Annotated in this window: 49 protein-coding genes and 1 pseudogene (2 of these 50 running past the window's edge); 19 read left to right on the top strand and 31 right to left on the bottom strand. The window is 39.6% G+C overall.

Annotated elements, in window-relative coordinates:
- A protein-coding gene (locus BLU58_RS05785) for a bifunctional metallophosphatase/5'-nucleotidase (RefSeq protein ID WP_093291312.1) crosses the window boundary here: on the top strand, positions 1–1,034 show its 3' portion. The gene continues 535 nt to the left of window position 1, outside the view; 1,034 of the gene's 1,569 nt are visible here — the last part of the coding sequence; its start codon lies off the left edge, out of view; the stop codon is at positions 1,032–1,034.
- 436 nt (positions 1,035–1,470) lie between these two features.
- Here BLU58_RS05785 and BLU58_RS17265 read toward each other — a convergent pair.
- A pseudogene (locus BLU58_RS17265) lies at positions 1,471–1,701 on the bottom strand (GyrI-like domain-containing protein); the annotation flags it as partial.
- 138 nt (positions 1,702–1,839) lie between these two features.
- Between BLU58_RS17265 and BLU58_RS05775 the strand changes: the two are divergent.
- Entirely contained in the window at positions 1,840–3,423 is a 1,584-nt protein-coding gene (locus tag BLU58_RS05775; RefSeq protein ID WP_369813687.1) for a right-handed parallel beta-helix repeat-containing protein, read from the top strand.
- A gap of 52 nt (positions 3,424–3,475) precedes the next feature.
- Here BLU58_RS05775 and BLU58_RS05770 read toward each other — a convergent pair whose 3' ends face one another.
- Positions 3,476–4,720, bottom strand: a complete 1,245-nt coding sequence (locus tag BLU58_RS05770) for an NAD(P)/FAD-dependent oxidoreductase (RefSeq protein ID WP_176786514.1) — start codon at positions 4,718–4,720, stop codon at positions 3,476–3,478.
- 148 nt (positions 4,721–4,868) lie between these two features.
- Here BLU58_RS05770 and BLU58_RS05765 point away from each other — a divergent pair, with 148 nt between their 5' ends.
- The 4 genes from BLU58_RS05765 to BLU58_RS05750 all read left to right on the top strand — a co-directional run bounded on the left by BLU58_RS05765 (position 4,869) and on the right by BLU58_RS05750 (position 11,669).
- Positions 4,869–5,756 carry an oxygen-dependent tRNA uridine(34) hydroxylase TrhO gene (locus BLU58_RS05765; protein ID WP_369813686.1) on the top strand — a complete coding sequence of 296 codons (888 nt, stop codon included), beginning with the start codon at positions 4,869–4,871 and terminating at the stop codon, positions 5,754–5,756.
- A 190-nt stretch (positions 5,757–5,946) separates the two neighbouring features.
- The gene (locus BLU58_RS05760) at positions 5,947–8,223 is read left to right on the top strand and encodes an immune inhibitor A domain-containing protein (RefSeq protein ID WP_093291272.1); all 2,277 of its coding nucleotides are present in this window, start codon (positions 5,947–5,949) and stop codon (positions 8,221–8,223) included.
- 257 nt (positions 8,224–8,480) lie between these two features.
- The gene (locus BLU58_RS05755) at positions 8,481–10,754 is read left to right on the top strand and encodes an immune inhibitor A domain-containing protein (protein WP_176786513.1); all 2,274 of its coding nucleotides are present in this window, start codon (positions 8,481–8,483) and stop codon (positions 10,752–10,754) included.
- 297 nt (positions 10,755–11,051) lie between these two features.
- Complete coding sequence (locus BLU58_RS05750; RefSeq protein ID WP_176786512.1) at positions 11,052–11,669, top strand: hypothetical protein; 618 nt, start codon at positions 11,052–11,054, stop codon at positions 11,667–11,669.
- A 75-nt stretch (positions 11,670–11,744) separates the two neighbouring features.
- Here the strand turns inward: BLU58_RS05750 and wecB are convergent, their stop codons facing one another.
- A complete protein-coding gene (gene wecB / locus BLU58_RS05745; RefSeq protein WP_093291269.1) occupies positions 11,745–12,869 on the bottom strand; it encodes a non-hydrolyzing UDP-N-acetylglucosamine 2-epimerase in 1,125 nt (374 codons plus the stop codon).
- A 106-nt stretch (positions 12,870–12,975) separates the two neighbouring features.
- Here wecB and BLU58_RS05740 point away from each other — a divergent pair, with 106 nt between their 5' ends.
- Positions 12,976–13,257: a hypothetical protein gene (locus BLU58_RS05740; RefSeq protein WP_093291268.1), complete on the top strand. Its 282-nt coding sequence runs from the start codon at positions 12,976–12,978 to the stop codon at positions 13,255–13,257.
- A gap of 11 nt (positions 13,258–13,268) precedes the next feature.
- Positions 13,269–13,469 carry a hypothetical protein gene (locus BLU58_RS05735; RefSeq protein ID WP_093291267.1) on the top strand — a complete coding sequence of 67 codons (201 nt, stop codon included), beginning with the start codon at positions 13,269–13,271 and terminating at the stop codon, positions 13,467–13,469.
- Between the two features lie 23 nt (positions 13,470–13,492).
- Here the strand turns inward: BLU58_RS05735 and BLU58_RS05730 are convergent, their stop codons facing one another.
- Positions 13,493–14,614 (bottom strand): glycosyltransferase family 2 protein, encoded by a 1,122-nt coding sequence (locus BLU58_RS05730; protein ID WP_176786511.1) that lies wholly within the window; start codon positions 14,612–14,614, stop codon positions 13,493–13,495.
- A 174-nt stretch (positions 14,615–14,788) separates the two neighbouring features.
- Between BLU58_RS05730 and BLU58_RS05725 the strand changes: the two genes are divergently transcribed.
- Positions 14,789–15,775, top strand: a complete 987-nt coding sequence (locus tag BLU58_RS05725; protein ID WP_093291265.1) for a glycosyltransferase family protein — start codon at positions 14,789–14,791, stop codon at positions 15,773–15,775.
- On the opposite strand, the gene BLU58_RS05720 is transcribed toward BLU58_RS05725, so the two are convergent.
- Both BLU58_RS05720 and BLU58_RS05715 read right to left on the bottom strand, forming a co-directional pair.
- Complete coding sequence (locus BLU58_RS05720; RefSeq protein WP_093291264.1) at positions 15,767–16,774, bottom strand: polysaccharide pyruvyl transferase family protein; 1,008 nt, start codon at positions 16,772–16,774, stop codon at positions 15,767–15,769. The genes BLU58_RS05725 and BLU58_RS05720 overlap by 9 nt on opposite strands.
- 16 nt (positions 16,775–16,790) lie before the next feature.
- Positions 16,791–18,320 (bottom strand): glycosyltransferase, encoded by a 1,530-nt coding sequence (locus BLU58_RS05715; protein WP_093291263.1) that lies wholly within the window; start codon positions 18,318–18,320, stop codon positions 16,791–16,793.
- 152 nt (positions 18,321–18,472) lie between these two features.
- On the opposite strand from BLU58_RS05715, the gene BLU58_RS05710 reads away from it, so the two are divergent.
- From BLU58_RS05710 to lexA, 5 genes are all read left to right on the top strand, one after another.
- The gene (locus tag BLU58_RS05710) at positions 18,473–19,372 is read left to right on the top strand and encodes an oxygen-dependent tRNA uridine(34) hydroxylase TrhO (protein WP_093291262.1); all 900 of its coding nucleotides are present in this window, start codon (positions 18,473–18,475) and stop codon (positions 19,370–19,372) included.
- Positions 19,373–19,561: 189 nt separating this feature from the next.
- Entirely contained in the window at positions 19,562–20,485 is a 924-nt protein-coding gene (locus BLU58_RS05705; RefSeq protein ID WP_093291261.1) for an ABC transporter ATP-binding protein, read from the top strand.
- The gene (locus BLU58_RS05700) at positions 20,478–21,725 is read left to right on the top strand and encodes an ABC transporter permease subunit (RefSeq protein WP_176786510.1); all 1,248 of its coding nucleotides are present in this window, start codon (positions 20,478–20,480) and stop codon (positions 21,723–21,725) included. Before BLU58_RS05705 ends, BLU58_RS05700 begins: the two co-directional genes overlap by 8 nt.
- A gap of 178 nt (positions 21,726–21,903) precedes the next feature.
- The gene (locus tag BLU58_RS05695) at positions 21,904–23,022 is read left to right on the top strand and encodes a tyrosine-type recombinase/integrase (RefSeq protein WP_093291259.1); all 1,119 of its coding nucleotides are present in this window, start codon (positions 21,904–21,906) and stop codon (positions 23,020–23,022) included.
- A gap of 97 nt (positions 23,023–23,119) precedes the next feature.
- Positions 23,120–23,755: a transcriptional repressor LexA gene (lexA, locus tag BLU58_RS05690; protein ID WP_093291258.1), complete on the top strand. Its 636-nt coding sequence runs from the start codon at positions 23,120–23,122 to the stop codon at positions 23,753–23,755.
- A 41-nt stretch (positions 23,756–23,796) separates the two neighbouring features.
- Here the strand turns inward: lexA and BLU58_RS05685 are convergent, their stop codons facing one another.
- Positions 23,797–26,058 carry a collagenase gene (locus BLU58_RS05685; RefSeq protein ID WP_093291257.1) on the bottom strand — a complete coding sequence of 754 codons (2,262 nt, stop codon included), beginning with the start codon at positions 26,056–26,058 and terminating at the stop codon, positions 23,797–23,799.
- Positions 26,059–26,373: 315 nt separating this feature from the next.
- Between BLU58_RS05685 and BLU58_RS05680 the strand changes: the two genes are divergently transcribed.
- Entirely contained in the window at positions 26,374–27,231 is an 858-nt protein-coding gene (locus tag BLU58_RS05680) for an O-fucosyltransferase family protein (RefSeq protein ID WP_176786509.1), read from the top strand.
- A 96-nt stretch (positions 27,232–27,327) separates the two neighbouring features.
- Here BLU58_RS05680 and BLU58_RS05675 read toward each other — a convergent pair whose 3' ends face one another.
- From BLU58_RS05675 to BLU58_RS05625, 11 genes are all read right to left on the bottom strand, one after another.
- Positions 27,328–28,299, bottom strand: a complete 972-nt coding sequence (locus BLU58_RS05675; RefSeq protein WP_093291255.1) for a sensor histidine kinase — start codon at positions 28,297–28,299, stop codon at positions 27,328–27,330.
- A complete protein-coding gene (locus BLU58_RS05670; RefSeq protein WP_093291311.1) occupies positions 28,296–28,997 on the bottom strand; it encodes a response regulator transcription factor in 702 nt (233 codons plus the stop codon). Before BLU58_RS05670 ends, BLU58_RS05675 begins: the two co-directional genes overlap by 4 nt.
- 64 nt (positions 28,998–29,061) lie before the next feature.
- Entirely contained in the window at positions 29,062–31,041 is a 1,980-nt protein-coding gene (locus tag BLU58_RS05665) for an ABC transporter permease (protein ID WP_093291254.1), read from the bottom strand.
- Positions 31,016–31,789, bottom strand: a complete 774-nt coding sequence (locus BLU58_RS05660; RefSeq protein WP_093291253.1) for an ABC transporter ATP-binding protein — start codon at positions 31,787–31,789, stop codon at positions 31,016–31,018. Before BLU58_RS05660 ends, BLU58_RS05665 begins: the two co-directional genes overlap by 26 nt.
- A gap of 126 nt (positions 31,790–31,915) precedes the next feature.
- Positions 31,916–33,676, bottom strand: a complete 1,761-nt coding sequence (locus BLU58_RS05655) for a YhgE/Pip domain-containing protein (protein ID WP_093291252.1) — start codon at positions 33,674–33,676, stop codon at positions 31,916–31,918.
- Entirely contained in the window at positions 33,673–34,314 is a 642-nt protein-coding gene (locus tag BLU58_RS05650) for an ATP-binding cassette domain-containing protein (protein ID WP_093291251.1), read from the bottom strand. The genes BLU58_RS05655 and BLU58_RS05650 overlap by 4 nt, the downstream gene beginning before the upstream one ends.
- A 118-nt stretch (positions 34,315–34,432) precedes the next feature.
- Positions 34,433–35,620 (bottom strand): pyridoxal phosphate-dependent aminotransferase, encoded by a 1,188-nt coding sequence (locus BLU58_RS05645; protein WP_093291250.1) that lies wholly within the window; start codon positions 35,618–35,620, stop codon positions 34,433–34,435.
- Between the two features lie 46 nt (positions 35,621–35,666).
- A complete protein-coding gene (locus tag BLU58_RS05640) occupies positions 35,667–36,881 on the bottom strand; it encodes an acetate/propionate family kinase (protein WP_093291249.1) in 1,215 nt (404 codons plus the stop codon).
- Positions 36,878–37,774 carry a 3-hydroxyacyl-CoA dehydrogenase family protein gene (locus BLU58_RS05635; protein WP_255404618.1) on the bottom strand — a complete coding sequence of 299 codons (897 nt, stop codon included), beginning with the start codon at positions 37,772–37,774 and terminating at the stop codon, positions 36,878–36,880. The genes BLU58_RS05640 and BLU58_RS05635 overlap by 4 nt, the downstream gene beginning before the upstream one ends.
- A 33-nt stretch (positions 37,775–37,807) precedes the next feature.
- Positions 37,808–39,322, bottom strand: a complete 1,515-nt coding sequence (locus BLU58_RS05630) for an AAA family ATPase (RefSeq protein WP_255404617.1) — start codon at positions 39,320–39,322, stop codon at positions 37,808–37,810.
- Entirely contained in the window at positions 39,315–39,842 is a 528-nt protein-coding gene (locus tag BLU58_RS05625; RefSeq protein ID WP_093291247.1) for a hypothetical protein, read from the bottom strand. Before BLU58_RS05625 ends, BLU58_RS05630 begins: the two co-directional genes overlap by 8 nt.
- A 188-nt stretch (positions 39,843–40,030) precedes the next feature.
- On the opposite strand from BLU58_RS05625, the gene BLU58_RS05620 reads away from it, so the two are divergent.
- Positions 40,031–40,225, top strand: a complete 195-nt coding sequence (locus BLU58_RS05620) for a hypothetical protein (RefSeq protein ID WP_093291246.1) — start codon at positions 40,031–40,033, stop codon at positions 40,223–40,225.
- Positions 40,226–40,305: 80 nt separating this feature from the next.
- On the opposite strand, the gene BLU58_RS05615 is transcribed toward BLU58_RS05620, so the two are convergent.
- From BLU58_RS05615 to BLU58_RS16860, 5 genes are all read right to left on the bottom strand, one after another.
- Positions 40,306–41,610: an amidohydrolase gene (locus BLU58_RS05615; RefSeq protein ID WP_093291245.1), complete on the bottom strand. Its 1,305-nt coding sequence runs from the start codon at positions 41,608–41,610 to the stop codon at positions 40,306–40,308.
- 24 nt (positions 41,611–41,634) lie between these two features.
- Positions 41,635–42,537 carry a non-homologous end-joining DNA ligase gene (gene ligD, locus BLU58_RS05610; RefSeq protein WP_093291244.1) on the bottom strand — a complete coding sequence of 301 codons (903 nt, stop codon included), beginning with the start codon at positions 42,535–42,537 and terminating at the stop codon, positions 41,635–41,637.
- Positions 42,538–42,594: 57 nt separating this feature from the next.
- Complete coding sequence (locus tag BLU58_RS16325) at positions 42,595–42,783, bottom strand: hypothetical protein (RefSeq protein WP_093291243.1); 189 nt, start codon at positions 42,781–42,783, stop codon at positions 42,595–42,597.
- A gap of 112 nt (positions 42,784–42,895) precedes the next feature.
- Positions 42,896–43,792, bottom strand: coding sequence for an ATP-dependent DNA ligase (locus tag BLU58_RS05600; RefSeq protein ID WP_143123714.1), 897 nt, complete (start codon positions 43,790–43,792; stop codon positions 42,896–42,898).
- Between the two features lie 444 nt (positions 43,793–44,236).
- Complete coding sequence (locus tag BLU58_RS16860) at positions 44,237–44,581, bottom strand: recombinase (protein ID WP_255404616.1); 345 nt, start codon at positions 44,579–44,581, stop codon at positions 44,237–44,239.
- 102 nt (positions 44,582–44,683) lie between these two features.
- Here BLU58_RS16860 and BLU58_RS16320 point away from each other — a divergent pair, with 102 nt between their 5' ends.
- Positions 44,684–44,869 (top strand): hypothetical protein, encoded by a 186-nt coding sequence (locus BLU58_RS16320; RefSeq protein WP_176786508.1) that lies wholly within the window; start codon positions 44,684–44,686, stop codon positions 44,867–44,869.
- Positions 44,870–44,891: 22 nt separating this feature from the next.
- On the opposite strand, the gene BLU58_RS05585 is transcribed toward BLU58_RS16320, so the two are convergent.
- Entirely contained in the window at positions 44,892–45,809 is a 918-nt protein-coding gene (locus BLU58_RS05585; protein WP_093291240.1) for a winged helix-turn-helix domain-containing protein, read from the bottom strand.
- Between the two features lie 211 nt (positions 45,810–46,020).
- On the opposite strand from BLU58_RS05585, the gene BLU58_RS05580 reads away from it, so the two are divergent.
- Positions 46,021–47,805, top strand: a complete 1,785-nt coding sequence (locus BLU58_RS05580) for a M3 family metallopeptidase (RefSeq protein WP_093291239.1) — start codon at positions 46,021–46,023, stop codon at positions 47,803–47,805.
- Positions 47,806–48,168: 363 nt separating this feature from the next.
- Here the strand turns inward: BLU58_RS05580 and BLU58_RS05575 are convergent, their stop codons facing one another.
- The 6 genes from BLU58_RS05575 to BLU58_RS05545 all read right to left on the bottom strand — a co-directional run bounded on the left by BLU58_RS05575 (position 48,169) and on the right by BLU58_RS05545 (position 55,907).
- The gene (locus BLU58_RS05575; RefSeq protein WP_093291238.1) at positions 48,169–48,561 is read right to left on the bottom strand and encodes a pyrophosphohydrolase domain-containing protein; all 393 of its coding nucleotides are present in this window, start codon (positions 48,559–48,561) and stop codon (positions 48,169–48,171) included.
- Between the two features lie 368 nt (positions 48,562–48,929).
- On the bottom strand, positions 48,930–49,961 hold the full coding sequence (locus tag BLU58_RS05565) for a ribonucleotide-diphosphate reductase subunit beta (RefSeq protein ID WP_093291236.1): 1,032 nt from the start codon (positions 49,959–49,961) through the stop codon (positions 48,930–48,932).
- A gap of 18 nt (positions 49,962–49,979) precedes the next feature.
- The gene (locus BLU58_RS05560) at positions 49,980–52,193 is read right to left on the bottom strand and encodes a ribonucleoside-diphosphate reductase subunit alpha (protein WP_093291235.1); all 2,214 of its coding nucleotides are present in this window, start codon (positions 52,191–52,193) and stop codon (positions 49,980–49,982) included.
- Between the two features lie 386 nt (positions 52,194–52,579).
- Positions 52,580–53,527: a thioredoxin-disulfide reductase gene (gene trxB, locus BLU58_RS05555; RefSeq protein WP_093291234.1), complete on the bottom strand. Its 948-nt coding sequence runs from the start codon at positions 53,525–53,527 to the stop codon at positions 52,580–52,582.
- A 224-nt stretch (positions 53,528–53,751) separates the two neighbouring features.
- Positions 53,752–54,501 carry a YheC/YheD family protein gene (locus BLU58_RS05550; protein WP_093291233.1) on the bottom strand — a complete coding sequence of 250 codons (750 nt, stop codon included), beginning with the start codon at positions 54,499–54,501 and terminating at the stop codon, positions 53,752–53,754.
- 191 nt (positions 54,502–54,692) lie between these two features.
- A complete protein-coding gene (locus BLU58_RS05545; RefSeq protein WP_093291232.1) occupies positions 54,693–55,907 on the bottom strand; it encodes a phenylacetate--CoA ligase family protein in 1,215 nt (404 codons plus the stop codon).
- A gap of 124 nt (positions 55,908–56,031) precedes the next feature.
- Here BLU58_RS05545 and BLU58_RS05540 point away from each other — a divergent pair, with 124 nt between their 5' ends.
- Positions 56,032–56,793 (top strand): YheC/YheD family protein, encoded by a 762-nt coding sequence (locus BLU58_RS05540; protein WP_093291231.1) that lies wholly within the window; start codon positions 56,032–56,034, stop codon positions 56,791–56,793.
- A gap of 75 nt (positions 56,794–56,868) precedes the next feature.
- On the opposite strand, the gene BLU58_RS05535 is transcribed toward BLU58_RS05540, so the two are convergent.
- Positions 56,869–57,671 carry the end of an OmpL47-type beta-barrel domain-containing protein gene (locus BLU58_RS05535; RefSeq protein WP_176786507.1) on the bottom strand. It continues 1,348 nt past the right edge of the window, so the window shows 803 of its 2,151 coding nt (coding positions 1,349–2,151); its start codon lies beyond the right edge, outside the window — the gene reads right to left on this strand; its stop codon occupies positions 56,869–56,871.

The following is a 57,671-nucleotide window of genomic DNA, read 5'->3' as shown; positions in this document are numbered from 1 at the left end:
CCCAGACCACCCCGAGTGTCGTAACGCCAGAAGGGATAAAAGATGTAATCTTCTCAGATGAAGCGGAAGCAATAAACCAGCAAGTAAAGGAACTAAAGAAACAAGGTGTTAAAGCAATTATGGTTTTAGCACATGAAGGTGGATTGCAGGATTCTACTACGGGTAAGATTACAGGCCCAATCGCAGACATTACCCAAAAGCTCGATCCTGAAGTAGATGTGGTTTTTGCCGGCCATAGTCATACATATCTAAACGGAACAGTGGACGGTAAGATGATTGTACAGGCTGGTAGCTATGGAAATGCTTTTGCTGATGTGGATGTAGTAGTGAATAAGAGAACGAAGGACGTTGTAAAAAAATCTTCTGAGATCGTTTATACATATCATGAAGGCATAACACCTGATTCTCGTACACATGAGATTGTGGAGAAAGCGAAAGCCAAAGTAGCTCCCATCATTAGTAAAGAGGTTGCGAAATCTTCGGGAATCATTACAAGAGCAGAAAATACTTCTGGTGAATCAGCGCTCGGAAACTTTATCGCAGATTCACAGCGCTGGAAAATGTCGACTGACTTTGCGTTTATGAATCCAGGAGGCATTCGTGCAGACATGCCGTCAGGTAAGGTGACGTGGGGGGATCTTTTTACCATCCAGCCCTTTGGTAACGATCTTATATCGATGAAGCTTACAGGGGAACAAATAAGGAAAGTGCTAAATCAACAATTCCAAGATCCAAATCGGGTTCGTATGTTGCAAATTAGTGGTTTGACTTATAAATGGGATAGTACTCGTCCTACTGATAATAGGGTATATAATTTGAAAAAATCAGACGGAACAGAGATTGATCTAGCAAAACATTACACCGTAACAACCAATTATTTCCTCGCAACTGGAGGTGATGATTTTACTGAATTTGTAAATGGAACTCATCGTACTATAGGGCCGACAGATTTAGATGGTCTAGTAGAGTATGTGAAACAATTGCCACAACCTTTTCATGCAAAAATCGAAGGGCGTATTACCAAGGTGAATTGATTGACATGGGTAACTTATCTGGAGGGAGGTGAGTTACCCATGTTTTGTAACGTTATTTTATTTTGTTTCCGGGCAAACGGATCAGGAGGGAGTTATTTAATTCATTCTTCGGAGTGGGCAATCTAATACATGTTCCTAATCTGAGTAACAGTGAGAAATTGTGGTTACAAGCGTTGTATATACATTTCAAGCAGATGGCTATTGATCAATTGAAAATGATATAGCTTTCTGTCTGTATATGAACTAACGTAAGTTGCTATGGTTGGCTTATTTTCATTCCTCAGTTCGCAAAAATCCTTCTGATTTCTCAAAACTATAGTTAACTTTATCTAGTGAGAAGTAAAAGTAATTAGATATCAAATAAAAGGTATTGTTATTAATATAGATTTTTGTCGCCCCACCCTATATAAGGTTACAAAATATTTGTTTTGTAACCTTATATAGGGTGTTTTATTGATATAAAGACATCCACAACTGCTTTCTCGGGATCTTTACTTCTTTCATCATATAATTCAAAATCCCCTGTGAAGGCTCTCTCTATATCATGCTCATGGAACCATTGCCAAATTAACTTCCAGGTTTCTGGTACAATTTGATAAACTGGGCCTAATTTCGAGGTGAAAATCAAATATGTAGACGCAGGAAGTTTAATCGTTATAAAATGATCATCTTCTTGGTTTGTCTTTTCTAATTAATTTTGGTTTCATATCTATTATCTCTCCTTCATTTTCCCTATCGTATACTAATATGCTGAATATATACATATAGTTATTATTGGTATTCTTTGGAGGTGAGCACTTTGCAAGTGTCCCGAATCTCAGTCAGTAAAGTTAATCGAACTTCTTATGAACAAAATGATATCGGTAGGTTCCAACGTGCTATTTCAGCATTGCGAGATGGTGGTGAACTAATTGTCCCTAGCGGAACTTATTACCTTGATTCATTGACCATTGAAAAGTCGATTCACATTCGATGCGCTGGAGTTGTTGAGTTTATCCCCACAGCTCAAAACAAAGATATTTTGATCATCGAGGGAACTCGAAACGATGCCTCCTATCACCTACTCGAACCAGCGAATCGGCGTGACCCCAAAATTACTCTTTCTTCCAATCCAAGTGATATCAAACCGGGGGATATGATTGCCGTAACAGATGATTCTGTACGGTATAAAGATCATCACACAGATTTAAATACAGAAGTGCATGAGGTATTTTTTGTCGAAAATAATACAATATGGCTTCGGGATTATATACGTATACCTAAGTCCCCTGCCCCATCTGGAGTAAATGTATATAAAGTAAATCCGGTAGAAAATGTAAAAATAGATGGCTTTCGGTATCGGATGTTAGAAGGATCAACTTGCGGAAGGGGTATTTATGCTAACTATGTACGTAACCTTCAGATTATGAATATACAAGGTACGAGGGGTGCTGGATCTGGGGTACAGGTGCGAAAAGCGATTCAAACACGTGTAGAGGGTTTTGAATTTACAAATCCGCAAGTAGTTGGTGGTGGTCAAGGTTATGGAGTTCAATTTTTCGGCGGCTGTAATGGTATTACCGTTCGGGATGGATATACATATGGAATGCGCCACTCAGTCGACTTAGAAGGTTCATGCGAAGCATTGATAGATAATGTAGTAGATGTTTGTGCCGCTGGGGCATCTTTTTTACTTAGTCACAATGGTTATAGCTCTGATATTACGATTCAAAATTGCCGAGCTATTCATTCGGCCGGAACAGGAATTGTCGCCGATTCACAGGCAATTAGTTCAGGGAATCCTGATAAGTCCTCTCCCCTTCAACTTACTTTTTACGGATTTCAAATTCGGAACTGTGAAATTATCAATTTCGGTTTTGGTAATGCAGGAATCCATTTCTACTCCCCCTGTAAAGAAGTGTTTATCGAAGGATGTAAGATTCGATATCGCTCAGGAAGCGAAAAGGGATTATCGAAGTTATCAAACGCTGGCATCCGTCTATACCCTGCTCAAACGGATGCTCAAATTAGCAACTGTACAATTGAAGGCTATCGAAGAGGTATTGCTTTTCAATCCCCAGCTGGTAATTATGACAATCGCGATGATTGCCAAATCTATATAAGGAACACATTTATTCGGAACTGTTGTTCAGCTCTCTTCTTTAACTATGGTCGTTTAAAGAGATTTCTAATTTCCCACATTCATTGTGAGGGGATTGAGCAACAGTTTATTGAATTAAATCAGGGAGACTTTTCATTTCTTCAAATAGAAGACGTAACGATTATCCGTTCTCCAAAATTGCGGTTTGCTAATCATAAAATACAGATGACTAACAACAAATCTGCTGGAGCTGTTCGGAATATCTTGATTGATAATAAAGAGTTCTCTCCTCTTCCGCACATCCCATAAAAAACAAACAAACCACCTGCCAATTCATATGTAGCAGGTGGTTATAATCATGTTATCGCTGAAAATCAAATAGATCTAAATCTGGGCTCCTTGTTCCTTGATATAGATCGAGCAACAACTTAGACCCAGTTAAGACAGAGAGAATTCCGTTACTTCCATACCCCAAGTTAAAGTAACAATTTGGATAGTAGTTCACTTGACCAATAAAGGGAAGTCCATCTTTGGTGTTATTAAAAAGTGCATGGTATCGGAATTCAATATCTGAATGCTGTACCTGTAAATGAGGAAAAAGTTCTTGAAGTTTGGTTAGTAGTCGACTATATTGTTGCTCGACTAATGGATCTTCATCGTCTAGATTCGATATTTTACTACTCGCACCACCCGCATTTACATCTTCTCCGCCGATGATAATTCGTTGATCTTTTGTACCTCTAACATATGTATAAGGTTCATCTGTATCACGTATGATGCACCGATCATACCATCCAGGAACCTCTGAATAAGGCTTAGTGACAATGTTAAAAGTACGCGCCAATGATCCCAATCGTTGTCCACGAATCAAGTTCTTAGCCTCGTATCCTGTACAGATGACAATTTTCTTTGCTGTTATATGGAAGCCGTGCTGAGTAGTTACTTTCGTTTGACCGTTAGAGGACTCGTCATAAATCTTGTCTATATCCGTATTCTCATAAATCTGCACTCCTGCTTTTTCTGCTGCTCGGAGCAAAGCGTGAGTAAGTCTGTATGGGTTTACCATTCCAGCTCCACCGGTGGATAAAATCCCTCCTGCAATCGGAAAAGAAAAATGTTCATTGTTTTCTTCTGATTGAACCCACTCTACAGGAAACCCGTGCTTTCTTCGAAGATTAAATTCTCGCTCTAACCAACGTACATCGTTCTTTTTTGGTGAATAATAAAGACAAGGTGAACGAGAAAACTCACAATCATCATCAAGAGTCTGAACAATCTGTTCCAGATCGGATACAGCATCAAAACATAATTGAAAAGATCGAACTGCCGTATCAATCCCATACATACTCTGCAACTGTACCATATTGGTATCTATTTCATATTGGAGAATCGATGTCGAAGCTCTAGTGCTTAGATATCCAATAATGGTCCTCTCAACTAATACAGTTTGAATTCCAGCTTTTGCAAATTGATAGGCAGTGATTGCCCCGGCGAGTCCCCCGCCTATAACAACAACTTCTGTTTGAATATCAGTTGTTAAATATGGATATTGTTTGGGAACAGTTGTCTGAGCGGTCCAAAGACAGTTACCTGCTACATATCGCATCTCCATCACTCCTATACTCAGTTTCGACAGAAATGTCATATATAATGCATAAAAAAAGAAATTTAAATGAGGTGATTGAGATTCCCACTGAATTATGTCACCATATATAGTTGTACTTTAAAAAAAGCAGGTGATGAGAATGTCCGATATAAATACCGAGAAACCTTATCTGGTTATCCTCTATTATCAATATGTGCCGATCGAAAGTCCAGAGCAATTTTCTAAAGAACACCTACATTTTTGTAAAAGAATTCATCTAAAAGGACGAATTTTAGTCTCTTATGAAGGAATTAATGGTACTGTATCAGGGACACAAGAAAATATCGAGCGTTATATGGAATATATGAAATCCCATCCTCTTTTTAAAAACATACAATTTAAAGTGGATGTCCATAACGGACATGCCTTCAAAAAAATGCATGTCCGTCCTAGAAAAGAGCTCGTTGCCTGGAACTTAGATCCGGAGATCGATGTTGATCCAAATCAGTTGACGGGGAAACATGTATCGCCAAAAGAGTTCCATCAATTGTTGCAGCAAGACGATGTAATCATCATTGATGGTCGAAATGATTATGAATACGACCTAGGCCATTTTCGAGGGGCTATCCGCCCTGATTTACAAACTACTCGCGAATTTCCCAAGTGGGTTCGTGAGAACTTGCATGAATTTAAAGATAAAAAGATTCTCACCTATTGTACAGGTGGGATCCGTTGTGAAAAACTATCAGGTTTCCTACTAAAAGAAGGCTTCCAAGATGTAGTTCAATTAGATGGTGGAATTGTTACGTATGGGAAAGATCCCGAGGTTCAAGGCGATTTGTTCGAAGGGTCTTGCTACGTGTTTGATGACCGGATTTCCGTCCCGATCAATCGTGTTCACCCCACCACTATTACAACCTGTCATCATTGTGGAACAAAATCAGATCAATATATCAACTGTCGAAATACCTCATGCGATCAGCGTCACATCGTATGCCCGCAATGCTTGGAGGAACATCAAGGATATTGTTCCACTAACTGTAAAGAACAGAAATAAACAATCCCCTCTCATCTCCAGAGCTGGGGATTGTTTATTTCTTATCCATTTGGTGGACTTTTCTTGTTTTTGAACATAAAAATCATAACATTATCTATTGATAATAAATTAACTCCACTCTATAATGATATAGTATTAAAACAATTACTAATCTTAGTATATTACTAGGTTAAAGAAGGAGTGCTCTATATTGAAGACCAAGAAATCGGTCGTTGCCTTACTCACTACCTCATTTCTCGTAGCTACCTCATTCGCGACCCCAGCACTTCAAACGAATGTAAATGCTATCCCAAAAGATACCTCTAAGGATGGCCATATTGATTGGTCTATTGTCAATCAAGATAAGTTGATTCGAGCACTAAAAGAGCAAGGCAAGATCAAAGAAAATGCTTCTCCGAAGGAAATTGAAACAGCGGTTGAGCAGTTTGTAAAAAAAGGGGAAACTCCTTTTGCTAAAACCGATGGTATTGATACCAGATCGAAGTTTGGTAAAGATGCTAAGAAAGGAAAAGAAGGAAAACAGCAGAAAACCTTAAAGGAAGTCGAAAATCTACAGGAATCAGACAATGCCCGTTTAGATTCGAATTCTAAAAAGTCAAAACATCAAGAAAATGGTGTTGTTGCTTTAATTGAATTTCCGGACTTTAAACATAATCAAATCAAACAAGATTCTCCTCATGACTTCTGGGTGAAAGATTTTGATCAAAAACATTATCAGAATTTACTCTTTAATGCTAATGGTTTCAAAACAGAAGGTAAAAAGTACACCTCCTTCCGTCAATATTATCTTCAACAGTCATCAGGATTCTGGGATGTTGATGGAACGGTAACTCCATGGATTCAAGCAAAGAATGATGCAGCTTACTATGGTGGACATAAAGGTGCTGCCAAAGATGCTGACCCACGGGCTCTTGTTAAAGAGACTTTGGAGACTGTAGGAAAGCAAATCGCAGGCAATGAAGCAAAATACGATGTTCGTGATCCATATGACCTGGATAAAGATGGCAATGTAATGGAGTCAGACGGTATCTTGGATGCACTCTTCATTGTTCACTCTGGTACGGGTGAGGAAGCGGGTGGTGGCGAACTTGGCGAAAACGCTATTTGGTCCCATCGTTCTGTTATCGCTGACAAACCAGTTGAGATCCCAGGCACAAACTTGAAAGCCTTTGATTACATTATTCAACCAGAAGATGGTGCAGTAGGTGTCTTTGCACATGAGTATGGTCACAATATTGGTTTGCCTGATGAATATGATACAGGGTATTCAGGATCTGGTTCTCCTGTAGAATATTGGTCGCTGATGTCTGGTGGTAGCTGGGCTGGTAAGGTATTAGGTACTGAGCCAACAGGAATTAGTCCATGGGCTAAACTTTATTTCCACGAAACGTTTGGTGGGAATTGGCCAGCTCCAAAGGTAGTTGATTTGGACAAATTAGGCAAGAAGAAAAAGCAATTTAAGCTCGATGAAGCAGTGAAAGATGGTAAGAAAGGTAAGCTTATCAAAGTAAACTTGCCTGATGTGGAAAAGCCGGCCATAACAAAGCCTATGGGGAAATTGGCTTACTTCTCTACCAAAGGTGACTTATTAAATACCAAAATGACATCACCTGAAATTGATCTAACCAATGCTACAGAGTCAAAACTTAGCTTTGATTCATGGAGAGATATTGAGCAAGATTACGATTATTTATACGTAAATGTTTATGCAGATGGCTCTCCTACTCCTGTTAACATCAAAACCTTTACAGGTTCTAACGGAAAATGGGAAAATGAACAACTTGATCTGAAAGATTTTGTTGGTAAGAAGATTAAAGTTGAGTTTAACTACGTAACGGATGTAGGGTTAGCATTAGAAGGTTTTGTTGTAGATAACATTCTGGTAACAGCAGATGGGAAAAATGTATTCCAAGATAATGTAGAAGAAAAACCATCTTTTACATTGGAAGGTTTTAAAACATTTGATGGTGCCCCTACCCCATTCCCTAACTACTATTTGATCGAATGGCGTACTCATAACGGAGTGGATCAAGGACTTGCAAATATCCGTCGTTCAGATAGCATTCTGAAGTATGATCCAGGTATGGTCGTATGGTATTATGATGGCCGTTACGGTGAAGATAACATGACAGGTAAACACCCAGGTGAAGGATTCCTTGGAGTCGTTGATTCGCATCAAAATGGTCTTTACTGGGATAATGGAACTGTAGCTCCTACACGCTTCCAGTTAGCAGATGCAGCTTTTGGTACAACCAAAACATCTTCTATTAATATCAAGTATCCAACCTATGCGATGAAGTACCCTTCTCAGGCCGGGATCCGTACCTTCGATGATCGTTATAACTACGCAAGCCCAGCTAGTCCGGAATCAGGTAAGATTCTACCGAGAAATGGTTTGAAAGTAACTGTGAAGAAGTCGACTGACAAAGGACGAAGCGCAGTAATTGAGATTTCAAAAACAAAATAATATATAAATGGAACTGCACCCCAAAAGGTAGACGGGGTGCAGTTCCATTTCAGCGGTACTCTCTTTATATATGGAGTATCTGGACACGAACTCATTCTGTTAACTAAAAACGCACTGCAGTAACTGTGGTCGATAACTAAAGGGTTTCTTAAGATAACGATCTTATCTTATTTTATTTCAAAATTTATTGATAATACAAATATATTTGAATTATAATAAAAATGTAATTGGATCTACTCATATAAGGAGGGGCTATGGTGAGGCATAGCAGATCAATAATTGCCCTACTCTCTACTTCATTGCTGGTAGGAACGGCATTTATAACCCCATCACTCCAGTCAGATGTTCATGCGATATCAAAGAAGGCTCTTATGGATACAGATCATATCGATTGGTCTGTTATCAATCAGGACAAGCTAATCCGCACACTGAAGAAACAAGGAAAAATCAAAGAAAGTGCTTCTCAAACTGAAATCGAGAAAGCGATTAAGGAGTATGTCCAGAACGGCAAAACCCCATTTGCTGAAACAGACGGTTTAGATGTTACCTCTAAGTTTGGAAAAAGGGCGGAAAAAAGAAAGAAAGCAAGTTTTGAGCGTAGTTCGAGAGGGATTGCAAACTTCACAGAATCTAATACCTCCTCCCCTTCTAGACCTACGAAGCATCAAGAAAATGGTGTTGTTGCTTTAATTGAGTTTCCGAACTTTAAACACAATCAGATTACACCGGATTCTCCGTTTGACTTCTGGGTAAAAGATTTTAACCAAAAACATTATCAGGATTTACTCTTTAACCCAAAAGGTTTTAAGAATGATAAAGGAGAGAAGTTCCTCTCGTTCCGTCAGTATTACATGGAGCAATCATCTGGCTTTTGGGATGTAAATGGTACTGTAACGCCATGGGTGCAGTCGAAGCATGAAGCCGCTTATTATGGGGGGCATCAAGGAAGTAACAAAGATGCTAACCCAAGAGCACTAGTTGTGGAAACCCTAGAAAGTGTAGGGCAGCAAATCAAAGGTAACGAAGCAAAGTACGATGTTCGGGATCCGTATGATCAAGATGATGATGGAAATGTAATGGAGCCAGACGGCATCCTAGATGCACTCTTCATTGTTCACTCTGGTACGGGTGAGGAAGCGGGTGGTGGACAGCTTGGTGGAGATGCTATTTGGTCCCATCGTTCTGTTATCGCGGATCAACCTGTTCCGATCCCTGGCAGTAGTTTAAAAGCTTATGATTACATTATTCAACCAGAAGATGGCGCGGTCGGAGTGTTTGTGCACGAATATGGACATAACATTGGTTTGCCTGATGAATACGATACAGGTTCAACTGGTTCGGGGTCCCCTGTTGAATATTGGTCTGCTATGTCGCTTGGAAGTTGGGCTGGACGGAGATTAGGAATGGAACCTCCTGGTTTAAGCGCATGGGCAAAATTATATTTCCATGAGACGTTCGGAGGTAATTGGCCTGTTCCAAAGGTAGTCGATCTCAAGAAATTAGAGAAGAAAAAAGTGACATTGGAACTGGATGAGGCTGTAAAGAACGGAAAATATGGAAAGCTCTTAAAGGTTAACTTGCCTGATGTGAACAAAGAAGCAGCAACTCAACCTTTAGGAGAGATGTCCTATTTCTCCACAAAAGGGGATTTTATCAATACGAAAATGACCTCTCCTGAGATTGATCTGACAAGCGCTACTACGGCGAATCTCTCTTTTGATGCTTGGTGGGATCTGGAAGTAGATTATGATTTTATCTATGTAAATGTTTATGCAGATGGCTCCACAACCCCTGTTAAAATCAAGACTTATACAGGTACGAATGGGAAATGGCAAAATGAGCAGCTGGATCTAGCTGCCTTCATTGGGAAAAAGGTTAGGATCGAATTTAATTACGTAACAGATATCGCCATTGCCCAAGAGGGATTTTTTGTGGACAATATTCGGGTACATGCAGATAATAACAATGTATTCCAAGATGATGTGGAAGGTACTCCTGCTTTTACATTACAAGGATTTAAAACATTTGATGGCTCCCCTACTCCCTTTCCGAACTACTACTTGATCGAGTGGCGTACACATAATGGTTTGGATCAGGGATTGGCTCATATTCGTCGTCATGAAAGTCTCCTTCGATATGATCCGGGTATGGTCGTATGGTATTACGATGGACGTTATGGCGAAGACAACATGACAGGTAAACATCCAGGTGAAGGCTTCCTTGGAGTTGTTGACTCGCATCAACAAGGATTTTATTGGGATAATGGTAATGCAGCCCAAACAGGAATCCAGTTAGCCGACTCAGCTTTCGGTCTCACGAGAACATCGCCTATTGATATCAAATATCCAACTTATGCGATGAAATACCCTTCTCAATCTAGCGTTCGTACCTTCTTTGATGGAAACGATTACACAAGTCCTTACAAGCCTGAATCTGGAAAAAAATTACCTAAACATGGGTTGAAAATAACGGTTAAAGACACATTTGATAGAGGACGAACTGCTCTTATTGAGCTTTCTAAATCAAAATGACATTGAAAAAACCCGACTTTTCACTATCAGAGAAAAGTCGGGTTTTTTCGGGTTACTATTCTTTTAACCAAGAGTTAGCAAGTTTCATAGCTCCTTTAGCTGACTCTGTAACTGCCTCAGCTGTGATGACTAATGTCTCTGGTAATCCTTTAAGTTGTAAGGTATATGTCCTATTTTCACATGTATCTTCTTGCTACCTCATATAAATAGAAGCAACAATAATCGAAAATTATTGTTGCTTCTATTTATATGATTTTCTGTATTCTAAAATCTAATTTAAAGAAAGAAGGAATATTCATGGTCTGTCGAAAACGATTACGTTCTGTAGTTCCAATTATAGGTATAAATGATAGTTCAAATCAGTATAGTACCATTTATGGCGTTGATCCTAGTCGGATAAACGAGGCGATAGCTTTGGCCTCGGCTTTCAGTGGAGCTCTTGATCCCCAAACACTGCAGTTCGATTTGAATAAGGCAACCCAAATTGCACAAAACGAAAACCTATGGGTTATAGGAGAAGTGGATCAAACCATTATCAGCCAAACTATTCAAATCGATAATATGGTGAATCAAATCATGCAATTATTGAGTCAATTGCTTAATGCTAGCTTTCCTGAAGGAGAAATAACGAATCAATTAACTATTGCTATGACAAATGTTTTTACAAATTTAAATTTACAGGAAAGTTCAGATTGGATTTTCTGGAAAAAGGAAGATGCTTATAGTACAACATACTTGTATAATATACTTTTTGCTATTGAATCTAGGGGATGTATATCATGTATCCCTATGGGATTTGAAATTTCAGTTGATATTGAAAAAGAAAAAGTATTATTTATCACTATTAAGGATAAGCATACTTATTCAGTTCGCTTAACTGCCATTAATGCATATGGAACGGCTTGTCTGCCTTGATCTTCAGTGTTGATTACTAGTCATTCTACCCACTAGGAGCTATTTTAAAGTCAATTTATTGATTCTGTATAGCACCTACTCACCATCTTGAAAGTATGCTTTTAATACTTTTCGAATACGTCGTGCGGAAAACCCATCTCCATATGGGTTTTTTGCATTTTTCATATCCTTGTAAATCTGTGTGTTGGTTAGTAATAGGTGAATCTGCTTGTAGATCTCCTGTTTCCCAGTTCCTACTAGCCGGATTGCCCCTGCTTGTAATCCTTCTGGTCTTTCGGTTGTATTTCTAGTTACCAATACGGGGACATCAAGAGAGATCGCTTCTTCTTGAATCCCCCCTGAATCAGTTACGATGATGGTCGAACGCTTCATGACATGGCAAAATAAATGGTATTCCATCGGCTCCACAAGCAAAATTCGTTTGTGACGCGGAAGATATTTTTGAACTTCTTTTCTCACTTTCGGACTTTTATGGACAGGGAATACAATTAAGGTTTGTTCTTGAGACTGAACGATCATGTGGAGCGCCTGATACACTTCTTTTAATTCTTCTATATTTTCTCTACGATGGGTTGTTACTAAGATGATTTTCCATGGTTTTTCTTCGATTATCTGCAATTTTTTAGGTAATATAACTGGGATTTGCAAAGTAACCATAAGTGCATCGATAACGGTGTTTCCAGTTACAAATATGTTTTTGGGCGGAACTTGTTCTTGTATCAAATTTGCCCGATTTTCCTCCGTGCAAGCAAAATGAATATTGGATAGTCTCGTTACAAGTTGGCGATTTAGTTCTTCTGGAAATGGAGAATCAAGCCTATATGTTCTCAACCCAGCCTCCACGTGTCCTACGGGAATTTGGTTTAAAAAGGCTGTATATGCTCCGATTAGAGTTGTTGTAGTATCTCCATGAACTAATACCAAATCGGGCTGTATTTCTTGATACACATCATTCAAATTTAAAATGAGATGGCTTGATAGTTCAACTAACGATTGGTTGGGTTTCATTGTATTCAAATCATAATCTGTCTTAATACCGAAATGTTGCATGACTTGATCTAGCATCTCTCTATGCTGAGCTGTATTGATTACTACTACCTTAAAAAAAGGGTCCCTTAATAGCTCTTTAATAACGGGAGACATTTTAATTCCTTCTGGCCGTGTTCCAAATACAATTGCCACTTTTTTTATCATCGACATCATTCATCCTCTCCTGTTCTTTTTTATGGGATAGGTGATTGTTCGTTCCGAATTACTACAGATCTCATATAATATTTCGAAACTCGCAAGAAAGGGATGTGATCTGGTGAGTGTTATGGCAAGTATTTGGGTACTATTCCTAATCCAAATTACGTTGATGATTCTGATGATTGATCTAAGTAATCGTGTGGATCGATTTTCTTGGAGAACACAGGCACTACGTCGCTTACTTCGTTCGAAACTACACACAAACGTCAACATCATGACAGATGCAGGAGTTGTATCAGGAGTTTTAGAACGGGTAGGTTCTGATGGGATTCAATTAGAAGAAAGTAATGGAGATTTGGTCATCGTTCCGATTCTTAGTATTCGTGCGATTCTTTCTTAGGAGTGATAATGTTGAATTTGAGACAAATGTTACAAGCACAAGTAGGGAAAAATGTTGAGGTTTATTTCATGAATGAAGTGTTAGAAGGAAAAATACTTACCGCTAGACCTAACGTATTTGAAATTGAGATATCTGGCGGTACCTATACAAGTCCATTTACACAAGCTGAGATTCCTTATAATGTCCCCTCCTACGTTCGGGTATTAGTATAGTAGTGCTGGGTAAAAGCTCGATTCTATGTCGAGCTTTTACTTTTCAAATCGATTAGCCATTTTGGATAGGCGTTTTTCTTAGCTTGATGTGTAATGCTAAGAGAATGGAGTCTTCGATGATAGATGGGTGATGGGAGTAAGATTACACTCACATCTTTCATTTTTAATCGATATAGGAGTTCCAAGTCTTCATATAATCGTCCTTTATAAAGTCCTCCTTCATCCCAACCGCCGATCTGGAATAGAGCATCTGTTGAATAAACTCTGGGACAAATGACGGTGCCCGATTGAATGAACCGCTCAAGTTGATCCCATTTGGGTGATTGAATACCTCGATATCGGGGCCCCCTTTTCCCTTGTTCCCATAAATAATAATTTCCGTAAATAAATTGAATATGATCTTCGCCAATAGCATCTGTAGCTTCATATATAGACTGAACAGCGTGGGGGGATAACCAATCATCTGCATCCAGCTCCATAAGCCATGGAGTACACGTATGGTTTAGAATTTGATTTAAAGCATACGCTTTCCCTTTGTTTTCTTTTCCTCTGAGAACTGTTATGCGGGGATCATGTACTTCGTTTTGCAAAATATTTGTTGTGGAATCAGTAGATCCATCATCATAAACAAGTAAATGCCAATGAGGGTTTGTTTGATTCTTTACACTTTGTACGGCCCACATTAACATATGACCCATTTGATAAGTGGCAATGCCAATTGTAACGATTGGATTTTCGTTAGTGGGATGACCCTTGTAATGATGATTTGGTTGGATGATGGGTAAGATGAGCCTTTCAACCACTTCTCTCTTCTCCCAAGGGAACTCGCGAGTAGATGGAGTATATCCACATTCTTCTGCGTTCCAATAGATCCAATGCTTATCATCGGAGTAACGTAATTGATCTTCCCGTACATAGTGTTGAAAAGGGAGCCTATTCCATTCTGAAAATGGTATATCATGACTGTTACAAAAAAAGACAACAGGAATGTTTCTTTCTTCATGAATGACGATAATCCCACGGTATGAATTCTTACTATGACATTTTGTTTCTATCCATAAAAAGAAATCAGGCAAAAAGGTATCACCAGATTGGCAGACTACTAGGATTTCTTGATTAGACAAATATGAACGGATTTTGTTCAACCTCGATCCATAATCTTCTTTTATCACACTAATTTGTATATCAGATGCATATCGTTTTATAGACTGAATCGTTAGGTCTGTCGTCCATGATTCATACTTTTCTAGTATGACGATATGAATGATGCTCTTCCTTTCTATTTCGAGATGGCTACCTGAGTTTAAGGAGGAATGAAAGTGGCTATTATCCTATATCCCCCAACGATTGATTGGACTTGGATGAAACAGAGGCCGCAACAAATCTTATCCCAATTTGCTGCAGACGGACATACGGTCTACTATGCAAACCGGACTCAAACAGCAGAATCCTTAACAGAAGTAAAGCCTGGATTATATGTGGTATCAAATTGGGATACATGGGTAGGCGAGAAATTACCAATCATTCGAAAGACAACTCATGAGCCTATTGGGATCTGGTGTAGTAACCCACTCTTAGTAAAGAGCCTGCCCTATCATCTTGTTGACTGGGTGGTATATGATTGTTTAGATGATTTTGCGGAGTGGTATCCTTATGAGATAGAAATGTTTCAGAAGGCAAATGTTCTTTTCTGTACCTCTGAACGGATTTACAAGAGAATAAAGCGGATGAGTAACCTTCCAATCCACTTGGTTCGCAATGGATACGATCCCAGCATGGGATTACATGTAAGCACAAATGTAACTCCATCATCAGAACCCATTCTGGGCTATGTGGGTGCGTGGGCGCCTTGGATTTATCTTTCGATTTTACAGCGTTGTGCACAACTCCCCGGTGCCATCGTGCAAGTGATTGGTCCTGAGTTCGGATCAAAATTTATTACCCATCCTACTATTCAATTCCTAGATAACATCCCTCATTATCAGTTACACCAATACATTCAACAGTTTTCGGTCTGTTTAATTCCTTTTCGGATCAATGCTATCACATTAGCGACGAATCCTGTAAAAGCGTATGAGTACTTAGCTAGCGGGAAACCCGTTATCTCCACCGCACTCCCAGAATGTCGAGCTATGAGTCCTTATATCGATATCGCTGAAGATATTCGGAATTTTGTCGAGTTGGTGGAATGGCGTTTGAAGGAACCTGGAGACTCGGAATCCAGGATTCAGTATGCATTATCAAATACTTGGGAGCATCGATATCTTGAAATAAAGCAACATCTCCCTATACACTTCTTATCCTAGGGGGGATTGGATTGATTTCTTTAGTTCGCTGACACACTTGTCACTCCATGCTTCACATTCTTTTACTCGTTCATGGATCGATTTCATCTTCTGCTTTCCTGTTTGAAGTAGGAACCTCATTTGCTTTCTTAGGTCTGAATCTGAAATACCTGCTTTACAACCATATGCATCTAGATCAAAGTACTTTAACAAACTATGAACTTTACTCATACTGCTCACACATAAAACAGGCACTAGGTTTCGAATGGCTACTAAGGATGGGTGTAGTTTAAATGACAACAAAAAATCAAGGTTTTGGATATATGAATAAGTAGTTTCTAAGTCGTACTCTGGTTTTACGACATCTACCCTTCCACCAGGAGCCAACTTTAAGATCGCTTGGCATAATGAATTGCACACTTCTGTGTCTGCATAAAGATTATTCGACTGATTCACTACAGGGATGCAAACAATCTCATACCCTTCACTAGCAAGCTCAGCTAGCACAGTTGATACTTGCTTCATCGGGAAGCTTTCGTAAGCGTGGATACACACACCAATTCGATTACCTGACTTCGGTTTGATGATAGGATAGTTTGGTTGTTTATAGGAAAATACAACATCTGGGGCATGTTGAACATCACTATGAAATTTCAATTTCTTGGCAATTCCAACCGAATTTTGGTCACGAAAAAAAGTTGCTTTTGCTTTTTGTATAATTTGTCTATATTTCTCTACTTCTTCAGCATCCCATGACGACTCTGGATAAAAATCTACAATCCCAACACCGTATACCCATGTAGGAATCTTGCCTAATTGAGAAGGGAAATAATAGTTATTAAACTTATAGGGGGTAATTAAATCTCCCCCGCCAACAATTACTGCATCTATTTGTTCGTGATCTATATACCCCTTATAGCCGAATACTCGGTGTTCATGAAATACTTGTTGAAACGTTTTTAAAAACAACTCATCTCCAAAGTTCCCTAGCCCATAATACCCGCAGATACCAATATTCATAATCTACTCCTCACTCCTACTTTTTCAGTTGAAAACAAGTTAAACGAACCCCATCCAGTGGCAATGCCCTTTTTGCTGTAGAACGTAAGTGGAATCTAGTTAAATGATCCCTCATTACCTGCTGGGTTACATCAAAAGAGACCGTTGTCGAAAACGGATGCGATATCTGCATCTTGGCAATTTTTTTTACACTGGGGCGATTATTATACGTGATCGTATCCGAATGCCAATCTTCAATCGGAGTGGACAAAATGATTTGCCAGTCCTCATGTGACTGTGGTTCAAGAGGAAGATCAAAATCCAGATATACTCGCGTACTATCTGCAGGAATGAGCTCCGCTTGGCTTACCCGAAAATAACATTCGTAACATGTTCCTTGACTGGGCAAGCCTATAAATGCAGGGTCTTTTTCTAGAGGCATGTTTTCATAATAGGAATTTACTGTATTATGCTGGAGAGGAATATGTGTGGAGATATAGTAGATTGATTGCATGATTTTCTGCAACCCATCTTGATTAGACGAAATCTCTTTTCTTCTTGGTGCGAGAATGTGCTCATTTACCATTTCAAATCTCTTTTCCCATCTATGTTGCTTAGCAAAGCTCATTCTTTTTCGAGAATTTTTTTTCAGATTCACAAGTGCCATCCGTATTGCTTTAACAAATTGATTTGGTTGATCGGCAATGAGCACATATGGCTTCATTTTTAGTACTTCGGGTAGCGGTGTAGAAACAACCGGTTTACCTGTTGCTAGATATTCGTAAACTTTAACCGGGTTTGTACTGTGCGTTATCCGATTGATAGCAAACGGAATAATCCCGACATCAATATAACGTAGATAAAATGGGAGTGTTTCATAGCTCTTATGCCCGAGGAAAAACACATTATCTCCTAGATCAGGCTCATCAGATCTTAAGTTGGGTCCGATAATCAAAAATTGTGCCTCAGGCATTTCCCTAGAGAGTGCCTGAATTATTTTTTTATTCACCCAAGGGGCCCATGCGCCAATATATCCAATTCGCGGTCCATGGTGTGCAGGTATTTCGGGTATCTCATCTAATCGAGGTTGGTTCTTTACTTGAGCAAAGTGCTCATATTCACATCCATTAGGAATTAGATGAATGGGCTGTTGTGGAACCAACTTTCTCATTTTTTCTTTTAGATGATCCGCAGTGCAAACGATAGCATCTGCAAGAGGGGCATACATTTGTTCTTCCCGTTCCCAGTCTGGAAAATCATCCACACAGTCATAAATTAACGTATTGGTTTGAAATAAACGGGCGTGTGGAATTTTACGGCTCCAAGAGGTCCAGTAAATTGTATCTCTCTGTGAAGGAAGCTGGGGAAGAATTTCATTTAGAAAGAAGTTTGGGTGTTGCACGACAAAGAGATTTTCTGCTACTTCTTGAACAGCAGGACCTTCTACACATGTCTTATTGAAAAATAAAACAGTATGTCCGTTCTTTGCAAATTGCAACATCATATGTTGTGGACGTTGTCGCATATAGGACCAATTTAGCGTGGGCGGATAAATGACTAATCCCAATTGAACCACCACTTCCTTCGACGTTTCTATTAATATATGTACGTAAATAGAAAGTGTTTGTGATAATACACATCTAAACTCAATTTGATGATGGGCATCAGAAAGTGATAGAATCTATATTTGAAACTCCTTGTAGAAAGAGGTCAACTACCATGAGTACTTCAGAAATATACCATGTACTCCTCTATTACAAATATGTAAAAGTGGAAGATCCAGTATCGGTAGCAGACGAGCATCGCGCTCTATGTCAACAATTAGGCTTAAAAGGCCGTATTTTAATTTCTCCAGAAGGTATCAACGGAACGTGTTCGGGTACCATTGAAGCAACAAATCGATATATAGAAGTAATGAACCAACACCCCCTCTTCTCTGATATCTTTTTTAAGATTGACGAGCATGAAGGACATGCTTTTAAAAAGTTATATGTACGTGCCAAGAAAGAGTTGGTGACCTGGCGATTTGAAAACGATTTTGATCCTACTGAATTAACGGGTAAATACTTAAGTCCGGCTGAGTTTAAAGAGCATCTCTTGCGTGACGATGTGCTCGTCATTGATGGTCGAAATGACTATGAATATGATCTTGGGCATTTTCGTGGCGCGATTCGGCCAGGAGTGGAAACCTCTCGTGACTTTCCAGAGTGGATCCGTGAAAATCTAAGCCAGTTCAAAGATAAAAAGGTTATTAGCTATTGCACGGGGGGCATTCGTTGTGAGAAGTTAACGGGCTTCCTATTACAGGAAGGCTTCCAAGATGTATCTCAATTACATGGTGGTGTCGTAAACTATAGCCAAGATCCTGCGACAAAAGGAGAATTATGGGATGGGAAGCTTTATGTGTTTGATGAGCGAATCTCAGTTCCCGTAAATCATGTAGATCCAACTGTGGTCGGAAAATGCCACCATTGTCAGGCACCTGCTGAAACCTATATCAATTGTGAATATGACCTTTGTCACCATCAACATCTTGTCTGTCCGGAGTGTGAAGAAACCTATAATGGTTATTGTAAAAAGGAATGTGAAGAACAAGACTTAATTCGGAAAGAAGCATAGTCTGACAACCTACCTAACATTTTGACTTTAAGTCAGGCGTTAGGTTTTTTTGTTACCTAACATTACACTTTTGTAATCCGATCGGTATGCATGTGTAAGTCGTTTGTAACAACACTCTATAGTTAGATTCCCCTCCACTCTAGTATTCTGTTAGAGGTAAAGGGTATTTTTAACAAGGAGGAGAAAGTGATGGAGGTTCTTAGAGTAAGTCATCTTACTAAGGAAATTGGTAACAAAACGATTGTGAATCGTGTACACATGCAGGTAAATGAAGGTGAGGTTTACGGATTTCTCGGGCCAAACGGTGCCGGAAAAACGACCACGATCCGAATGATCGTTGGACTAATCCAAGCAACCCAAGGCAGCGTTCGTATCTGTGGCCACGATATTGGAACGGATCGGGAAAAAGCAATGAAAATGGTAGGTGCGATTGTGGAAAATCCAGAGACCTATTCATATCTCAGTGGATATAAGAACTTGATTCACTATGCACGATTAGCCGGGATTCAAAATAAAGAAATACGTATCAAGGAAGTAGTTGCTTTCGTTAAACTAACCGATCGCATTCATGACAAGGTGAAAACCTACTCTCTTGGAATGCGCCAACGTTTAGGTTTGGCTCAGGCATTACTAGGAAAGCCAAAGCTCTTAATCTTGGACGAGCCTACTAATGGCCTAGATCCTGAGGGGATTCGGGAGTTTAGAGGCTTGGTACGTCAACTAGCTGATCAAGGAACAGCTGTATTTGTCTCCAGTCACATTTTAAAAGAAATGGAAGCGATTTGTGACCGAATTGCCATCATCAAAAATGGCCGAATCATCACAGAACAAAATGTCGCGAAGGTATTAGAAGGACAAGGCCAAAAGGTGCGAATAAAAGCAGATGAAATCAAGAAAGTAGAAGTCATTTTGCAACAAAATGAAATTTCTTATCAAGTGATCGACCACAATACGATGGATATCCCAATAGCAGAAAGCGAAGTTTCGGAGTTAGTGCGCTTTCTATCTATGCATAATGTAAATCTGAGAAGTATCGAAACCGTAAAAGATTCATTAGAAGAATTATTCTTTAACTTTACAGCAGATGAAGAAGGGGAAAAGAAAAATGCGTGATATAGGAATCGTTATCCTCAATGAATGGATGAAAATGAGACACCGCTTAAAGATTTGGTTGGTTTTTGGGATGACCATCTTGCTTGCAATTGGATTTTCTTATTTGTCATTCTCAGGAGATCAATATAAAGCAGCAGATATTGCTTCCGTTCAGAAAAATGATCTTGCTCATAATACGAAAGAACTGGAGAAAATCAAAAAAAACGGAAATCCTGAGGAAATAAAAGAGTTGGAGAAATCGATTGAAAGAACGAAACAAGGCATTAATACTACAGAAAATATATTGAAAGGAAATTGGAAACCTGCTATCAAGCTTAAACTAGAGCAAGATAAGGCAGAGCTCAAAAATGCTAAACAAGACAAAAAAACGATACATTCAGACGAAGCTAGTAATTTAGAGAAGCAAATTGCTTTTAATGAGCATTACTTAAAGCAAGACGAACGTCCCTTACTAACTCAAAATGGTGGAAGTTTTTCACTTACTGAGTCAACAGCTTACTCTGCAACAAAGAATGTACTTGGTCTTGGATTATCTTTGATCCTACCATTGATGGTAATCCTGATAGTAGCTGATATAGTATCCGATGAAACAACACGAGGTACGTTAAAGTTACTCTTGATTCGACCTATTTCAAGAACCAAAATCTTATTTGGTAAATGGACTGCAAGCATACTGGCAACTGCATTATTGGCAGTTATCTTTTTTACCGCCGTTCTTTTAACAAACTTTGCTCTATATGGAACATTTGGGGCTCACGCTCCTCAATTTATGGATGTTTCGTATGTAGAACATATGGTGAAACATACGGTGGATCAATTCCTGTTCGATGGACCACAATACAGTCAAGCAACTCTTGTACCTATTTCAGAAGCTCTATTCTATGGCTTCGTGCATATGTTATTCGCTTCCATTGCAATTGCATCTCTGGCATTCTTATTTTCTACTATTTTTGCATCATCTATGATTAGTACGGCCATCCCTATGGTTATCATCGTAGCTGGATCTGTTTTGCTCAGCATGCCTTTGAAAATTCCCGTCCTTAAATACTTTATTGGTACAAACTTAAGTTTTAGTAGTACATGGTTAGAAAGCACCTATGCGAGTATAAGTGACTTCTATATATTAACAAGGACTAACATAACGATGACAGGTAGTATCATGATTCTCTTGGGCTGGATCGTCGTCCCTACTATTATCGCATTCATCCACTTCCGTAAAAAAGACATATTGAACGCTTAGTACTCATCTGACAGAAGCATGTCCTAGTTTGCATAGGTGTGCTTCTTTTCTTTTGCACAAAAATGATCTACTTCTCCCCTTCACTTTCTGTTACGCTAAATACACATCTATAAACGATGAATCAGTAACAGCCTAGGGTCTCTATATCTGACTACTGCGATGTTAGTGAGCCTACTTAATGGCACTAGTTGACCTAAATCAGCCAACCATAGCATATCCATTTCTTATCATAACCAAAGGTGATCATATGCCCCCTATCTTTCGTTCCCGAAAACTACCAGAAGCAGTAAATCAACGTATCTCTCGCTTTCCCGAAGATGTACAAGAATTCTTTCATGAAATGGTCAGTGCAGACCGCTCTCCATTGACAGTTGCGAACTATGCCTACGACTTCACTCTCTTTTTTGACTTCTTGAGTGAACGAGACCTAGAACTGAAAGACGTCGAAAGCCAAACCCTAAAAAGGTTCTTCCGCCATATTGAAAACGGCTACGAACGCAGCGTCATGATAAAAGTAAACGATGAATGGATCGAGCGAAAGCATTACCGAGAGAATTCACGAAGCGGAAAACAGCGGAAAAGAGCCTCCCTTCGCTCCCTATTTCGCTATCTCGTGAGAGCTAAGCTACTAGAGCGAGATCCGATGGAAGAATATGAAGATGCCTCCCTCAAAGCTCGCTCGAAGCAAAAAGTACCTGTGTTTCTCACTCAAGAAGAAGCGCTTCGCCTTGTGAAAGCCGTTCAAAGCTACCATGCCAAGAAAAAGAAAAAAAATTGGATGGAACTAAGAGACACAGCTATTCTACTCTTGTTACTAAATACAGGTATGCGGGTATCAGAGCTTATCTCGCTTAATCTGAATAGCATTCAGAGCCAGGGGAATCAATACCGTATTGTCGTAATCGGTAAAGGCGGAAAAGAGAGAATGCTAATGCTCAACCGAACCGCTACAGAGGCTCTTCTCGCCTATCTGGATCGAAGGCCCATAGATCGTGTGCCACCACTCCATGTAGAGGCACTCATCTTAAACAAAAACTTTACGAGAATCAGCCGAAAAGGGATCTCAGAAATATTAAAAAAATATGTAAGAGAAGCAAAGCTCCCCCCTAAAGCAGCTACTATCTCGCCACACAAATTAAGACATACCTTAGCAACTCTTCTGCTCTCAAACGGAGAAAACCTCCGCGTTGTGCAGGAGATACTCGGACACTCTAACATTCAGACGACTCAAATCTATACCCACGTAATTAATACAGAAAAAGATGAAGCATTAGAAAGGTTAGAGAATATGTTTTGATTTCAGTTTGAAAATAACGAACCTATGTTTGTTGTCATGGCTATTTTCATGTATACTATGAATAACGAAATCAGGAAAAACAAGGGGGACGAGAGCTTTGAACAAGTTATCCTCTCGCCAACAAGCTATTTTAAAATACATACAAAGAGAAGTTCGAGAAAAAGGCTACCCACCTTCCGTGCGAGAAATCGGTGAGGCGGTAGGTCTTGCCTCAAGTTCAACAGTTCACGGTCACCTGTCTAGACTTGAGAAAAAAGGATTTATACGACGTGATCCTACGAAGCCGCGTGCGATTGAGTTACTATTAAAAGAAGAGTCAGACACAATCCCTTCTACTCCCCTACCAGATACGGTTATGATTCCAATGCTTGGGAAAGTTACAGCTGGTGACCCTATTACGGCTATTGAAAACATTGAAGAGTATTATCCACTACCCAAACGACTCATGAAAAATGTCGATGATCCGTTATTCTTGTTAACCATTCAAGGGAATAGTATGATTAACGCAGGGATTTTAAGTGGAGATTATGTGGTCGTACGTCGACAGCAAACGGCTAATAACGGTGAGATCGTCGTGGCTATGACAAATGATGGTGAGGCAACCGTGAAACGATTCTACAAAGAAGCTGATCATATTCGACTCCAACCCGAAAATGATCAGCTCGAGCCCATCCGTCTTCCTCAAGTAACAGTACTCGGAAAAGTGATTAGCTTAATTCGCGAAGTTATGTAAAAACCTGGTCAACTCTGGCCAGGTTTTTACATAATATAGAACTAATCTGTCAAAACTCCGTGGAATACCACATCAAACTCAGCTTGATTTTTGTTGTTTACTCGATAGTTGACAAAATAGGTTGTCACCGTTTTATAACCACTCCAAGATTGGTTATTTAGATCGACTAGCACTTGATCCACTCTCTGATTCATTGCTTTCCAGTCTTGATATTTCCCTTTGGTGGTAGATAAAGTGTAAGTACCTCGAAGAGTAAATGTATTGAGATTATGAGACTGATTGGTACGAGTAACGACATTACTTAGATTTATGACCGATTTTATCTTACTGTACACTTGGTTCCGATCCATGTAGGGATGCTTTCTCAAATAGATATCTGACACATGCGGCGTAGGCAATTGATCGATTTGATTGACTAGTTTTTGCATGTAATTTTGGTAGGCTGTATTTAGATTTTGATCTCGGCTCAATTGATCGATATATCGATCGTAAGCGCTTACATCTTTACGGATAATTGAATTATTGAGATAATCTAACATGGGTAAAAAGGTTGTATACATATAGGATTGGAAAGCAAAGGCATAGTTATAAAAATCCCACGATCCATACTTTGCATGCAGGGTTTGTGAAACTGTATAGCGATCTGCTGGGTCCTTAGCTAACTGTTTGACAATCGTTTTCCGTGGTTGAACTCCACTAATGCGAGTAGATCCTGCGAAAAACTCAGCACTTCCCTCTTCAAACCAAGTTAACCTCTCCCCTTCATAGAAGGGACCATCACCAAACATGCCAGGAATGGAATATCGCCCTTGAAAATAATGCGTTACTTCATGGCGAAATAATTCTTCTAAAGAATAAACGCTTTGTGCTGGGGTTCGCTCATATGTGAAAAAAGTACCAATGGATTCAATATAAATCCCACCGTTATCTGTGCTAAATCCATATAGCAATCGATTTAACTTATACTCATCTGGATTGCTATAAACCACAATGGTCAAGATATCATCTGGATTGCCCTTCTCGAGTTCAGTGTCTCTTCCTAGTATGCGATGAAACTGTGACTTTACTTCCTTAGATGCCCAGTACAAACGGAGCACTTTTTCTGCAGTCACTTGTCCCCCCGTCTTAAATACAACAGAACCATTATCAAATGTGTATGACTTTGGCAAATAATATTGTTTGGCAGTACCTAAAATTTGATCTAAGTTGAGTCTCTTACCATCTGCATCTACACTGTTATAAAGATTTTTAATTTGTACGGCTGCTATTAGATAGGGCTCACTGTTTTGTGGATATTTCTTCATGGATTCGGTAATAACCTGGTTTCCTCTGTTGGGTTGACTATGAAAACTACCTAACCGGCTCACATAATAAATCCCATTGTTTATCAGCCATGTACTCTCTTTATTGAAAGTGTTTAACAGAGCAAACTGGCCCACTTCTTCGATAAACGGATTGATTTTTCCATACCAAGGAGTTTGTGTTGGGGGGACATTTTCATCGTACATATAAGTGTCCAATTCATAGTCAATGTTACTCATTAGAGTATATACAGCATTCCCTTTTGAGTATTGAGGTAGATAGGTATTGATATTCGCACGATATTGGGAGAAAATCGGAGCTGCTAAATTTACAGTTTCTACATCACTTGAGGCATTTCCAATTAACATTGCATAGGAAGCAATAACTTGATCTTGTGCAGTTGTTCCGAGCTTAAAGTTCGAATTACGGGCGATTGCTTTTAAAGCAGGCAAACAACGATCATGAAATGTACGTTGATTCAAATAGTTTAACTCCGAGTAGTAGAACCCTAGAAAAAATCCTGACCGTAGCACTTCTACCAAAGTGGGAATGCCGAGATTATTTTCACTTGTAAACTGCGTACCTTTTTGCCCGAGAGCATTTATTATCGCTTGAACACGTGCTGAGTCACGATAAAACTGGTATGAGTCTTGGTTAAACTCAAATAGGTCTGGGATTTGGCTCCACGTTATGGTACTCAGTAGATTGATTAATTCGGTGTGGTTGAGTGTAACGAGGTACGACATCGGATAATCAGCTTGAGCGCGGATTGTTGGGGTTGGTTTTTTTTGAGGTGGACGACTGGACAAGTCTTGCGATTTTTGTTGATGGGCTGTTGTGTGATCTAATTGTAATTCTGTTGACTCTTGTATCTTCCCCTTAGGAGTCTTTTTTTGAGAAAGATTTACCTTTCCGTTTACAAATTGTCCCCAAGTGCAATACACAGGAGTGAGCATCATCATAAAGGCAATGAATAGTGAGACATAAGCATGTTTTTTCATTTTGAGTCCCCCTAGAATGTATTAATCTCTATTTTCATTCTAATATTAATTTTCTGATAAGTATATATTATTTGTATATTAAGTTTTTTGTTCCTCTGTTTTCTCGTCTTGTTCTTCCGCTAAAATTTCTGAAGGCTACAACTTGGGCTTTCCCTATAGGTGAAATGACAAGCATCGTATATTCTCGGAGAATACAAATAAAGAAAACATTTTTCTATGATTTAGATAGATTCTCATTTCTAATAAAAAAGGAAAGATGTTATGCTGTACTTAGAACATACCATTATCGACACTCAGGAAGGACTTTGTAATCAGTTGATGTCTGTCTTTCGCACAATAGGAGAGGCCTTATTTTATAGAGGCATTGGCTTTGATTCTTGTGTTATTCTATCGAAAGCCTACACCAGAACTTCCATCAACTTCGATTCCCCTCCCTATTTTACCGAAATTCCAATTGATTTATTTGTTGATATGACTGATCTGACAAATGTACTTAATTCGATAAATATCCAACTTATACGATCCAGAGCCGAAATTGTATCTCCTTGTCAAGGCATTATTGAGTGTTGGAGACCTCCGTTGAGAGATATGACGGAGTTAGAACACAGAATCTTAGGTCAATTTATAGCGCATCATTTTCCTATAGCAAAACGAGCCCTTTCATTAGCTCATTTTATTGTTCAAGTAATATCTGCTGTTTGCCCTAAATGGGAAGCGATTCACTATAGAGTAGAAAGAGATCTGCTTGTCATGATCCCCCCTGAAGTTTTAGATTTGCATAGAAATAATCAGATGGAAAGTACTCTCTCTACTATTCATCATAATAAGGATCTTTCTGCTATTTACCTTGCCTGTGGACTTCAAGAACCAGAGTATGATCATGTGGTAAAACAAATCAAGCAGCACTATCCCCATTTAGAAGTATTTAATAAAAAACAAGTTTTAAAAGGGTTTCCCGAAATAGAATTCCAATTTAATCAACTCACTTTAGAAGAACAAGCTTTAGTAGATTGGGTAGTTTGTCAAACGGCTCCTTCGTTTAGCGGATGGTATAATTCCTCGTTTTCTTATTTAGCCGCTTATATACGTCATTATCGGGGGGTGAACCCAACTACTACAAAGTTAAGTCCTGAAACAACTGGGATCTGGGATCTGTGGTTCCCTCGTATATGAACGAATCTTGCTTCCATAAAAAAGCATCTCTAAAATAATCAACATTTAGAGATGCTTTTTTATATCTAAAATTATCCTCGATCCACCTATAATAAGTTAAAAAATAATCCGAACCATTGTACCCTCCCCAACTGTCGATTCTAGCTCTACACCATGATGCAACTTCTTACATACCTCTTTTACCAAATAGAGCCCCATTCCTGTTGATTCACGATATTTCCGTCCATTTTCTCCCGTGAAATAAGGGTCAAACACTCTCTTCTGATCTCTCATGGGAATCCCAATGCCATAATCCCGCACCTCTAAAACGAGATTCTTTCCCCTTGGATACGAAGTAAACTGGATCTTTTCCCCGGTTCCTGCTGAATAACGAACCGCATTTAGCATGATTTGCCCGATCATGAATGAAAGCCATTTCGCATCCGATTCGACAACGATATCCCCCTCTACCCTATTGCTCGGGTATACATCATTTCGAATAAAGGATCGTTTGTTATCATGAATCATTCTGTTAATCAACGATTGTAGATGAACTTTCTCTACATGAAAATCCTGTTCAAAAACATCTAATCGTGAAGTATAAAGAATCGTTTCTAACCCTTTTTCCATGCGGTCTGTCTCTTCGCGGATACTTTCAAAAACAGGGTCAATTTTCCCTTTCAATGTTAAATGAATGACTGATAACGGTGTCTTCATCTGGTGAACCCATTGATTAATAAAGGTAATATGTTGTTCTTGCTTCCCTTCGTACCGATGAATTTGTTCCTGATAAAAGCGATATTGTGCACGTAGAAGGGTCTGGATTGCCTTGGCGAGCGGCGACCAGTTTCGGGTTAGAACAAACTCATCCCAATTATGAAAAGGATGAGAAAGACTGCGATAAATGGAGCGATTCGTGATATAGCGGAAAAAGAGATAGATCGTTAATAGGAAAAAGCCAAAAAAGACGGAATAGAGAGCTGTTAAGTGATTTCGATATCCATCTAACCAATAGATGGATAGAATGATGAAAAGTTGGGTCGAATTAAAGAGGATGAGAGAAAGATGATCTCGTATGAAAAGTCTCATTTCTCCTGTTCACTCTCCCATGTAACCATAATTCGATACCCTGCCCCCCTTATGGTTTCGAGAGCATCCTTTGCCCCAATCTCTTGTAATTTCTTTCGGAGTCGATTAATCCATACGTTTAGTGTATTCCCATCAACAAACTGATGACTGTCCCAAACTGCATCCATTAGATGTTCTCTGCCGACTACTTGGTCCGGATTCTCCAGAAAAACCTCCAATAAAGCTCCTTCTTTATGACTTAAATCGATTTCTTGGTCTCTTAGCTTCATCCTTAGTGTATCTGGATAATATACCAACCCAGCTAGTTTTAGAGCCCTTCTCTTCCTTTTTTCGGAAAATCCCATTCGGCGGAAATGATTTTCGATCTTCGCAACAACGATTTCAGGATAAAAAGGTTTGGTGATATAGTCATCTGCCCCATTTTGTAGAGCCATTAGTTGATCCATCTTCTCTTCTCGTGCAGAGATGAAGAGAATCGGACAAGTGGAAATCGTACGTATTTGGCGACACCAATAAAAACCATCGAAACGTGGGAGGTTGACATCTAATAGTACTAAATCTGCCTCTGCTTCTTGAAATGATTCCAGAATTCGGTCGAAATCGGTTGCCACTACTACGCGGTAGCCATATTTTTCAATGTAGGATTTTAAAAGTGAGCTTATTTTCGGATCGTCTTCTACGATAAAAATGGTATGAATGTTGATTCCTCCTAACATGAAAGCACCTCAGGGTTTAGTGTGTACTGAGGTGCTTGTATTTATTTTACGCATTCATGGATTCAACCATCACTCGATCGACTTGTCGTAAATAGAGCATGCGAACGATTAAGAAATAGATCAACTGCACAGCTAGGAATCCAGCAATCGTTATCAGTGAAGCGGGGAGCATATTTTGTCCTTCAATGATATCAGCTATCTGTGACTTCAGTATTTGCATAACCGATATCGTAACGAGTCCTGCAATAACGGTTGGAATGAAGAACAGCATGGCGATCTGAATCGTACATGTTCGTCTCATCTCCCGTACACTTAAACCAATCTTAGAAAGCATATGGTAGATCCGCTGATCCTGATTTAGGTCTGTGTATAGTTTGAAATAAAGGAAGCTAGCAATAGCGATTGAGAATACAGCTACTGTAAAGATTCCAACAAAACTAAACATGCTACGTGTCTCTTGGATTTTAAGGTAAACGCCTGCTCTTGTTTCAACAATGCCATTAATACCACGGTCTAGCTGGAAGAACTCTTCTAATTTTTTGCTCAGTTTCCCTTCTTTCGAGTCTGGGCTTGGAAATCCTTGATTAGACCAGCTTGGGATGGAATAGAACGCAGAAACATGCTCCCTTCCCTCCACCTTAGGCTTTTTATTTAGATTTCCTTGTAAGCGTTTAAACGTTTCATCGCTCACAACAACTAATGAAACAACACTGTTAAATCTTTTATCGATTTGTTGTACAATCTTCAAATCGTATTGCCCTAACTCTTGTCCTAGAGGTTTGAATTTAGATTCCTCTAATTTTGAATCAACGAAGATAGCTTCTCCGGATTGGAGTTTAGAGGGAGCCTTAGTTCCAAATAATGTAGCTACCGCACGGTATTCTGATTCTTTGATTATTTCCAAGTCTAATATGTTTAAGTCTTCCTTAGAAATATAAGGCACAATAGATCGAAAGACTACCTTATCATATTGGAGTCCTGCTTTTTCTAGTTCTTGATCTATTTTCTTTGTATTGGATTCCCATTTTTTGTACTCACCTTCTGTGTAAACCTTAAAGTCGTCAGGTGGATTACTACTAAAATTAATAGCTAAAGGAGTTTCTTTATATCCATCGCGTGCTTCATAACCTAAAGCATAGACAAAAGTAGCAGCGATAGAAGCAACGGTGATTACAATCGCCACCATAAAAAACATCCTAGCATTGTCCCTTAGCTTGTAAGCCATCTCGGAAATCCATAACATTCTTGTCCCTCTCCAGAAGAAGGAGCGATACCTTTTTAATAATCGTAGCACGTATACACTTAATTGAGTGAAGAAGAAATACATACCTACAATGCCTAGAGAGATAGGCCATAATAAATCATCAAATGTATCTATTTTTTTAGATAACAAGGAAAAAGCAGTTGTAATGAAACCAATGGATAATAAAACAAGTAAAATATGAGCTCTTGGTTCCTTTTTTGGCTTATTGGTTCCCATTAATAATTCTAGCGCTTTTTTCTGTCGGACGAAAAACAACGTGAAGAACGAAATGACAAGATATAGTGCTAAGAAAACACCGACTGTAAGTCCTATAGCGGTTATAGGAAAATAAAATGGGAGTTTTACTTCTATAATCTCAGTCCCATACAGTAGAAGGAGTTTCGCACACGCAAGCCCCAAAACAATCCCTGTGATTATAGCGCCAAGGCCGATTAAGATATTTTCCAAGAAGATGAGCCGATTAATCTGTTTCCGTTTTGCTCCTAGGATCGTTAATATTCCAAACTCTTTGTTGCGCGATTTTAGAAAAGCACTGATTGAGTAGAGAACAAATAAAAAGGAGAAAACGAAGATTACATAAGTAGCGCCTTTCATCATGATTTGAGTCGTTTGTCCGAGTTCAGATTTAGTTAAGTTAGGATGATAGATAAGTAAGGCATAGCTAAAGAAAATCATGACCGCAAAGGCACAGCTTAGGAAATAAGCGGAGTATGCACGTAGGTTTCGTTTGACATTATTAAACGCGAATTGACGAAAGTTCATGTGTATCTCCCCCTAGTAGCGACAACATATCAATGATTTCTTGGAAAAACGTTTGCCGATTCTCTCCACGATAGATTTGATTAACTAGTTCTCCGTCTTTGATGAAAACAACACGATGGCAATAACTAGCCGCTTGGGCATCATGGGTAACGAGCATCGTTGTTGTTTGATCCGTTTGATTGATTGACTCCATCATTTCCATCACCGTACGGGCTGACTTCGAGTCTAAGTTCCCTGTTGGTTCATCGGCTAGTAATAAAGACGGGGAGTGAATGATCGCTCGAGCTATGGCGGCACGTTGACGTTGTCCCCCTGATACTTCATAAGTTCGTTTCTTTAGGATCTCCGTAATCCCCAGTTTCTCTGCTACTTTTTGTAGCTTCTGATTCATTTCGCGAATCCCGTTTGTATCCAACGTAAGTGGTAATACAATGTTCTCCGCAATCGTTAACGTGTCTAGTAGATTGAAATCTTGAAAGACAAAACCTAACTCCCGGCGACGAAAGACTGCAAGATCATTTTTCTTCAGTGAAAGAGGCTTTTTGCCATTAATATAAATCTCTCCGGATGTCGGGGTATCAATCGTGGATACCATATTGAGCAGAGTGGTCTTCCCACTCCCAGATGGTCCCATAACCCCGACAAATTCGCCCTTCTCAATCGTCAGGTTAATCCCAGACAGTGCTTGGTGTGTGATTTTTCCACCACTATATACTTTGGTTAACTGTTCTATTTTTAACATATCCATTTTGCTACATCCCTTTCTGCTTGTACGTTATGAAATTAGTCTAGCAGACGGGATCAGGCGAACAAATTGAATTAGCTTACAAAAAACCTTACATTCGTGTAAGATTTCCTGTAAGCTCTTTACTCACTATCCCACTTCTAATCGATCACGTGGTTTCAGGTCTTTCCATTTGAAGGAGCGACGCTGGATTAAGACACTTCCGATTAATGTAAGTGCTAGGAAGCCTAATATCGCGATAAAGTAACGAAGCATTTCTTCTGGACGATTTAAGGCGATAATATTGCGCAGTCCATTTACTCCGTGGGACATGGGGAGGAATCCTGAAATCTTCTGCAATGGACCTGGGATTAGCTCTGTTGGAAATGTGCCCCCGCTTGAGACTAGTTGTAAAACCAAGATTACAATAGCTAACAGTCTTCCCGGACCATCGCCAAACGTACCAATGAAGAATCCAATAACGGTGATAGACATTAAAGAGATACAGATTAAAAATAGATAGTACGAAACCCCCAGTTCAATCGGCAAACCAAGCCCATAATGAACAATACTACCCGTTAAGATCGCTTGAAAGATTCCAATTGGATATAGGGATAGGAACTGTCCGAGCGGAACCAAACCTAATCGGTAAGGGCCAAACTTCCATCTCTTTTCATTGATCGGCAGAACAAAAAACAGCATGAGGGCACCGATCCATAAAGAAAGTGGTAAAAAGTAAGGCGCAAGCCCGACTCCGTATTCTCCTACTTGATGGGTGCTTTTATCTTCAGTATCGATTGGATCTGATACGATTTCAGCTAGAATCTTGGAATCTGCTTCAGAGCCGGTCGAGGCTTCATTTAGTTTTCGGGCTAACTGCTGATTGCTCGTAGACACTTTCTCCATATTCGCTACAAATTCTGGTAGTTTTTGGCTTAGTTCGTTTAGCCCATTGGTTAATTGAGAGATGGAACTCTCTAGATCGTCAGTTCCTTTGTGAAACCGTATTAACCCTTGGTATAGTCTATCGGTTCCATCGGCTAACGTCCTGATTTTCTCCACATCGTGCTGTAGATCTTGAAATTTTTGGGATATCTTCCCCGCTTGAAAGGGAAATAGTCTCTGAATTTCTTGTACACGGTCCCCTACCTGCTCTACTTTCTCCACTAGCTGCTTGGTTCCATCGTTTACTTGTCTTGCACCATCTTCCAGTTGTCCAGCAGATTGTTGAAGAGTACGTGTGCCTGATAAAATTTGTTTTGCACCATCGGATGCTTTAGTGATCGCTTCCTGGATACGATTGCTACTTTCCGACAACTTTTTGGTCCCATCTGCGATTTTTCCTGCCGCCTCAGCCGCTTTGGTAAGCCCTTCCTTTGATTCATTGATCAAGTCAAAAATGTTTGATATATATTCTTGTGTAAATTTCTTACCAATCCCCGTACTAAGCTCATTTTCAATCCGCATGGCGATCTGCCCGGCAACATAGTTCTTTCCTTCGTTTCGAATAAAGTCCAACTTTGCCTTTTTGGGATTTGAAGTGGAGATGGATAAGGAGCGCTCTGTGAAATCAGAGGGAATGATGATCGCTAGGAAGTATTTATCTCCTTCCACTCCCTCTTTTGCTTCGCTGCGATTGACTACATGCCAATTTACATCGATTTTTTCCTTTATTTCATCTACTAATTCATGACCTAGGTTCTGTCTCTCTCCTTTATAGACCCCTCCTTGATCCTCGTTCACAAGTGCGACAGGGAGTCGATTTAGAGATCCATAAGGATCCCAAAAAGCATATAGATATAGGCCGCAATAGAGAAGTGGAACGAATAAAATGGCTAGGATCGCTAATCTCCCTAAGCGATTCCTCCAAATACGCTTCCACTCCGCTTGAGCAATGTACCAAGAGATCATAGCCGGTCCTCCTTTTTAATGGAAAGATCCATTTTCGTTTGATACTCATTCCATACGTCCCGTCGCAAGGTTGTCAGAATCAAAATGAGTTTATCTCGCTGTACGATCGGTTGCAGAATAGATGAAAACTGTCTCCATTCTTCATCCGTTAATCCAAGCTCTGGGTGGTCTAATAGGAGAATCTGAGGCTGATGTATCAAAGCGGCAGCGATTGACGCTTTTAGTTGATTGATAGGGGATAGATCTACATACCGATCTCTTCGTACACCATCTAAATTCCAATCGTCCATCACCTTTTCGATGAGTTCTTCTTTCTTCTTTACTCGAAATAGGTTTGCTTGTAAAAGAAGCATTTCCTCTACTCGTAGATAGGGAATGGGTTCATAAATATGATGAATGGAAGCAATCCCTATATGTGCTGGGGAGACCGGTTTTTTCCTCCCCTCTTCCACCAGCCAGACAGCACCTTGCTCAGGTTTTAGGTATCCACCTAACATCAAGAGGATCGCTGTACTCGTGATCTGCTTTCCACTATAAATGCTAACACTCTCTCCCGCTATAAATGAGGCGTTCCAGCTCGATATAATTTCATCTCCATGATTATGTAAAGTTACTTCTTCTATTTGTAAGCTACACATGGGTTCCAACACCTAAAGTTTTTTTGTTAGTGTTTGTTAAAGAGCTGTGAACCATACTCATAAAAAAGAAGCATCTCCTTGTTCTAAGAAAACAGGAAATGCTTCTCACGACACTCTTTTATTCATTGCCTGCTACAAAACGTTTAATCCGGTCTAAACCTTCTTGTAGCTGTTTTAGTGAAGTGGAATATGAAATGCGCATATGATCATCAGAGCCAAAACCAGCTCCCGGAACAACTGCGACTAATTCTTTTTCTAACAGTGCTGTTGCCCATTCATCCGCTGTTTGATACTTTTCGGATGAATCTAACACTTGGCGAATATTTACATAGGCATAGAATGCTCCTGGAGGTTTTTGGCACACAAATCCAGGGATTTTGTTTAATCGATCAACCACATAATCTCTTCGCTCTTTAAACGCTTTTTTCATCTCTTCTACAGGTTCGAAAGATCCGTTAAATGCTGCAATCGCCGCATACTGAGCGATGGAAGTGGGATTGGAAGTGCTATGACTTGCCAAGTCGGTCATAGCTGTAATGATGTCAGGTGGACCTGCGGCAAACCCGATCCGCCAGCCCGTCATCGAATAAGTCTTAGAAACTCCGTTAATGATAACAGTTCGTTTATAAAACTCTTCCCCTAGACTAGCCATACTTACATGATGTAGGCCCTCGTCATAGATGAGGTGTTCATAAATTTCATCCGAAACAATCAGGAAGTCGTGCTCGATGGCCACTTCGCCAAGTAGCCTCAACTCATCTGCCGAATATAGCATACCTGTGGGGTTGGAAGGACTATTAATGATAACAGCTTTCGTACGGGATGAGACTGCTTCTTTGAGCTGGGTAGGTGTAATTTTAAATTGATTGGCTTCTTCCCCTACGATGACAATGGGCACTCCACCTGCTAACTTGATTTGTTCAAGGTAACTAACCCAATAAGGAGATGGGACAATCACTTCATCACCTGGATCTAAAATCACTTGGAACAAATCATATAAAGCATTTTTCGCACCTACCGTTACCGTTACTTGACTGGTAGTATAGGTTAAGTTATTTTCTCGTTGTAGCTTTTCCACGATCGCTTTTTTCAATTCAGGAATACCACTAGAAGGTGTGTACTTGGTCAACCCTTGATCCATTGCTTCCTTTGCGGCATTGATAATATGTGCGGGAGTATTAAAGTCTGGCTCTCCAGCCCCTAAACCGATGACATCATGGCCTTGTTGTTTTAAAGCTTTTGCCGTTGCCGTGATAGCGAGTGTTGGGGATGGTTCAAGCTGTTGAACTCGTTTTGATAGTCTCATGTACAAATCCTTTCTATCTAGTAAGAATAGAACTACATCACTATCATCATAACATTGTCGAACGAGAAGAGACCAGATTTTTTGCATCCCGTGCAATCATTAATTCTTCATTTGTAGGAATGACTAAAACATCGATTTTAGACTGTGAAGTACTAATTCTTCGGTCTTCCTTTCTGCGAACCGAATTTTCTTCTAAATCGATCTCCATGCCAAGATACGATAAACCGGAACAAACTTTTTCACGGATCAAAGAAGCATTTTCTCCTACTCCAGCTGTAAAAATAAGTGCATCAGCTCCATTTAACGCCGCGAAGTAAGCCCCGATCATCTTGCGTAGACGATATACATACATTTCAATGGCTAGTTTTGCTTGTGGATTCCCATCAAACATCGCCTCCGTCACTTCCCTCATATCGCCCGATAAACCAGATACCCCTAAAAGACCGCTATGTTTATTTAACATAGACTGAACTTCTCCGAGTGTAAGATCTTCTTTTGCCATCACAAATGGAACAATTGCTGGATCGATATCCCCTGATCTCGTACCCATCATCAAGCCTTCTAAAGGTGTCATTCCCATGCTGGTGTCTACCGATTTCCCGTATTCTATAGCAGAAAGACTCGCCCCGTTTCCAATATGTGCAATAACAAGTTTCAAATTCTCCAGAGGTCGTCCGAGAAATTCAGCCGCTTTTTGAGCTACATATTTATGTGATGTACCGTGAAACCCATAGCGACGTATCCGATGCTTTTGGTATAGGACGCGTGGGATTGGATACATAAATGCGTAATCGGGCATGGTTTGATGAAATGCGGTATCGAAAACAGCTACATGAACTGCGTTTGCTAATTGAGCCTGAGCAGCATCGATCCCTAGTAAATTAGGAGGATTATGTAAAGGTGCTAGATCAATTGTTTTTCGAATCGCTTGGCGGACTTCGCTTGTAATGACGACCGACTCGGAGAAAAACTCTCCACCATGAACCACACGGTGACCAACTGCCAATATGTCATCTGCACTCTGAATCACTCCGTGCTCCTCAGACATGAGTAGTGATAATACTTTGTTTAAACCGTCACGATGGTCTAATATCTCAGACGTTAGGACTAGTTCCTCGCGACCCGGTATTTCTTGTTTTATAATCGCAGCATCGGTTCCAATTTTCTCGACAAGACCCGAAGCTAGTACTGACTCATCAGTCATATCAAACAATTGATATTTTATCGACGAACTTCCGCAGTTTATTACAAGTACCTTCATGATCTAGAGCCCTCCCCATCACTGATTCGAACCCCTTCTTGATCATAACGGAAAAAGCCCTCCCCTGTTTTTACTCCGAGGCTTTTAGCTCGCACCATCTTTTTAAGTAAAGGTGCTGGACGAAATTTCGGCTCCCCAAACTCTCGAAATAATTGTTCGAGCGCAGCTAATACGGAGTCTAGTCCAAAGCGATCCGCCATCTCAAATGGGCCTGCATGAAATTGATATCCGAGCTTCATGGCACGATCAATCTCTTCTACTGTCGCCACCCCTTCCATTAAGATATTAGTGGCTTCGTTAATCATGAGCACAATCATACGCGTTGTCACAAAGCCGGGTGATTCAAACACTTCAACTGCCGACAATCCCCATTGCGGAAGTAATTTACGCACTATATTCACTGTTGAGTCAGATGTTTTAAGTCCTCGAACCACTTCTACAACTGGTATGGTAGGCACTGGATAAACAAAATGTAAGCCAATTACCCTATCTGGATGTTGTGTCATGGCAGCAATTTCCGTCAAACTAAGTGTAGATGTATTACTAGCGAACACCACTTCAGGTTTACATAATTGATCACAAATTTGATAAACTTCTCTTTTCGTCTGCATATCCTCATCGACAGATTCGATTACAAAATCTGCATCTTTTAAGACACTTGTGTTGACTGAAAAATGCAGATTGGCTAAGATGATTTTCTTCTCAGCCTCTGTAATGCCCCATTTAGCTAACTTACGATCGAGACTATGAACTACAGAACGTTTCGCTTGCTCTACTGCTTGTGGGTCTTTTTCTAAAATAGTAGTCTCGAACCTTTTGGAGGCTAATAACTCTGCTATTCCAGCACCCATCACTCCTCCACCGACGACGACTACTTGTTGAATTTGATCCACACCATTACACACCCTTTCCTATAAAACCGTGTTTTATTGTACCAGTTTTTTTTCCTTCTGGGATAATAATCCTCGAAATTCATCTCCCGATAATGTCTCTTCTTGTAAAAGGATGCGCAAGAACTGTGGAAATAATGATCGATATTGCAGTAAATGACTCGTACATTTTTGTTCTAGTTCCTCTAAAATTTGACTAATCTTTGTTTGTAACTGGTCCTTAGGAAGTAGGTTTATGTCAATAATGCCTAGATCTGTGAATCCAGATTCCACAATCGCCTTAGCATATCGATTACATTGTTCATAATCACTTCGAGCTCCTGTTGACTTGTGTCCTAAAACGATGGACTCTGCAACTGCACCCGCTAACCCAATTAAAATTTGGTGCTCCAAATGCTCCTGGGTATAAAGATGACGGTCTACTCCAGGATGATGTCGCACATACCCTAACGCTTGCCCTCTTGGCGATAATGCGACATGAGCAACTGAACCAGGATTGACTACTTCTGCCATGATAGCGTGGCCTAATTCATGAATAGCCACCCTCTCCTTCTCTTCTTCACTGGTTTCACGATCGATCTTTTCACCCATCATTACCTTATCGATCGCTAACATCAAGTGTTTTTGTGTAACCTCTTTACTTTTTTCCCGCAGTGCATAAATGGCCGCTTCGTTACTTAAACTTTCCAATTGAGCTCCAGAGAAACCAAACGTCTCCTCAGCTACTTTTTCTAGATCTACATCAGGAGCCAACGGTTTCAGATGAGTGTGAAGCTCTAATATCTTCAAACGGGATGATCGATCGGGTAGATCAACTGTAATCAGACGATCAAATCGCCCAGGACGCAGTAATGCATCGTCCAATAAATCTTTTCGGTTAGTAGCACCCATCACCAGAATCTGTACCTCTAGATTCGTTGCAATCCCATCCATCTCCGTTAATAATTGATTTAGTGTTTGATCGTATTCCCGTTGTTGAGAGCCATCTCGCTTTCCACCGATTACATCTATCTCATCAATGAATAGAATCGCACTAGAAACTTGTGCCTTTTTTGCTGCTCTTTTGGCTCGTTCGAATAATTCCCGAACTCTTTTCGCTCCGACTCCCACATATCGCTCCACAAATTCAGAGCCAGAAGCATGCGTAAATACAGAGTGGGTATAATGTGCTGCCGCTTTAGCAAGAAGTGTTTTCCCTGTTCCAGGGGGACCAGCTAACAGGATGCCTTTTAAAGGGCGAATTCCGTAGTGTTCTGTTTGCGTAGGTTCGATTAGAAAGTCAAGTGCTTCTTGGAGCTCTTTTTTGGCATGTGTTTGTCCTCCAATATCGTCAAAACAAGTTTTGGGGATATCGGGCGATTGATCCTGTGAATGACGCTGACTCCCTAACCAAGATTGCGGCCAATTTTTTTCTTTCCATAAAGGTGTCAGTATCATTCCGAGAAGAACAAGACCGAAAATTACTAATAAAGGAATCTCTACTCTCAAGTAAGCTAAGAAAAAAAGGACGGCAAAACCAGAACCCAATATCCATGCTTTGGTGTTAGTCAAGTTTCTTTCCCTCCGGCTGGATCGGAACCATTTCAACAGTAAAACGTTTTCCATCCATAAACGATATATACAAATAGTCTTCGTCAATTCGAGACAAACTATCTATACCTTTTTCTTGGGCTTCTTTTTCGGTAACCTCTGGGATTTTTCCATATTCTTTATGGGCAATTGCTTCTTGTATATGGAAGCGACTTACTTCCCAAGCGTCTTTCGTTAATGAATTTGGTTTATTTTTCCAATTAACTTTTAGTTTTTTATCCCCAATTATCTTCTGTAATTTATGATTCATTTCTGGATATTTTTGGATAAATGTATCTGCATCTATAATCTCTAATTGAACTGTAACAACGTTTGGCTGTACATTAATATCTGTTACGGTTAAAAAATTCTCACCCGACTCAAACACACCATAAATCGGTTTTTGAAGCGTAAGCCAAGTACTAAGTTTCCAAGCTCCAAATAAAACAGAAAGTGTAACAACACAGCTTATTATAATCGTTTTCCATTGCTTCCTTGGCATTTTTACGCCCCCTTTGTATATCAATATCCCACAAGAAAGTATATCATATTATTATACAATCCTAAGTATGGAAAGATTGGTAAAGAAAAATAAAAAGCCCATCATCTGGGCTTTTTGTGTAAAATGTGCTAATCATAGAGCCTCGCCATCTGGTGATACTATCAGTACATCGCAAGGGAGGTGAAGCAGTGAACGTAAGACAAGGCTCAGACTGGCTTACTGATTTACTGCAAGTTCATCTGTCACCCGATGAACTGCAACAAGCAAATACTTTTTTACACGCTGAAACATGGGCATCCCCCTCAGCCCTTCAGCGAAACTGGTGTGACCAAAGAGAAGATCTTCCTTTGCGTTTTCATCTAGAGATTGATATGAAAGTGTAAGTTGGTATTATTTTAACAATACATCTCCTGCCTATACCTACCACCCCAAGCAATTCTCCTGCCATCTTCTGGCAGGATCTTTATCCTCGTAAGTTTTCAAAAGCTTGATTCGCTTCAAAAATTACTTTTTCTGAGTCAATTGTAAGCATTTCACGATTTATCATGAGTGGCTGTCCTTGAACATATACGTCTTGTACATCAGATCTGGTTGCAGAATAGACAATGTGTGAAACGACATCGGTATGAGGTTGCATGTGTGCTTGGGTTAAGTCTAGGGTAATAAAATCAGCTTGTTTGCCAACCTTGAGAGTACCGATTTCTTTGTCTAAAAATAGGGCTTCTGCGCCATAAATCGTTCCCATTGCCAGAGCTGTTTTAGCCGGAACAGCGAGAGGGTCTTGAAGATGTCCTTTATGAATGAGTGCAGCTAGTTGAATTTCTTCTAACAAATCGAGATTGTTATTACTTGCCGCCCCATCTGTGGCTAAGCTCGGCCGCATCCCATGAGCAATCATCTGCGGAATAGGGGCGATGCCACTGCCTAGTTTCAGATTACTCCCAGGATTGTGGGCGATCTTGACATTCTTTTTTGCAAGGAGTTCAACTTCTTCTTCTGTTAGATGAACAGCATGCGCAACTAAGGAAGGGATATCAAAGAAGCCTAATTGATCTAGATGTTCAACAGGTCTTGCTCCGTACTCACGGACATTTAATTCTACTTCCGCTTTTGTTTCAGACATATGCGTATGAATGGGAAGGCTCAGTTCTGCTGCTTTTTCTACAAATTGGCGAATGAATTCAGGGCCACACGTATAGGGAGAATGAGGTGCCATCATCGTTGTGATGCGGCCGCCAGCAGCACCGTTCCACCGTTTGGCAAAAGAAGCTGCCTCTTCTAGTTTACTTTTACGTAGCTCATCATCGCCAAATCCAATGCATCCACGTGTGAGACGTGCTCGTAATCCAGTCTGCTCCACCACACTCGCAACTGCATCCATGTTATCGTACATGTCTAAAAAGGTAGTCGTTCCACCTTGAATCATCTCGAGTGCCGCTAAATGTGCTCCCACGGACACATGCTCCGCATTCATTTTTCCTTCCATTGGCCATATTTCATTTTCAAGCCATTGTTGTAAAGGAAGATCGTCTGCGTATCCGCGTAATAATGTCATAGCCAAGTGACCATGTGTATTCACGAAGCCGGGGAGTATTGCCTTCCCTTTGCAACATATAATCTCGTCATATTGATTTTGTTCTTCTACTGGTAATGCAGGGCCTACATATGTAATTATCCCATCTTCTATTGCCAAGTTTCCATTTTGAATAGGCGTTGTGTCATCCACCATATCAATAACAACCGCTTCTGTAAATAATGTTTTCATCATTATCCCCCATGACTTGTATATAGATTATTGTCTTTCTACAAAACTTAGTATATCATCCAAGCTTTCTCTAGGTCCTTGAACCATAGTTGCAAATAAATCCCCTTTTTGTTGAAGCCGTTTGATCATCGTAGGAAGAGTAAATTCTGTTGGTGATGATAAAAGTGCTAACTCACCCCATTCTAACGGAGTTGATACAGTAGCGGAAGATCTCGCCCTCGGGGAGTAAGGAGCGATCAATGTCTTTTTTGTCCAGTGCTGTAGATAATCCACATACACTTTACCCCCACGATCTTTCACAAATCGCTCCACCGTAATGAATTTGGGGTAGCGTTCTGCTAAATATCTTGCAATGAACTGAGTTACTTTTCGAGTCTGATCAAAGGTATATCGATTTTCAATTGGAATGTAAACCTGGAGTCCAGTAGCTCCGGACGTTTTTGGGAATGATTGTAGTCCGAGTGACTGTAGAATCTGTTGAAGTTGTAATGCTGTCTCTCGTACAGGACCGAACTCAGGTGTACTTGGGTCCAAGTCAAATACGACTTCTGTTGGTGCATTCATATTCGTACCGTAGTGAAAGGATACATGAAATTCCAAACAAGCCAAATTCGCCAGCCACGCTAAAGTAGGAAGATTATTTAGGAGAATATATTCCGTCTCATCTACCCGCATCGTATCTACGAAATCGGGTTTCTTTTTAGGACAATTCTTTTGATAAAAATGCTCTCCATTTACTCCATCTGGATATCGAATAGTGGTTAGCAAACGATTTTGTGTATAGGGTAGCAGGTAAGGTCCTAGCTGTGTGAGATAAAGAAGATAGTCCCATTTGGTAATCTCAGCTTGTGGAAACAAAAGTTTATCTGGATTCGAGATATCCATTTCATGACCATCTATTTGAATCGTCTGCTTAACCTTTTTACCCATAAATGCCTCCACACCTGCCCATTTATCCTCAGATTATGTACCAGATTTAGACTCTTGTCATAGTTTAAAACAAGAAATCAAATATAAAATGACAAGGAGGTAGTTACATGCCACCACGTCCTCCGTATACACCTTATCCTCATCCACCCTATCGCCCAGATCCATATCGTCCAGGTCCGTTTCTCCCAGGTCCGTTCCCTTATCGTCCAGGTCCCTATCCTCCAGTCCCGTTTCCGCCGTATCCATTACCTATTCCACCCTTGTTACCACCATTCGTTCCCCCTTATGCCCCATTCTTACCTCCCATCGTTGTCTTTTAATCTGGTCTGGGATTCAAATAGAGGATGTATCTGTTCCTCTATTTGAATCCCAGACATTTTGCTGAACGCATAGTACCATCTGGGGTCCACTCTAGAAATTCAATTTCCACTTGCAACACAGGCGGGGTCCAAATAACCTCTTCCTGTATCTGCGGAGGTTTTTTTAAAATCGAGTTCGGAATAGCGATCTCCCTTGCCCAGCTGGTAATCAACTGCTTTTCCTCTACAGATAATCCGGATGATACTTTTCCAATATAACGGTACCCATTCTCATTTTTTATCACGATTAATAGAGAATATGCTAAATTGGATTTAATACTTACTCCAATCACATTACCTGTGATATATTTCCAGTTTTTATATTTCAACCATGTCGGATGTTTTTCTTCAAGATGATAAACGCTTTCCCTTTCTTTACAAACAATTCCCTCCCAATTATTTGCACGTGTTAAATGAATTAATTCTTCTGGCTCATCATATGTAGGGCAAACTTGTATGAATTCTCCGTGAGAAAATTCTCTTTCTAATAGTTGTTGCCTTTTCCATAGCGGTTGATCTGTTATCCATTTTCCTTGCCAACATAACAAATCAAAAACAATGTAATATACAGGATTTGTATATATGGCTGTTTGAATCCGCCAAGATTCTTTTAATCGATCTCGCTTCATCACTTGAAAAAAGTCTGGTTTTCGTTCTTTCCATGCTATTATTTCTCCATCAAGTATGGATTTTGTTTGTGTAGCAAACTTGTTTATAATCTCCTGTTTAATTTCTACATAGGTATTGGTTCGATCTTGCCCCTTTTTTGTATACATTTGCACTTGGTCATTTTCAATTTCGCTTATTAAACGTACCCCATCCCACTTCACTTGATACACATAATCAGAGCTGGATTTTATTTCTTGAATTAACACAGGCTCCATCGGTCGTATCATGTCATACACCCCGCCCTCTTCAAAAAGTTATTCACCCTTTTAGTATGGATCTTCTAGGTATACAATATCTATTTACTTCATTATCTATTTGTTGATAAAGTTAGAGTAAAAAGCGATTTTTTATGATTGGATAAGAAAAAAGAATTGATTTTAAATGAGAAATAGGAGCAGACGTTACAAGGGGGTCCGACAGAAAAACGCGGATTTCATACGCTAAGGATGGAAATAGCAAGAAGAACCCTATCTTTACTACGCTAAGTGTGAAGATAGGGTTCTTTGATAATTAATGGAAAAGAAGGGCCAGTGTAATTACTGGTAGTTGCTCTCTGTTTTCCTACGACATATCCCTCAAAATGTTTTCCACCATAAGGCTTCAATACGTCTAATACAAACTGAATAAGTGGTTCCTTTTGTTTTGTGAGGTAGTATTGCTGGGAAAAATGGCTATAGGTATTCGCAAATTCCCCCATCATATCCATCATGATCTTGAAAACCTCCGATCTTATCTAATCCAAGACCTTCTGTATAAAATGAAACTACTTTCTCTAATTGATCCGTAGGACGAGCAATTCGAACTTGAACAAATGGTACATTCCCTTGCTTCCAAGCATGATACACCCATCTAAATTGGTTATCAATCTCAAATTTTTTTCTACCAAACTTGACTCCATTTTGAAGGGCAACTTGAATTTCCTCCTCCTGTCTTTCTCGTATTCGTTTACGCTCATCTTCTGCCATGTAACGTAATTGCAGTATTAAATCGAAAACCAGGGATTTAATCCAATCCATTATATTTCACGGTGTTTAGAAGAGGCATGTCCAAAACAACGATATCAACTTGTTTCACCTTTATTAACTCCTGCCATTCATCTGTATATGATCGCTCCATCGTTGATTATCATATTGGACTTAGTTGTGAAGGGAAAACATGCTGTTCAGGTTATTCAACGCGGCATGCTAAAACGTCAACTTTATGAGAAAGAACTTCGTCCTGTGCTCCGCACAGACAATGGGCCCCATGAGTCCGGTTCAATACCGAACGCACACCCTGCAGGTTGTTTAAAAATTCGTGTCTAACTTTTTGAATTCACTTCAATCATTACTCTCTAAAGGAGTGTTTCGGATAAATAACTGAATTTAGCATTTCTCGTAATTCAGACCCAAATTCTTTTCGTGTACTAAGATAAAACTGACTCTCTCCGGTTAGATGCACACGAACAAGACCGGCTGCTCGCAGTGTCATAATATGATGATGAATATTTCCTTTTGCTCCCCCTATATATTTCAAAACATCGGTGAATGTATGTTTCTCTACTGAAAGAAACTGTAATATGTCTAAGCGCTTTCGATCAGATAGGCTTTTTCCAATACGAATCAGCTCATCTACACTTAATGGTCCCGTTTTAAGTGGGAACCATACAAATATTTTTTCTCTCAAAATACTAAAAGTATGTAGAGGGCTAAAGTGAATAGATGGGATCATAATGACATGTTTTATATCTTTTATCTCAATTTGAAGTCCAGTGGCAAAGTGCTCAACTAGCTGGACGGAAGACATTTGTTCCTTTTGTTTATTGAAAACATGAACCGCTTTTTCTAGCTTATCCTCCACCCTTTCAAATTGAAAATACTGCTCGTTCCATTTAGATAAAAAATAAACAAGTTGATTTCGTTGTTTTTCTAAATCTAATAATATCTGTGAATCTATTTCTCTGATGTGTGGTGCTAGTAATTCATACATCTCAGCTGCAGTTAGCCCTTCCATCCAGCTTAAAAATGAATCTATCTGTTGATTAAACGGGCATTTTTCAATCAATACACACGCAACATTCCCTAGCGCTATATCTTCAAATTGCTCTAACTCTTTCTCAAATTCAGCTGTTAACCTCTCTTGTACGTCTGTAATCCATCCTATGCCTTTATCTATATATTTCAGATTGGCTCTTCGTTTATATAAAAGAAAACTTAAGAGAAGTTCATATGCAGTCGAGTTCCCTGCTTCTACTTGATAAGTCATATTTACCCCCTGTTCCTAGGTGTTAACTAAATCATAACACAACAAATAACGAAGAAAGAACGATAAATAGATTCAATTTGTATTTACATATGAATTTAGTTCTATTATGATTGAACTAAATAGTCGTTTTGATTATGAAGAACTAAAAGAACTGATTATCAATGTACCTTTAGTATGCTCTTCAAAAAATTTGCTAGGAGGAATTCAACAAATGAATTTAATAATCGCTGAACCCGCTCGTTGGAATCTGAAGACCCTATATTCTGAACCGATAGAATCTGTGCTATCCAACGAGTTAGACGAATTAGAGTTTACTTTGGATCCACTACTAAATAGCATGAGACAACTTTCTTCAACCTCAAACCCGATTAAATCAGAAGAACTGTCTCTTTTCTCCCAATTGATTAAACGAATTGAAAAAGCCGACTCCTATTATTATTGTCTTTCTGCTGAAACACCTAGACATCCCGGAAACACCTCACTATATAGCCGTATCTCCAAACTGAAAGCGGGAGTTCGTTCCCTGATGTCCGATTTAGGACGACAACTTGCCCTGATGACAGATGAACAATTCACTGAATGTTCTAGTCTTCCTTCTATTCGTCCATTTCTTTCTGATTTATCAACTCTCCGCAAGAAAAGCCAATCCCTCCCTAGCAATCTAGAGGACTTTGCAACAAAAATTACTGGACTTGAGACTTTGGAACATACGTATATCCAACTTCGTAATAAGTTACAAACCTACATAGAGGATGGGATTCATAAAACAAAGCTATCTTTTGGTGAAGCAAACAGAATAGCACTTAGTGACCCAGATCCAGATAGGCAAAAACAAGTATTTCAATCTCTGACACAAACCCTAGAACAAGAGTCAGACCTTTTCGCTTCTGTTCTGAATCAGATTACCAGTCTTCGTCTAGCCCTTTGCCACGCTAAAAAACGAAAAGATGTATTAGACGAATCATTGGAATTAAGTGGCCTTTCCCGTTATACTCTTGATACCATGTGGGAGACAATTGACAGTCTTCTTCCTAAATTAACTCATTATCTAAACCTGAAAGCGACCGAATACGGACAAGAAAAAATCTCTTGGCATCAACTTAAGACACAGTCTCATGTTTCCACTCAGATTCCTTTCTCTAGAGCGATAGAACAAGTTATTCAAACATCTAATCAAATAGATCCAGCAATGGGTAACTTCATGCATCAAGCTGCAATGAATGGATGGATCGATGCTGTACCAAGTAAAAACAAACCGCTAGGTGGCTTTTGTGCTCCCTTTATCAGTGATGGTGAATCCCGTATCTCCTTAAGTTATGATGAAAGCATAGAGAGTGGTAGAATTCTGGCTCATGAATTAGGACATGCATGGCATTATCGACAATTAGAAAGTTCCTCTTCACTTGTTCTGTTGGAAGATCAATTTAGCATGACCATTGCTGAAACATCTTCTATATTCTTTCAGTTACTCTTTGTTGACGGTATGATTCAAAATTCGAAAGATCCGAAAGAGAAGAAATCATTACTTAGTTGGAAAATACAAGACAGCCTTACTTACGTGATGGGAATTCGTGCAGCTTACCTATTCGAGACTCAGCTCTATGAAAAACGGAGCTCTGGCCCTTTGAATGCTAGAGAACTAGAGGATATGTTTCTAGAGGCTCAGAGAAAAGCTTACGGAGATCAACTTAGTGAATATCAACCATTTGAATGGATAAAAGCGATACAATTTTATAGAGCCTATGTCCCCTTCTATAACTATCCATATACTTTTGGTTATCTTTTTAGCTTGGGTCTAGTAGAAGTAGCCAAGCAAGATGGGGAACAATTTGCTCAGAATTTTAATCAATTTCTAAGAGAGACAGGGAAGAAATCAGTAGAAGATTTGGCACTTCAACATTTTGGTCTTAATCTTTCACAACCAGATTTTTGGTATCAATCGATCCAACGTATTGTAGACGATATCGGAGAATACATTCATCTATCTACAACATAGCGAATCTGTGATTACCGAAAACATTACAATATTTAAATTCCGTTACATCAGTGACCCATTTTTCATTTGAAGAGACATGAAATTAACGGTTCAATCGATTCTCAGCGATTTGAGACGGTTCCAGTAGGCAATGCCCCACAAGATATAAGTGTAAACCCGATAACGTGGCGTTCTATCCCTTATCCTGAGTAGCTTTTTCATATCTGGACCATTTCTTCATCATGGAGTAATTTACATTTCTTGTAAGGGTTCTGGTCCAACAAAAAGGATCTTGTTCAATTCGATTATGAGAAATTTCTGTTGCCTGATGGCTATGCTGTCAGGCAATTTCTTTTTCTTTCCTCAACTTTTCTACTTTTCACCCTACTTTTGCTCTATTTGTCGTAAAATCTCTTTCTTCAATAAAGGTTGGGGGTCTTGCCAATGTGCAGGCTTCATCACTTTTCCGTCAGACTCTCGATAGCGTGGCTTCCCGTCTTCCCACAACTTCGACATGTTCGCACGATGAACGATGTCGAACAACTCACCTGGGTCTACTCCCATCTCCACCAGTGTCCCTAAAGAAAAGTACATTAAATCAATCATAGCGTCCGCTTGATCTTCTAATGTTCGAGATTCAGCAAACTCCTGTAATTCTTCCTGCATAAAGCCAATTCGTTGTTTTACTCGATCTTCAGGAAGTAACTGCGGCTCTTCTGGTGCAGCTAGTCCAAATGACTTATGCCATGATTTTACTTGTTTCCAGGATTCTCTCATCATTTCTCACTTCTCTGTCTCTACATTTTGGTTACTTGCCTCTGGATCACAAAATATTTAACCGAACGAGTAGTCCCCAGTATTATAGCTCGTTCCTCTATACCAATATTAAACTTTTTCATCGAATCATCAAGGTAGCTTATCATTTTCTCATAATCATCAGAAGTTATATGAGCAGAATGATTTCTAAAACCTTCCTCCACCCAATGTTCTCTAGAACCCAATATACACGCAAATAGCGAAATCGTAAATCGCTTTACCTTCTGAACCCAGTATTTTTCCTATTTGGAACTCTGTATATAGAAAGCCCTCGTAGCTCTTTCTTCTCATCAAAAGAGCTACGAGGGGGCTTATGTGAATCCTATACCTTACAAATCTCCAAAATCAAGATTGCTTGCTTTTGTGTAATTGGTTACTTTTTGTTCAAAGAAGTCCGTTTTGGTTGCATTAAGGTTGGAGAAGCTTTCTACCCATTTCATCGGGTGAGTTTGAATTTCAGGATATAAAACCTCAAATCCTAGACGGCTCAATCGTTCATTGGATAAGAATTTAATGTACTTCTCCAACACTTCATTGTTAAGTCCTTGAATCTCATTGTTGGTAATATATTTGCCCCACTCAATTTCATGTTCTACTGCTGTTCTCGTCATTTCGCGCAATTCCTCCACAAACTCTGGCGTAAACAAGTCTGGATTTTCTTTGCGAAGCTCTCGGATCATGTTTTGGAATAAAACAACATGAGTTAGTTCGTCACGTTGAATGTACTTGATGATGGTTGCAGTAGCAGTCATCTTTCCTTGTCTCGCTAATGCATAGAAGAAGGAAAATCCACTGTAAAAATAGAGAGATTCTAGCAAGAAGTTAGCCATGCATGTACGGATAAATTGATGATCACTTTTTTGATCTACAAATTGTTGATACAAGTCGGCAATAAAACGATTTCGCTTCATCAGATGTTCATCGTTCCGCCATTCGTCGTAGATGTTCTCCCTTGTCTCAGGGGAGCATACACTATCTAAAATATAGCTATACGATTGCGCATGGATCTCCTCCTGAAAAGCTTGCACGTTCAGCAAGGAAGAAACCTCTGGTGCCGTAACATATTCATGGATGTTAGGTAGATTTTCTCCTTGAATGGAATCAAGGAAGTTAAGAAACGAAATCGTCTTATCAAAAGCTCGGCGTTCAGCTGGACTTAGTTCTTGGAACTCTTTCGCATCCGAGGCAAGAGGAATCTCTTCTGGAATCCAAAAGTTGTTTAGCATCGTTCGATATAACTTATGAGCCCAGTCATACTTAATACGGTTCCACTCTCTTAGATTGGTGGTATTCCCGTTAATTAGGCGCTGTGTTCCTCTTTGTCCGTCTTCATTAAAAATTTTCTTCCGCTCTAGTTGCATGTTTACGCTCTCCCCTCGTTACGATGAACAACTTACACATTCTTCTACTTCTACAGATTGGTTACGAATGTAGTAAATCGTTTTCACACCATTTTTCCAAGCTTCCATATAAAGCTCTAAAAATTCTTTCGCGTTTGTTTCAGGCGTGATATATAAGTTAAATGATTGAGCTTGATCGATATGACGCTGTCTCATTCCAGCAGCACGGATACTCCAGCTCTGATCAATTTTATGTGCTTCTTTGTAATACCAAGTTGTCTCTACCGATAAATTAGGAGCTGTTTGCGGAATAGACGCCCCCCGCTTTTCTTCCACGAAAAACTTTGCATACACAGGGTCGATTCCCGCAGTAGAGCCCGCAATCAAGGAAGTGGAACCCGTTGGGGCAATCGCCATGACCCAAGCATTTCGCATCCCATGCTCAGCCACTTCTCGTTGCAACTCATTCCATCTTTCGCTATTATAGCCACGCTTCTCAAAATAGACCCCCGTATCCCACTCACTCCCAGAAAAAGCTGGATAGGGTCCTTTTTCTTTGGCATGTTCCATCGAAGCACGAATCGCTTGATATGCAATCTCTTCAAACAATCGATCTGCTTCCTCTACGTGGTCCTCTGATTCCCACATAATTTTCTGTTGGGCTAGATATTGATGATATCCGCTTGTGCCTAGGCCCACAGCACGATACTTATGATTCGTAACCTCTGCTTGCTTGACGGGATACATATTTAAATCAATTACATTGTCAAGCATCCTCATCTGAACCGGAATAATTCGGGCAAGATCCTTGTAGCTATGCACTCTGCCGAGATTAATAGAAGAAAGATTACACACTACAAAATCTCCAGGTCTTTGCTTATTAACGATGATTCCATCCTCAATTTCTTCACTCATCCACTCTGTTGCAGACATGTTTTGGCAGATTTCCGTACAAAGATTTGAGGAGTAAATCATTCCTTTATGTTTATTCGGATTAGCTTCGTTCACCCAATCACGGAAGAAAATAAACGGAGTACCCGTTTCAAAAGCACTAACCATAACCCGCTTCATAATATCGATCGCAGGAATCTCAACAGAATCAAGGGATGGGTGGTTCTCACACTCTTGATAACGTTGCTCAAATTCAGCCCCAAAAAAATCTTCAAGTGAGTATCCCATCACTTCTCTTACTTCGTGTGGATCGAATAAACTCCAGATACCTCGCTGTGCTACACGTTCCATAAATAAATTCGGAACACAAACCCCCGGGAAAATATCATGCGCCTTTAAGCGATCGTCCCCATTGTTTGTTTTTAGATTGAGGAAATCTAGAATATCGGAGTGCCACACATCCAGATAAATAGCAAATGCACCCCGACGAACGCCTAACTGATCAACCGCAACAGCCGTATTATTGTAATTTCGAATCCATGGAATAACTCCGCCTGATGCGCCTTTATGTCCACGAATTTTAGAACCTTTAGCCCGGACTTTTCCTAAATAAATTCCAACTCCACCACCATACTTGGAAACTTGAGCTGTTGAGGAGTTTGTTTCATAGATGGACCACAAGGAGTCATCCACTGTATCAATAAAGCACGAAGAAAGTTGATGAAGAGGCTTTCCAGCATTCGCTAATGTTGGAGTCGCGACCGTTAGTTCAAGTCTGGATAAAACCTCATAAAATTTCTCAGCCCATATCACAGGGTTCTGCTCTTTAGAAGCTAAGTGCATCGCGATAATCATAAAGCGTTCTTGAGGTAATTCCATTACTTTCTGTTGAAAGTTACGTACTAAATACCGATCCGCCAGAACTTTCAAACCAATATAGTTAAAAAGTTCGTCCCGTTCAGGTTTCATGACAGATGATAGATATGCAATCTCTTCTGTACTATATGTCTCTAATAAATATGTACCGTACAAGCCTTCCTCAGATAAAGTACGAATTAGTGAATAAAAGTCTCCATATTTCTGAGAAGCATCAAATTGACGGTTTTCACCTGCTTGTCGATAGAGAAACATCACTAAAAAACGAGCAGCCACAAACTGCCAGTCTGGTTCCTCTACACTCGTTTTTTCAACCGCTACTTGAATCAGCAACTGAATTTGCTCTTCTAGCGACATATTTTCTCTTAGCTGTAATCGTGTCTCTTCTTCCAAGCTAGTAAAATCAAGGTGAGTAAAGTCACGTTCCACCTCTGTTAGCCAATTTCCAATTTTCAGGTTTACCTCTAACCCCTTTATTTCAATCATACATCCACATCCGATCCATATATAGTGACTATTTGAGTATAACCGACACTATATATTGTGCAAGCTATTTGAGAACCCAAAAAAATAAGTTATGATTCATTATCTTGGAATTTCCAATTTGAAACGCTCAATCTCTCCATGTTGCGCACATTTTTACGAGTTGACGAGAGTGAAAAAAAGAAACCATTTAGATAGTTAACTAGATATATAATCATAAGCATTTATTTTATATAAAGCACACGAAAAATCTTATAAAAGAAACATACTCAAGGGCTATCCTAAAGTAGATTTTTCTCCTTAAGATAGCCCTAGTTTATCCAAACATGAATCACAATAATATAGAATAACAGCCTAAAAAATAATTCTCCATAGAAAGGATATCATTTTTATAAACTCTTGCTCCAGTCGTCCACTTGGTTCCCCTCTAAAAATCGCTCACAGTCTAGTGCCGCCATGCAGCCTGTTCCAGCCGCTGTGATCGCCTGACGATAAACATGATCCTGTACATCACCACAAGCAAATACTCCAGGGATATTCGTCCGTGTAGTACCAGGTTGTACTTTAATATAGCCTGTTTCATCAGTTGCTAGCTGATCTGGTAAAAAGCTTGTATTTGGAGTATGACCAATCGCCACAAAAATTCCATCTGTCTCAATGATCTCTTCTTTGCCCGTTTCATTATTTTTCACTTTTAAACCCGTAACACCCTGATCTCCCTTTACTACTTCGATCGGAGTACAGTTCAGGCTCCATGTGACTTTCTCATTTTCTCTAGCACGCTCCTGCATGATCTTTGATGCCCGAAGCTCCTCTCTACGGTGTACGACTCGTACTTCAGAAGCAAATTTCGTTAGGAAGTTCGCTTCTTCCATCGCGGAATCTCCTCCACCCACAACAATAATTTTCTTATCGCGGAAAAAGAAGCCATCGCAAGTAGCACATGTGCTTACACCCATACCAATGCTTTCTTTTTCATTGGGAATCCCTAATAATTTAGCAGAAGCACCTGTAGAGATAATTAATGTTTCGGTCTCCACTACTCTCTCTTCACCGATATGTAATGTAAATGGCTTGCTAGTCAGATCGACTCGATTCACCCAGCCGCGTTCAAATCGTGCACCAAAACGCTCTGCTTGTTTACGCATATTCTGCATCAACTCTGGACCCATTACTCCTTCAGGGAATCCAGGGAAATTCTCCACTTCCGTTGTGGTGGTTAATTGTCCACCTGGCTCTGGACCCTCAATTACAAGCGGATTCATGTTTGCACGAGCTAGGTAAATCGCTGCTGTTAAGCCGGATGGACCAGTTCCAAGTACAACTACTTTGTTCATTTGAAAGCCTCCATTTTCATCTAAATTTACTTAGATTATACTATATCTTATTAAATAATAACTCTAGTTTATCAGTAATACGTCATCATGGATAGTCTCACTATGTATTTATAGTATGTATTTTCAAGCACTGATCATACCTTCAAAAACGCACGTACTAAGCAGAAACGGTCATAATCTGAGAAAATAAAAAAGCCCACAATGGACAATGGGCTTTATGAATATCACCTAGCTCTTCTACGGTTCGCTAAGATTTTTTTGAAAACAGTAGGATTCAGCCGTTTAAATAGCGAGCTACCGGGAGTAATATTTACTTCGTAAATCCAAATCTTCCCGTTAGGAGTAATGGCTAGATCCACACCAAACTCTCGCCAAGAAGGATACACTTTAGAAATCGATTTAACTGATTCTGTGGCAATCTGTTCAAGTTGATTTTGCGTCTCCACAGATTGTTGTTGAGAGTAACCTAGTTTAGAGCGTAATAAAGTAGGAACCAAGATGGTAGTTCCTCCACTAGAACCATTTGTCACAACTCCTAAAGACGGTGCTTGCTTTCCAATAAGCCCCATGCAAGTCCACTTTCCATCTATACGAATGAAATGTGCCCTAATATCAAAGGCGCGACCGGATTTCATAACACTATTAATTCCTTGCTGCACAAGGTATGTTCTGCCTTTCATTTTTCTGGCTAAAATCCGCTGATATGCCGCTTGAACTCCTGAAACAGTCGCTCTCCCTTTTAAGTCCCTATCTTTAATGAGGAATTGGCCATTTGCTAGTTTTTCAACTCTCATAACACCTTTTCCTTGGCTTGAATCGTTTGGCTTCACGTATATCAGATTATATCTCTGACACATTTGTTTAAAGTTCTCGAGAGAGAAACGAAGTGTTTCTGGAAGATGAGAAGCAGTCGTGGAGTTCTGACGAAGTATCCCATAATTGCCAATCTTACTTATCACTTTCCCGTACCTCATAATTCATCCCCTCTTTCTGAGATAGTATAGGTTATGCGAAAGGGGATAAAACTCTTGTACACTAGCATAGTCTATTGATAGATAGGTATTGTTTTTGATAGTTAGCTAGATTTAAACGTAAGTATGAGAAAATGAAAATCCGAGGATCGAAGGATGTAAAAACTCTTCGATCCTCGGACTCTTAACAAAGACTAATGACGCCCCCACTGCTTATGATGGATCACTTTCTTCTTTACCTGATGCGTTTGAAATTGCTCTGGATCAGTTACTACCTTTACCTGAATTTCATCCAGAATTCCATTTCGAATCATGATCCCGATCTCCGGAATTTGGTCCTGTATATCAAGTTGGATTTGTTTTCGAATGCAGTCCGTGATAAAAGGACTATCAATCCAAACCAACAGCTTATTACGATCTACCTGTATCCAAATAGTAGCCTTATCCAGATGTCGGAATGCGGCCTCTTCTATATCATAGAAACTAATCTTCTCACCATGTTTCCATTCTGTACCGACTCGTTTTACGAGCGATTGGAAACTAAGAACCGTTTTATCGGCAATATGGATTGGCTTGAAACCACGAACCACATCATAGGTAACAAAACGAACAGCCGGAAATGTTTTTCTTGAAAAGGATGTAAGCACTAAAATCCGTTCATCTTCCCTCAGTAAATCTGCATCCAATCCAACTTCTTCTGCCTTTATTCCTTCAGGTACTAAGTCATCTACAAAAAGATAACATCCATGCTCATGCGAATAATAGGCAATGGTTCCAATTTCAATCGATCCGACCGTATCCATAATATCTTTCTGATCTATGCACAAACGAGAAGCCACTTTTTTCTGCCACTCAGCGCTGGCCACTTCCCCTACTAATATAACCTTCTGTATCCCAAATTGCTCTGGATGATCGGTAGCCGATAGGATGCTTTCTAAAATAGATGGCATTGTATACAGACAATCAGGCCGAAATTGCTTTAGTAATTTCACATGATCTTGTACAGGCAGATGATACGGAATATCTTCACAGATTAATCCTATACTCTTAAAGACCTCCATTGCAGTATTTGCGGCATGCCCTGTTCCCATATCGGATATAGCTGTTCGAATGGATTTATCTTGGAGAAAGCGAGTGTAAATCTGTACTTTTTTATCCAAATAGTCCTGATCATCTTCTCTTGAATAGGCAATTTTTTTCCTTTTTTTCGAACTGGTCCCGGATGTATGATAGATCTTCCACGCTGGATTAAAATCTTGATGATAATAATGCTTTTCTAGAATTTCTCTCGTAATCAGCGGCAATTTCAACAAACTATCCGGTTTCATAGAAGATAGGTAATCTTTATACCAAGGAAAATAAGTAATCATTTCATTTACTTTCGTTTGTAATCTCTCTTTTTCAGTCATCCTCACCACTCACTTTCTATGAAATTTCATTTAAACCATTATATGAATTTGTGTCAGGGCGAATTCCTTCTGCCGTGAACAATTTTGAACTTGTACATATATTGATGCAAAGGGGTGAGGTTCATTGAAAAGATATTCATTTCGTTTGTCTAGCAAATGGACTAAGACACTAGCTTTATCAAAAAGCAATCATCTTAAAGCTAATATTCCGACAACCGGAATGTGGAGTAAAGAGAATCTCCAAGACTTTTTAACAACATATCAAATGGTTTATATAAAACCAGATCTAGGTTCACAAGGGAGAGGAATTATTCGAGCTAGCGTCAAAGACGGAAAGTATGAAGTGCGTTATGAGAAAAGTACTCGAATTTTTTCGAATTTCAACCATCTATATAAGTTTATAAGCAGATATAAAGGCAAAGAAAAATATTTAATTCAACAAGGAATAAATATGTTAACCCATAAAAAATCTTCTTTTGATTTTCGCATCATGGTTCAACATAATCCCAGCAAACAATGGGAAGTTACTGGCATAGCCGGACGAGTAGGAAATAAGAAATTGATCGTCACAAATGGAAGTAAGGGAGCGACCATTAAGCCCATTGAGACTCTCCTAGCACCCTATCTTCCTCATGGAAAATTACAAACATATATTAGCCAACTAGAAACATTTAGTGTATCTATCGGAACACATCTACAAAAAGTATATCCTAGCATTAGAGAAATAGGTCTTGATATCGCACTTGATTCCAATCTCAAACCATGGATATTAGAATTTAACACAAGTCCCGGACTCCATCCTTTCGCAAAATTACCTGATAAGCGAGCTCTTTATAAGATGATTCGTTATGGGAGAACCTATGGTCGTACCAAGTACCTATATTAAAGGAACCACCTTTTTTCAAAGGTGGTCCGATCGTTTGTTTCAATCTAATGGGGAGGCTATACTAGGCCTGCCCGCTTACTTATTTTGTGCTAAAAGTGCCTCCAAAATGAGAGAAACATCCTTCTTAGCATCTTGATTGATCCAATCTGGATTTTTAGATACTACATCTACTACTTTTCCAATCGAAACGAATCCACTTGCTTTATAAATGGTTCCTAAAATCCAATTCCCTTTTGCATATTCCTCATGTGCAAGAGTGAAATATTTTTTCGCTTGATCCGCATGTTGTAAAATAGGCTTTTCCAGCTTGGGATTGATCCATTTGCTGTTTTTTACATAGTCATATAAAAAATCTACATCCACTTTTGCCACAGGAATCATGGCAACCTGGACTTGTTCCATATTTCCTGCAGAGTCAATAGAGCGAAATGACAAAGATTGCGATGGTTCACCATTCAAAGATAGGGGAGCTGAATACTCCTCCCAGTTCTCCTTTCCTTCAAAGCGGTACTCCACTTTCTTCACTGCTGTATCATCTGTTGCCGTTAGAGTAAGAGTCGCTTTATTTAAATAAGTCCCAGTCGATAGCTTGGTCCCTTCTACAGAAAAAGTAGTAACGGGAGGATTTACATCAGAAGGCTCGCCTGGAAGTGGCTCGATAGGTACACGATTAATCGTGACAGCCTTTGAGTAGACAGCCGATTTATCGAGACGAAGGCGAAGGGTAGCCGATCCTGTTATGGATGGTTTTATTTTCATCGTAAGATTGATTTTTGCTCTTCCTGTTGCATCTGCTTTGATATCAAACGGAGCACTATACCCATAAGAATCTGGCCACGTACCATCTGCTTTTTTCAACATAGCTACTTGAGTGCCGC

The sequence above is a fragment of the Thermoactinomyces sp. DSM 45892 genome, assembly GCF_900107305.1.
Taxonomy (GTDB): domain Bacteria; phylum Bacillota; class Bacilli; order Thermoactinomycetales; family Thermoactinomycetaceae; genus Baia.
This window is presented reverse-complemented; position numbering and strand designations above follow the sequence as displayed.

Excerpts from the sequence above, each read along its gene's own strand:
- BLU58_RS05695 (WP_093291259.1), top strand. The coding sequence starts at position 21,904 with ATGGCACTAGTTGACCTAAATCAGCCAACCATAGCATATCCATTTCTT.
- BLU58_RS05675 (WP_093291255.1), bottom strand. The coding sequence starts at position 28,299 with ATGAGACTTTTCATACGAGATCATCTTTCTCTCATCCTCTTTAATTCG.
- BLU58_RS05560 (WP_093291235.1), bottom strand. The coding sequence starts at position 52,193 with ATGATTGAAATAAAGGGGTTAGAGGTAAACCTGAAAATTGGAAATTGG.
- BLU58_RS05710 (WP_093291262.1), top strand. The coding sequence starts at position 18,473 with ATGAGTACTTCAGAAATATACCATGTACTCCTCTATTACAAATATGTA.
- BLU58_RS05750 (WP_176786512.1), top strand. The coding sequence starts at position 11,052 with ATGGTCTGTCGAAAACGATTACGTTCTGTAGTTCCAATTATAGGTATA.
- ligD (WP_093291244.1), bottom strand. The coding sequence starts at position 42,537 with ATGGGTAAAAAGGTTAAGCAGACGATTCAAATAGATGGTCATGAAATG.
- BLU58_RS05650 (WP_093291251.1), bottom strand. The coding sequence starts at position 34,314 with ATGTGTAGCTTACAAATAGAAGAAGTAACTTTACATAATCATGGAGAT.
- BLU58_RS05720 (WP_093291264.1), bottom strand. The coding sequence starts at position 16,774 with ATGAATATTGGTATCTGCGGGTATTATGGGCTAGGGAACTTTGGAGAT.
- BLU58_RS05655 (WP_093291252.1), bottom strand. The coding sequence starts at position 33,676 with ATGATCTCTTGGTACATTGCTCAAGCGGAGTGGAAGCGTATTTGGAGG.
- wecB (WP_093291269.1), bottom strand. The coding sequence starts at position 12,869 with ATGTCGATGATAAAAAAAGTGGCAATTGTATTTGGAACACGGCCAGAA.
- BLU58_RS05550 (WP_093291233.1), bottom strand. The coding sequence starts at position 54,501 with ATGAGGTACGGGAAAGTGATAAGTAAGATTGGCAATTATGGGATACTT.
- BLU58_RS05565 (WP_093291236.1), bottom strand. The coding sequence starts at position 49,961 with ATGCAACTAGAGCGGAAGAAAATTTTTAATGAAGACGGACAAAGAGGA.
- BLU58_RS05665 (WP_093291254.1), bottom strand. The coding sequence starts at position 31,041 with ATGAACTTTCGTCAATTCGCGTTTAATAATGTCAAACGAAACCTACGT.
- BLU58_RS05700 (WP_176786510.1), top strand. The coding sequence starts at position 20,478 with ATGCGTGATATAGGAATCGTTATCCTCAATGAATGGATGAAAATGAGA.
- trxB (WP_093291234.1), bottom strand. The coding sequence starts at position 53,527 with ATGAACAAAGTAGTTGTACTTGGAACTGGTCCATCCGGCTTAACAGCA.
- BLU58_RS05575 (WP_093291238.1), bottom strand. The coding sequence starts at position 48,561 with ATGAGAGAATCCTGGAAACAAGTAAAATCATGGCATAAGTCATTTGGA.
- BLU58_RS05705 (WP_093291261.1), top strand. The coding sequence starts at position 19,562 with ATGGAGGTTCTTAGAGTAAGTCATCTTACTAAGGAAATTGGTAACAAA.
- BLU58_RS05770 (WP_176786514.1), bottom strand. The coding sequence starts at position 4,720 with ATGCGATATGTAGCAGGTAACTGTCTTTGGACCGCTCAGACAACTGTT.
- BLU58_RS05640 (WP_093291249.1), bottom strand. The coding sequence starts at position 36,881 with ATGAAGGTACTTGTAATAAACTGCGGAAGTTCGTCGATAAAATATCAA.
- BLU58_RS05625 (WP_093291247.1), bottom strand. The coding sequence starts at position 39,842 with ATGCCAAGGAAGCAATGGAAAACGATTATAATAAGCTGTGTTGTTACA.
- BLU58_RS05580 (WP_093291239.1), top strand. The coding sequence starts at position 46,021 with ATGAATTTAATAATCGCTGAACCCGCTCGTTGGAATCTGAAGACCCTA.
- BLU58_RS05685 (WP_093291257.1), bottom strand. The coding sequence starts at position 26,058 with ATGAAAAAACATGCTTATGTCTCACTATTCATTGCCTTTATGATGATG.
- BLU58_RS05545 (WP_093291232.1), bottom strand. The coding sequence starts at position 55,907 with ATGACTGAAAAAGAGAGATTACAAACGAAAGTAAATGAAATGATTACT.
- BLU58_RS05660 (WP_093291253.1), bottom strand. The coding sequence starts at position 31,789 with ATGGATATGTTAAAAATAGAACAGTTAACCAAAGTATATAGTGGTGGA.
- BLU58_RS05585 (WP_093291240.1), bottom strand. The coding sequence starts at position 45,809 with ATGACTTATCAAGTAGAAGCAGGGAACTCGACTGCATATGAACTTCTC.
- BLU58_RS05645 (WP_093291250.1), bottom strand. The coding sequence starts at position 35,620 with ATGAGACTATCAAAACGAGTTCAACAGCTTGAACCATCCCCAACACTC.
- BLU58_RS05600 (WP_143123714.1), bottom strand. The coding sequence starts at position 43,792 with ATGATACGACCGATGGAGCCTGTGTTAATTCAAGAAATAAAATCCAGC.
- BLU58_RS05615 (WP_093291245.1), bottom strand. The coding sequence starts at position 41,610 with ATGATGAAAACATTATTTACAGAAGCGGTTGTTATTGATATGGTGGAT.
- BLU58_RS16860 (WP_255404616.1), bottom strand. The coding sequence starts at position 44,581 with ATGGATTGGATTAAATCCCTGGTTTTCGATTTAATACTGCAATTACGT.
- BLU58_RS16325 (WP_093291243.1), bottom strand. The coding sequence starts at position 42,783 with ATGGATACGGCGGAAACGGGACTGGAGGATAGGGACCTGGACGATAAG.